This window comes from Stenotrophomonas sp. LM091, assembly GCF_001806305.1.
Taxonomy (GTDB): Bacteria; Pseudomonadota; Gammaproteobacteria; order Xanthomonadales; family Xanthomonadaceae; genus Stenotrophomonas; species Stenotrophomonas bentonitica_A.
Window position 1 is genome coordinate 4,247,057 of record NZ_CP017483.1, and the last position, 57,671, is coordinate 4,304,727.

Annotated in this window: 38 protein-coding genes and 1 pseudogene (2 of these 39 running past the window's edge); 25 read left to right on the forward strand and 14 right to left on the reverse strand. The window is 67.5% G+C overall.

What is annotated here, in order from left to right:
* From aat to trxB, 3 genes are all read right to left on the reverse strand, one after another.
* A protein-coding gene (gene aat / locus BIZ42_RS18885) for a leucyl/phenylalanyl-tRNA--protein transferase (RefSeq protein WP_070427353.1) crosses the window boundary here: on the reverse strand, positions 1 to 401 show its 5' portion. 349 nt of this gene lie to the left of the window's left edge; only the first 401 of its 750 coding nucleotides appear in the window; its start codon is at positions 399 to 401; its stop codon lies off the left edge, out of view.
* On the reverse strand, positions 398 to 1,525 hold the full coding sequence (locus BIZ42_RS18890; RefSeq protein WP_070427354.1) for a GNAT family N-acetyltransferase: 1,128 nt from the start codon (positions 1,523 to 1,525) through the stop codon (positions 398 to 400). The genes aat and BIZ42_RS18890 overlap by 4 nt, the downstream gene beginning before the upstream one ends.
* Before the next feature lie 113 nt (positions 1,526 to 1,638).
* Positions 1,639 to 2,601, reverse strand: a complete 963-nt coding sequence (trxB, locus tag BIZ42_RS18895; RefSeq protein WP_070427355.1) for a thioredoxin-disulfide reductase — start codon at positions 2,599 to 2,601, stop codon at positions 1,639 to 1,641.
* 255 nt (positions 2,602 to 2,856) lie between these two features.
* On the opposite strand from trxB, the gene BIZ42_RS18900 reads away from it, so the two are divergent.
* The 6 genes and pseudogenes from BIZ42_RS18900 (at position 2,857) to BIZ42_RS18925 (ending at position 10,196) form a co-directional block, all read left to right on the forward strand.
* On the forward strand, positions 2,857 to 5,214 hold the full coding sequence (locus BIZ42_RS18900) for a DNA translocase FtsK (protein ID WP_070427356.1): 2,358 nt from the start codon (positions 2,857 to 2,859) through the stop codon (positions 5,212 to 5,214).
* Between the two features lie 80 nt (positions 5,215 to 5,294).
* Positions 5,295 to 7,256, forward strand: coding sequence for a DUF3857 domain-containing transglutaminase family protein (locus tag BIZ42_RS18905; RefSeq protein ID WP_070427357.1), 1,962 nt, complete (start codon positions 5,295 to 5,297; stop codon positions 7,254 to 7,256).
* Between the two features lie 107 nt (positions 7,257 to 7,363).
* Positions 7,364 to 8,002, forward strand: a complete 639-nt coding sequence (lolA, locus tag BIZ42_RS18910) for an outer membrane lipoprotein chaperone LolA (protein ID WP_070427358.1) — start codon at positions 7,364 to 7,366, stop codon at positions 8,000 to 8,002.
* Positions 8,003 to 8,129: 127 nt separating this feature from the next.
* Positions 8,130 to 9,430 (forward strand): annotated as a pseudogene (locus BIZ42_RS18915) (replication-associated recombination protein A).
* On the forward strand, positions 9,430 to 9,828 hold the full coding sequence (crcB, locus tag BIZ42_RS18920) for a fluoride efflux transporter CrcB (RefSeq protein ID WP_070427359.1): 399 nt from the start codon (positions 9,430 to 9,432) through the stop codon (positions 9,826 to 9,828). Before BIZ42_RS18915 ends, crcB begins: the two are co-directional and overlap by 1 nt.
* A 95-nt stretch (positions 9,829 to 9,923) precedes the next feature.
* Positions 9,924 to 10,196, forward strand: coding sequence for a hypothetical protein (locus BIZ42_RS18925; RefSeq protein WP_019184750.1), 273 nt, complete (start codon positions 9,924 to 9,926; stop codon positions 10,194 to 10,196).
* Between the two features lie 75 nt (positions 10,197 to 10,271).
* Here BIZ42_RS18925 and BIZ42_RS18930 read toward each other — a convergent pair whose 3' ends face one another.
* Together BIZ42_RS18930 and BIZ42_RS18935 are read right to left on the reverse strand one after the other, a co-directional pair.
* The gene (locus BIZ42_RS18930; RefSeq protein WP_070427601.1) at positions 10,272 to 11,174 is read right to left on the reverse strand and encodes a LysR substrate-binding domain-containing protein; all 903 of its coding nucleotides are present in this window, start codon (positions 11,172 to 11,174) and stop codon (positions 10,272 to 10,274) included.
* A gap of 51 nt (positions 11,175 to 11,225) precedes the next feature.
* Positions 11,226 to 12,221 (reverse strand): YafY family protein, encoded by a 996-nt coding sequence (locus BIZ42_RS18935; RefSeq protein WP_070427360.1) that lies wholly within the window; start codon positions 12,219 to 12,221, stop codon positions 11,226 to 11,228.
* Positions 12,222 to 12,335: 114 nt separating this feature from the next.
* Between BIZ42_RS18935 and BIZ42_RS18940 the strand changes: the two genes are divergently transcribed.
* On the forward strand, positions 12,336 to 12,941 hold the full coding sequence (locus BIZ42_RS18940; protein ID WP_070427361.1) for a glutathione S-transferase family protein: 606 nt from the start codon (positions 12,336 to 12,338) through the stop codon (positions 12,939 to 12,941).
* A gap of 111 nt (positions 12,942 to 13,052) precedes the next feature.
* Positions 13,053 to 14,498, forward strand: coding sequence for an amidohydrolase family protein (locus BIZ42_RS18945; RefSeq protein ID WP_070427362.1), 1,446 nt, complete (start codon positions 13,053 to 13,055; stop codon positions 14,496 to 14,498).
* An 87-nt stretch (positions 14,499 to 14,585) separates the two neighbouring features.
* On the opposite strand, the gene BIZ42_RS18950 is transcribed toward BIZ42_RS18945, so the two are convergent.
* Together BIZ42_RS18950 and BIZ42_RS18955 are read right to left on the reverse strand one after the other, a co-directional pair.
* Positions 14,586 to 16,748, reverse strand: coding sequence for a glycoside hydrolase (locus BIZ42_RS18950; RefSeq protein WP_070427363.1), 2,163 nt, complete (start codon positions 16,746 to 16,748; stop codon positions 14,586 to 14,588).
* Positions 16,749 to 16,948: 200 nt separating this feature from the next.
* A complete protein-coding gene (locus BIZ42_RS18955) occupies positions 16,949 to 17,551 on the reverse strand; it encodes an NAD(P)H-dependent oxidoreductase (RefSeq protein WP_070427364.1) in 603 nt (200 codons plus the stop codon).
* Between the two features lie 119 nt (positions 17,552 to 17,670).
* Here BIZ42_RS18955 and BIZ42_RS18960 point away from each other — a divergent pair, with 119 nt between their 5' ends.
* The 7 genes from BIZ42_RS18960 (at position 17,671) to BIZ42_RS18990 (ending at position 24,613) form a co-directional block, all read left to right on the forward strand.
* The gene (locus tag BIZ42_RS18960; protein WP_237393533.1) at positions 17,671 to 18,231 is read left to right on the forward strand and encodes a TetR/AcrR family transcriptional regulator; all 561 of its coding nucleotides are present in this window, start codon (positions 17,671 to 17,673) and stop codon (positions 18,229 to 18,231) included.
* Between the two features lie 85 nt (positions 18,232 to 18,316).
* Entirely contained in the window at positions 18,317 to 19,069 is a 753-nt protein-coding gene (locus BIZ42_RS18965; protein ID WP_070427366.1) for a hypothetical protein, read from the forward strand.
* A gap of 109 nt (positions 19,070 to 19,178) precedes the next feature.
* Positions 19,179 to 20,186 carry an alpha/beta hydrolase-fold protein gene (locus BIZ42_RS18970; protein ID WP_156785785.1) on the forward strand — a complete coding sequence of 336 codons (1,008 nt, stop codon included), beginning with the start codon at positions 19,179 to 19,181 and terminating at the stop codon, positions 20,184 to 20,186.
* A gap of 121 nt (positions 20,187 to 20,307) precedes the next feature.
* Positions 20,308 to 21,690, forward strand: a complete 1,383-nt coding sequence (locus BIZ42_RS18975; RefSeq protein WP_046272436.1) for an ATP-binding protein — start codon at positions 20,308 to 20,310, stop codon at positions 21,688 to 21,690.
* 69 nt (positions 21,691 to 21,759) lie between these two features.
* On the forward strand, positions 21,760 to 22,794 hold the full coding sequence (locus BIZ42_RS18980) for an ABC transporter substrate-binding protein (protein WP_070427367.1): 1,035 nt from the start codon (positions 21,760 to 21,762) through the stop codon (positions 22,792 to 22,794).
* A gap of 11 nt (positions 22,795 to 22,805) precedes the next feature.
* Positions 22,806 to 23,849 carry an iron ABC transporter permease gene (locus tag BIZ42_RS18985; protein ID WP_070427368.1) on the forward strand — a complete coding sequence of 348 codons (1,044 nt, stop codon included), beginning with the start codon at positions 22,806 to 22,808 and terminating at the stop codon, positions 23,847 to 23,849.
* The gene (locus tag BIZ42_RS18990) at positions 23,846 to 24,613 is read left to right on the forward strand and encodes a heme ABC transporter ATP-binding protein (protein WP_046272435.1); all 768 of its coding nucleotides are present in this window, start codon (positions 23,846 to 23,848) and stop codon (positions 24,611 to 24,613) included. The genes BIZ42_RS18985 and BIZ42_RS18990 overlap by 4 nt, the downstream gene beginning before the upstream one ends.
* An 80-nt stretch (positions 24,614 to 24,693) precedes the next feature.
* On the opposite strand, the gene BIZ42_RS18995 is transcribed toward BIZ42_RS18990, so the two are convergent.
* On the reverse strand, positions 24,694 to 26,892 hold the full coding sequence (locus tag BIZ42_RS18995; RefSeq protein WP_083279949.1) for a TonB-dependent siderophore receptor: 2,199 nt from the start codon (positions 26,890 to 26,892) through the stop codon (positions 24,694 to 24,696).
* 568 nt (positions 26,893 to 27,460) lie between these two features.
* Here BIZ42_RS18995 and fusA point away from each other — a divergent pair.
* Positions 27,461 to 29,509 (forward strand): elongation factor G, encoded by a 2,049-nt coding sequence (gene fusA, locus BIZ42_RS19000; protein WP_070427369.1) that lies wholly within the window; start codon positions 27,461 to 27,463, stop codon positions 29,507 to 29,509.
* Positions 29,510 to 29,674: 165 nt separating this feature from the next.
* On the forward strand, positions 29,675 to 30,601 hold the full coding sequence (locus BIZ42_RS19005) for a M14 family metallocarboxypeptidase (RefSeq protein WP_070427370.1): 927 nt from the start codon (positions 29,675 to 29,677) through the stop codon (positions 30,599 to 30,601).
* A 70-nt stretch (positions 30,602 to 30,671) separates the two neighbouring features.
* Here the strand turns inward: BIZ42_RS19005 and BIZ42_RS19010 are convergent, their stop codons facing one another.
* A complete protein-coding gene (locus tag BIZ42_RS19010) occupies positions 30,672 to 32,225 on the reverse strand; it encodes a thioredoxin family protein (RefSeq protein WP_070427371.1) in 1,554 nt (517 codons plus the stop codon).
* Positions 32,226 to 32,568: 343 nt separating this feature from the next.
* Here BIZ42_RS19010 and BIZ42_RS19015 point away from each other — a divergent pair, with 343 nt between their 5' ends.
* Positions 32,569 to 35,562: a TonB-dependent receptor gene (locus BIZ42_RS19015; RefSeq protein ID WP_070427372.1), complete on the forward strand. Its 2,994-nt coding sequence runs from the start codon at positions 32,569 to 32,571 to the stop codon at positions 35,560 to 35,562.
* A gap of 131 nt (positions 35,563 to 35,693) precedes the next feature.
* Entirely contained in the window at positions 35,694 to 36,389 is a 696-nt protein-coding gene (locus BIZ42_RS19020) for a hypothetical protein (RefSeq protein ID WP_156785786.1), read from the forward strand.
* Between the two features lie 6 nt (positions 36,390 to 36,395).
* Here the strand turns inward: BIZ42_RS19020 and BIZ42_RS19025 are convergent, their stop codons facing one another.
* Entirely contained in the window at positions 36,396 to 37,793 is a 1,398-nt protein-coding gene (locus BIZ42_RS19025) for a sensor histidine kinase (protein WP_070427374.1), read from the reverse strand.
* Complete coding sequence (locus BIZ42_RS19030; RefSeq protein WP_070427375.1) at positions 37,786 to 38,460, reverse strand: response regulator; 675 nt, start codon at positions 38,458 to 38,460, stop codon at positions 37,786 to 37,788. Before BIZ42_RS19030 ends, BIZ42_RS19025 begins: the two co-directional genes overlap by 8 nt.
* A 62-nt stretch (positions 38,461 to 38,522) precedes the next feature.
* Here BIZ42_RS19030 and BIZ42_RS19035 point away from each other — a divergent pair, with 62 nt between their 5' ends.
* The 3 genes from BIZ42_RS19035 to BIZ42_RS19045 are packed head-to-tail and all read left to right on the forward strand — an operon-like array spanning position 38,523 to position 44,052.
* Positions 38,523 to 39,773, forward strand: a complete 1,251-nt coding sequence (locus BIZ42_RS19035; protein WP_070427376.1) for a TolC family protein — start codon at positions 38,523 to 38,525, stop codon at positions 39,771 to 39,773.
* Complete coding sequence (locus tag BIZ42_RS19040) at positions 39,770 to 40,948, forward strand: efflux RND transporter periplasmic adaptor subunit (RefSeq protein WP_070427377.1); 1,179 nt, start codon at positions 39,770 to 39,772, stop codon at positions 40,946 to 40,948. Before BIZ42_RS19035 ends, BIZ42_RS19040 begins: the two co-directional genes overlap by 4 nt.
* Positions 40,945 to 44,052: a CusA/CzcA family heavy metal efflux RND transporter gene (locus BIZ42_RS19045; RefSeq protein WP_070427378.1), complete on the forward strand. Its 3,108-nt coding sequence runs from the start codon at positions 40,945 to 40,947 to the stop codon at positions 44,050 to 44,052. The genes BIZ42_RS19040 and BIZ42_RS19045 overlap by 4 nt, the downstream gene beginning before the upstream one ends.
* 112 nt (positions 44,053 to 44,164) lie before the next feature.
* On the opposite strand, the gene BIZ42_RS19050 is transcribed toward BIZ42_RS19045, so the two are convergent.
* A complete protein-coding gene (locus tag BIZ42_RS19050; RefSeq protein WP_070427379.1) occupies positions 44,165 to 44,425 on the reverse strand; it encodes a hypothetical protein in 261 nt (86 codons plus the stop codon).
* Positions 44,422 to 53,133, reverse strand: a complete 8,712-nt coding sequence (locus tag BIZ42_RS19055; protein ID WP_083279909.1) for a glycoside hydrolase family 94 protein — start codon at positions 53,131 to 53,133, stop codon at positions 44,422 to 44,424. The genes BIZ42_RS19050 and BIZ42_RS19055 overlap by 4 nt, the downstream gene beginning before the upstream one ends.
* A gap of 178 nt (positions 53,134 to 53,311) precedes the next feature.
* Between BIZ42_RS19055 and BIZ42_RS19060 the strand changes: the two genes are divergently transcribed.
* The gene (locus tag BIZ42_RS19060) at positions 53,312 to 54,118 is read left to right on the forward strand and encodes an EAL domain-containing protein (RefSeq protein WP_083279910.1); all 807 of its coding nucleotides are present in this window, start codon (positions 53,312 to 53,314) and stop codon (positions 54,116 to 54,118) included.
* Between the two features lie 207 nt (positions 54,119 to 54,325).
* On the opposite strand, the gene BIZ42_RS19065 is transcribed toward BIZ42_RS19060, so the two are convergent.
* Complete coding sequence (locus BIZ42_RS19065; protein ID WP_237393534.1) at positions 54,326 to 55,696, reverse strand: alpha/beta fold hydrolase; 1,371 nt, start codon at positions 55,694 to 55,696, stop codon at positions 54,326 to 54,328.
* A 558-nt stretch (positions 55,697 to 56,254) separates the two neighbouring features.
* Between BIZ42_RS19065 and BIZ42_RS19070 the strand changes: the two genes are divergently transcribed.
* Both BIZ42_RS19070 and BIZ42_RS19075 read left to right on the forward strand, forming a co-directional pair.
* Complete coding sequence (locus BIZ42_RS19070; protein ID WP_070427381.1) at positions 56,255 to 57,166, forward strand: type II CAAX endopeptidase family protein; 912 nt, start codon at positions 56,255 to 56,257, stop codon at positions 57,164 to 57,166.
* Positions 57,167 to 57,609: 443 nt separating this feature from the next.
* Positions 57,610 to 57,671: the 5' end (the start) of a hypothetical protein gene (locus BIZ42_RS19075; protein ID WP_216636700.1), read on the forward strand. 1,657 nt of this gene lie beyond the right edge of the window; the window shows 62 of its 1,719 coding nt (coding positions 1-62); its start codon is at positions 57,610 to 57,612; its stop codon lies beyond the right edge, outside the window.

The window sequence follows — 57,671 nt, forward strand, 5'->3', positions numbered from 1 at the left end:
CCCAGCCGGTGCAGTTCGATGTAGGCATCGCGCATGTCGCGGGTGATCCAGGTGCCGTCCTGCCCCGGCCGCGGGCTGGCCGCGCAGGCATCGATCACCTGCGCAAAGCAGCTGTCGGCGCGCAGCGTCCACGTGCTCTGCCGTAGCGAGCGGCGGAAACGGCTGGACAGGTGCACGCCGTCGGTGCGGAACACCATCCGCGGGTCCGGGGACCACCACAGCAGCGGCTGGCCCTCGGAGAACCACGGGAAGATGCCGCCGGCATAGGCATTGAGCAGGCGGACCGGCGAGAGGTCGCCACCGAGCGCGAGCAGGCCATCGGGATCGCGCAGGGCGGTCTCGGCGGGCGGGAAGGGGGCGTCGGGTGCCTCGTCCAGCCGCCAGGGCAGGCGGCGGGTCATGCCGCGTCCGCCTTGAACGGGCTGTGCGCGGCCAGCACCTGCCGATAACGGGCAGTCTCGGCGCGCTCCTGCGCACACCACGCAGCCAGTGCCTCGGCAAAGGCCGGTTCGGCGATCCAGTGCCGGCTGCGCACGGTGTGTGGCAGGAAGCCGCGCGCCAGCTTGTGCTCGCCCTGGGCGCCGGGCTCGAAGCGGGTGAGTCCCTCGCGCAGGCAATACTCGATGCCCTGGTAATAGCAGGTCTCGAAATGCAGGCCGGGCAGGGTGGCGCCGCCCCAGTAGCGCCCGTACAGGGTGTCCGCGCCGCGCAGGCACAGCGCGCCGGCGACCGGCGCTCCGTCGCGCATGGCCAGGAAGATCACCAGCGCGCGCGGCATCGTGCGGGCGAGATGCTGCAGGAATGGCAGCGTCAGGGCGGGCGAATTGCCGTACTCGGCGAAGGTCTGCAGGTAGAAGCCGTGCATGGCGCGCAGATCGCCATCGGTCGCCTCGTCGCCGTGCACGATGCGATACGTGACGCCGCTGCGGGCGAGCTTGGCGCGTTCCTGGCGGATGTTCTTGCGGTGCTTGTGGTCCATCGCACCGAGGAAGTCGTCGAAGAGCTGCCAGCCGCCCGGGTTGTGCCACTGGAACTGGATGTCCTCGCGCAGCAGCCAGCCCGGGCTGAAGGCAGGGTCTTCGTCGGCAGGATGGAAGTTGATGTGCGCCGAGGACCACCCCAGTCGCGCCACGTCGCCTGCCAGCAGTCCCAGCAGCGCGCCACGATCTTCCTTCGTGCGGGCGAGCACGCGTGGGCCGGTTACCGGGGAATACGGCACCGCGCCCAGCCATTTCGGGAAATAGTCCAGCCCGTACTGTGCATAGGCATGCGCCCAGGCGTGGTCGAAGACGAACTCGCCATGCGAGTTGTCCTTCAGATAGCCGGGGATGGCGGCGACCAGGGTTTCCCCGTCCCACAGAGTGAAGTGGCGTGGCCGCCAGCCCCACTCCGGGCGCAGGCAGCCATGCTCTTCAAGGCCGGCCAGGAAGGCGTGCGACAGGAACGGGTTGCGGCCGTCGTGCAGCGCGTCCCAGGCAGCGGCGGGAACATCGGACAGGCGGTGCAGAAAACGTGGATCGGGCATGGGCAGAGGATAGAGCAGGTAGAGGATCTCAAGCGCAGTGCGCAGGCCCGGCCAGCAAAAAGGCCGGTGAATCATTCACCGGCCTTCGGGTACTGCGCGACGCGGGTGGCCGATCAGCTCGCCTGGCCCTTCGCGTCCAGGTAGCGCTCGGCATCCAGTGCGGCCATGCAGCCGAAGCCGGCCGAGGTGATCGCCTGGCGGTAGTGCTGGTCGGCCACGTCGCCCGCGGCGAACACGCCTTCCACCGAGGTCTGGGTGGCGTTGCCGCCCAGGCCCGAGCGGATGTCCAGGTAGCCGTTGTTCATGGTCAGCTGGCCATCGAACAGACTGGTGTTGGGGTGGTGGCCGATCGCCACGAAGAAGCCGTGCGCCTGGATGTCGCGGGTGCTGCCGTCCAGGGTGGACTTGACGCGCACGCCGGTCACGCCGGCCTCGTTGCCCAGCACTTCGTCGACCTGATGGTGCCAGACGGTCTCGATCTTGCCGGCTTCGACCTTGGCGAACAGCTTGTCCTGCATGATCTTCTCCGCCTTGAGGGTGTCGCGGCGGTGGACCAGGTAGACCTTGCGGGCGATGTTGGACAGGTACAGGGCTTCTTCCACGGCGGTGTTGCCGCCGCCGACCACGACCACGTCCTGGTCACGGTAGAAGAAGCCATCGCAGGTGGCGCAGGCGGACACGCCGCGGCCCTTGAAGGCCTCTTCGCTGGGGATGCCCAGGTACTTGGCGGTCGCGCCGGTGGCGATGATCAGGGCGTCGCAGGTGTACTCGGCGCTGTCACCGATCAGCTTGAACGGGCGCTGGGATACATCGGCGGTGTGGATGTGGTCGAAGATGACCTCGGTTTCGAAGCGCTCGGCATGCGCCTGCATGCGGCTCATCAAGTCCGGGCCCATCAGGCCGTGCGCATCTCCAGGCCAGTTGTCCACCTCGGTGGTGGTCATCAGCTGGCCGCCCTGCTGCAGGCCGGTGATCACGACGGGCTTGAGGTTGGCGCGCGCGGCGTAGACGGCGGCGGTCCAGCCGGCCGGGCCGGAACCAAGGATCAACAGGCGGGAGTGCTTGGAGTTGCTCATGTAAGCTCGCAATAGAAGGTAGGGCGGGGTGCCGGCGCAGTGATTGCGCGGCATCCGAGCGAAGTCATAGAGTGGCGGCAGGGGCGGGGTGATTCAAGGCGCGCAGTGGAACGCGGCGACCCGCGCAGCACGACGCCCATTCCGGCGCCGGGGTTTTGACGCTGGCCGTGCCGGCCAGCGGCCGGCACCTACCGGGGTGGGGTCCAGTCGTTTATTATCAAGCACTAACAGTGCATTCCCAAGGTGTGGTCTAAGGTGGCGAAACAGGTCCCGGAACGATCCAAGGCGTCCGACAGCAAGGCAGCGCCGCGCAAACCGGCCAGCGTGGACAACCCGCGCCGGCAGCGCCTGTGGCGCGACCTGGGCTTGCTCGCGGTCGCCCCGGCGCTGCTGTATCTGGTCGCCAGTCTGTTCACCTATTCGGCCACCGACCCGGGCTGGTCGCATACCGGCAGCGTGGTCGCGCCGGTCCACAACATGGGTGGCCGCGCCGGTGCCTGGATCGCCGACGTGCTGCTGCAGCTGTTCGGCTACATGGCCTTCGTACTGCCGATCGTGCTGGGCGCACTGGCGTGGATCGCGATGTTCGGCCTCAAGCGCGAGGCCAAGGGCGAGCATGACCTGGACCCGGCCCTGCGCCTGGTCGGTCTGGTCGGCTTCCTGATCGCCGGTACCGGCTTCCTGCACCTGCGCCTGTTCGTCGCCGATGTGGCCCACGCCGGCGGCATCCTCGGCAAGCTGGTGGGCAGTTCGCTCAGCGTCGGTTTCGGCGCCCTGGGCGCGAATCTGTTCGTGCTGGTACTGCTGCTGGCGTCGATCACCCTGGCCACGGGCATCTCCTGGTTCGTGGTGATGGAGAAGATCGGCAACTGGGTGCTGGCGCTGCCCCCGCTGTTCAACAAGAAGAAAGAGCAGGCCACCGAGTGGCAGCAGACCCGCGCCATGCGCGAGGAGCGCCAGGAAGTGCGCAAGGTCGACGCCGAGGTCCGCGCCAAGCGCGAGCCGGTCAAGATCGAGCCGCGCCCGGAGCCGGTGCTGGAGAAAAGCGACCGGGCCAAGCGCGAGACCCAGATTCCGATGTTCCGGGGCGTCAATGGCGATGGCTCGGACGTGCCGCCGCTGGCGCTGCTGGATGATCCCAAGCCGCAGCCCAAGGGCTACGACGAGGGCACGCTGGAGACGCTCTCGCGCCAGATCGAGTTCAAGCTCAAGGACTTCCGCATCGATGCGCAGGTGGTCGGTGCCTATCCCGGCCCGGTGATCACCCGCTTCGAGATCGAACCCGCGCCGGGCATCAAGGTCAGCCAGATCAGTTCGCTGGACAAGGACATCGCGCGCGGCCTGTCGGTCAAATCGGTGCGCGTGGTGGATGTGATCCCGGGCAAATCGGTGGTGGGTCTGGAGATCCCCAACGTCACCCGCGAGATGATCTACCTCTCCGAACTGCTGCGCTCCAAGGAATACGACAAGTCGGCCAGCGTGCTGACGCTGGCGCTGGGCAAGGACATCGCCGGCCGCCCGACCGTGGCCGACCTGGCGCGCATGCCCCACCTGCTGGTGGCCGGTACCACCGGCTCGGGCAAGTCGGTGGCGGTCAACGCGATGGTGCTGAGCCTGCTGTACAAGGCCTCGCCGAAAGACCTGCGGATGCTGATGATCGACCCGAAGATGCTCGAGCTGAGCGTCTACCAGGGCATCCCGCATCTGCTGGCGCCGGTGGTCACCGACATGAAGGAGGCCGCCAATGGCCTGCGCTGGTGCGTGGCCGAGATGGAACGCCGCTACAAGCTGATGAGCGCGGTGGGCGTGCGCAACCTGGCCGGCTTCAACAAGAAGGTCAAGGATGCCCAGGATGCCGGGCAGCCGATGATGGACCCGCTGTTCAAGCCCAATCCGGAACTCGGCGAGGCCCCGCGTCCGCTGGAGACGCTGCCGTTCATCGTCATCTTCATCGACGAATTCGCCGACATGATGATGATCGTCGGCAAGAAGGTCGAAGAGCTGATCGCGCGGTTGGCGCAGAAGGCGCGTGCGGCCGGCATCCACCTGATCCTGGCCACGCAGCGCCCCTCGGTGGATGTGATCACCGGCCTGATCAAGGCCAACATCCCGACCCGCATCGGCTTCCAGGTCAGCTCCAAGATCGATTCGCGCACCATCCTCGACCAGTCCGGCGCGGAAACGCTGCTGGGCCACGGCGACATGCTGTATCTGCCGCCGGGCACGGCATTGCCGGACCGCGTGCATGGTGCGTTCGTCTCCGATGAGGAAGTGCACCGGGTGGTCGAACACCTCAAGGCCAGCGGCCCGACCGACTACATCACCGGCGTGCTGGACGAGGTGCAGATGATGGGCGATGGCGTGGTGGTCGGCCCCGGCGGACTGCCCGAGGCAGGCGGTGGTGGCGGCGACGAATCCGACCCGCTGTACGACGAAGCGCTGCGCATCGTCACCGAAACCCGCCGCGCGTCGATCTCGGGTGTGCAGCGTCGCCTGAAGATCGGCTACAACCGGGCCGCGCGCCTGATCGAAGCGATGGAGGCCGCCGGGGTGGTGAGCCCGCCGGAGCACAACGGCGATCGCAGCGTGCTGGCCCCGCCACCGCCCAAGTAAGGCCGGGTACTGCCCGGCCGTCATTGATCGGCACCCGGCCGGCGACGTGCTCGCCGGCCGCTTCGCACAAGGAACCTGCAATGAAGCCGATGCGCTGGATGATGGTAGGTGCGCTGCTGATCGCGCCAGTGGTGTCGCAGGCCCAAGCCCAAGCCCAAGCTGCGCCCCCGGCTGCCGCACCGGTCGCGCCGGGTGGGCAGGGGGCGGGCACTGACGCGCAGGCCAGCAACAACTTCAGCTTCGTGCGTTATCGCGCCGACTACGTAGTGCGCCCCGATGCCGGCAACACCCAGACCGAAGAGTACGAGATCCTGCTCAAGACCAAATCGGCGGTCGAGCAGTTCAGCCAGGTGCGGCTGAGCTACAGCGAGAAAATGGAAACGCTGGAGGTGCTGCAGGCCTATACCCTGACCGCCGATGGCCAGCGCCGCGACGTGCCCGCCGACCGCATCTACACGCAGGAAAGCTACTCCAGCGCTGCCGCAGCGATGTATGCCGACCGCAAGGTGCGGGTGGTGGTGTTTCCGAACCTGGCGCCGGGCACGCGCGTGGTCTACCAGACCCGCCGGACCCAGAACACGCCGTACTTCCCCGGTTACTTCGGCCTGTGGGAAACCTTCAGCGTGTTCACGCCGTATGACGATGCGCGCGTGACCCTCACCGCCCCGGCCAGCCTGCCGATGCAGGTGGAGCAGCGGGGCGTGCGTGGCAGTGAGAGGCCCCGGATCCGCAATGGCCAGGCGCAGTGGGAGTGGACCTACCGCCGCAGTGAGCCGCTCAAGGCGCAGAACTGGTCCGCCGCCGCCTGGGAGTACAGCCCGGGCATCATGGCCAGCACGTATCGTGACTGGTCGCAGGTGGCACAGGCCTATCAGCTCAAGGGTGGCGAGGCGGCGGCGGTCACCCCGCAGATCCAGGCGCTGGCGGACCAGCTGACCCGTGGCATCACCGACCGGCGCGAGCAGGCCGCCGTGCTGTACCGCTGGGTCGCCCAGAACATCCGCTACGTGGCGGTCTACCTGGGCAACGGTGGGCTGGAGCCGAACCCGGCGCAGAGCATCCTCGACAATCACTACGGCGACTGCAAAGACCATGTGGTGATCCTGGAGGCGCTGTTGGCTGCACGGGGCATCCAGAGCACCCCGGTGCTGATCGGCGCCGGTGGCGGGCCGACCCTGCCGGCCATTCCGCTGCTGGGCCGCTTCAACCACGCGATCACCTATCTCCCCGAGTTCGACCTGTATCTGGACTCGACCACGTCCTATGCGCGCTTCGGCCAGCTTCCCGACGCTGATCTCGGCGCACCGGTGCTGCACACCCGCCAGGCCGTGGTGGCGCGCACCCCCGCCAACGATGCCAGCCGCAACGGCACCGGGCTGGAGGTTGATTTCCGCTTCGACGCGGCTGGCAACCTGGTCGGCCAGACCCTGCAGCAGCCCAGCGGCGTGGCCGAGATCGGCATGCGGGCCGCCTTCGCACGGCTCAACGCACAGAACCGGGCGCGGGCGGAAGAATCGATCATGGCCGCCTCCGGTTTCGATGGCAGTGGCGCGCTCACCCTGCTGGGGGATCCGCAGGACCTGACCCGTCCGTTCAACTTCCGCTACGACTTCCAGGCCAGCGACTACGTCGATTTCGCGGTTCTCGGCGGCATGGTGCTGCCCGATGCGCCGGGCGGTGAGTCGTTCCGTGACCTGTACGCCAGCACCTCGGCGCCGGACAACGCTACGCCGTTCTACTGCAACGACAGTCTGCGCGAGGAGCGCTATCGGCTCACCTTCCCGGCCAGCGTGCCGATCGTGGCGATTCCGCGCAGCCAGCAGTTCGACAATGCGGGTGGGCAGTACACGGTGGAGTGGACGCGCGAAGGGCAGGTGGTCACCGCGCGCCACCGGCTGCATCAACGCGCCGTGCGCGGGGCGGACGCGCTCTGTCAGCCGCAGGACTACGCGGCGTTCCGCGAGCTGTACCAGCAGGTCCGGCGCGGCTTCCGCGGGCAGGTGGTGTACGGCGATCTGAAGACGGTGCAGGCCGGGCCATGAGTACGCTCGGCACACCCGCTTCCAGCGCATAATGCGCCCCTGATCGCCCATTCAGGATTGAATGGGCACACTGCCTTCCATCCTTCCCATTCGCCTGGATACCTCGCATGCACACCACCTTCCGCCGCTCCCTGCTTGCTGCCACTCTGGTTGTCGCCAGTGTCGGGTCGGCGTCGGCCTGGGCCGGCGCCCGTGATGAGCTCAATCGCTTCACCCAGGGCCTGAAGGGGCTGGATGGCCAGTTCAGTCAGCAGGTGTACGACAGCAAGGGCAAGGTCAAGGAAACCACCAGTGGCCGTGTCGCGTTGTCCGCACCGCGCCTGTTCCGCTGGGAATACATCAAGCCGCACGAGCAGCTGATCGTGGCCGATGGCAAGAAGGTCTGGGTCTACGAGCCCGACCTGGAGCAGGCCAGCGTGCGCCCGCAGGGCCAGGAAGAGCAGAACAGCCCGCTGACCGCGCTGATCAATCCGGCCCTGCTGGACAAGCAATACGACGTCAGCGAAGAGGCGGCCGTGCGCGATGGCCTGCAGTGGCTGGCACTGAGCCCCAAGCGCGAAACCGATACCGCCTTCCAGTACGCCGCGCTGGGCTTCAATGCCCAGGGCCTGGCACGCATGGAAGTGGTGGACGCGGTCGGCCAGCGCACGGTGATCAGCTTCACCGGCTGGAAGCGCAACCCGGGCTTTGCCTCGGGCACCTTCAGCTTCACCCCGGCCAAGGGCGTGGACGTCATCGGCGAATGACGGTGTAGATGCCGGCCGGGCCGCTGGCCGGCATCTACCCTGCAATCCGCCGCGATACACTAGGCACGTGGCCAGAAACCGAACGACTTTCAATGGGCCCGATCTGCTGACCGTGGATCGGGACAACATGCGTCCGCTCGCCGAGCGGATGCGTCCGCAGACGCTGGATGAGATGGTGGGGCAGAAGCGCCTGCTCGCCCCGGGCAGCGCACTGCGCCGTGCGGTCGAGTCCGGCCATGTGCACTCGATGATCCTGTGGGGCCCCCGGGCTGCGGCAAGACCACGCTTTCGCTGCTGCTGGCGCACTACGCCGACGCCGAGTTCCGCGCGATCTCCGCCGTGCTGTCCGGTCTGCCCGAGGTACGCCAGGTATTGGCCGAGGCTGCACAGCGCTTCGCCGAAGGCCGGCGCACGGTGCTGTTCGTGGACGAGGTGCACCGCTTCAACAAAGCCCAGCAGGATGCGTTCCTGCCGCACATCGAGCGCGGCACCATCGTGTTCGTTGGCGCCACCACCGAAAATCCGTCCTTCGAACTGAACTCGGCGCTGCTCTCGCGCTGCCGCGTGCACGTGCTGGAGTCGGTCTCGCCAAGCGACATCGTCGAGGCGCTGGAGCGGGCGCTGCAGGACACCGGGCGCGGCCTGGGCGCGGAGCATCTGCAGGTCGCGCCCGAGGCGCTGCTGGAGATCGCGACCGCCGCCGATGGCGATGTGCGGCGCGGGCTGACCCTGCTGGAGATCGCGGCCGAACTGGCCAGCGGCGATGGCGGGCGGATCAGCCCGGAGATGCTGGTGCAGGTGCTGGCCGACCGCACCCGTCGCTTCGACAAGGGCGGCGAGCAGTTCTACGACCAGATTTCGGCACTGCACAAGTCCGTGCGCAGCTCCAACCCGGATGCCGCGCTGTACTGGCTGACCCGGATGCTCGACGGCGGCTGTGATCCGTCCTACCTGGCCCGGCGGCTGACCCGCATGGCCATCGAGGATATCGGCCTGGCCGATCCGCGGGCGCAGTCGATGGCGCTGGAGGCGTGGGATATCTATGAGCGCCTGGGCAGTCCGGAAGGCGAGCTCGCCTTCGCGCAGCTGGTCCTGTACCTGGCCAGCACCGCCAAATCGAACGCCGGGTATGCCGCGTTCAACAAGGCCAAGCAGGAAGTGCGCGAGACCGGCACCCAGGAGGTGCCGTTGCACCTGCGCAACGCGCCGACCAAGCTGATGAAAGAGCTGGGTTACGGCAAGACCTACCAGTACGACCATGATGCCGACGGCGGGATCGCGCTGGACCAGACCGGCTTCCCCGATGCGATGGGCGAACGCGTCTATTACGAGCCGGTGCCGCGCGGGCTGGAGATCAAGCTGAAGGAAAAGCTGGACCGCCTGCGTGCCGCGCGCGAACAGGCCCGTGCGGAGAAGGGCAGCGACTGATGGACGGCATCGGCGTCTGGTGGCAGCAGTTGGGCCTGGTGATGGCCGGCGGCGCACTGGGCGCCGCGCTGCGCTTCATGGTGGGCGATGCGATGCTGCGCCAGTTCGGCAATGGCTTTCCGTGGGGCACGCTGACGGTGAACCTGGCCGGTGCGTTCGTCGCCGGTTACGTGATGATCTGGCTGCAGAGTCGTGGCACGGCGGCGCTGTACTGGCGCGCGTTCCTGATCGTCGGGATCGTGGGCGGATTGACCACGTTCTCCTCGATGATGCTCGAATCGCTGGTGTTCACCCGCACCGATCGCAGCGTGATGGTGCCGCTGTACCTGGGCGTGAGCCTCGTCGGTGGGATGCTGCTGGTGTGGGCGGGCGCGCGTGTCGCAGAGTCGTGGCGCTGACGCTTGCGTCGCAAATGCAGAAATCCACGGAAAACGCTGGATTAAAGTGATGTCTCACGATATCGTGCGCGCCCCCGTTTGCATCCTCGTCCGTCATGCGCGATGAACAAGACCCCGGAACACTGGAACTGACGCTGCCGCGCAAGCGCGGCCGTCCGCCCACCTTCGGCTACGCGATGACCGATGCACAGCGCGCCGCCCGCTACCGGGCCCGCCGCGCCGGCCAGGCTGGCCACGCCGATGTGCGCAACTGCAGCGACATGGTGCTGCTGGACAAGATCCGCGCCTCGATCACCAGCAAGGACCCGGAACTGACCGGGTTCCTGGTGCACGTGCTCTGGCAGCGCTACCCGCTGCAGCTCAAGTAAGGACAGCCTGCCACTGGCGATACAGCCTGACGTCGTGGTCGATCCACTGGTGCGTGATCCGGATCGACTGCGTGCTCAGGCCGGCGTGACGTTCTTTCGGGCGCGCTCGTGGTTGAGGAGTTCGCCAAGGCGCATCGCCAGCATCTTGACCAGCGGGTCGGCAGTGGCGCGATGGAGCAGGGCGATCTCGAACGTATCGATCGGTGGCAGGCCTTGTTCGGCGCCCAGCACGGTGTGCTCGCGGCTCAAGGCACGCGCCGGCAGCAGGCTGATGCCCATGCCATCGGCCACCGCGCCCTGGATCCCGCTCAGACTGGAACTGGTGAAGCTGATCCGCCAGCGGCGCCCGAGCGCTTCGATCGCGTCGATGATGTCATCGCGGTAGAGTCCGCGCGGCGGAAAGGTGACCAGGGGCACCGGATCCAGGCCGATGCAGCCATTGCGGGCACTGTCGATCCAGACCATGGTCTCGGGCCAGCAGGCCACCGCGGCGCGGCTGTTGCGGCGCTGCTTGACCAGGATCAGGTCGAGTTCGCCATGATCGTAGCCGTGGGCCAGATCGCGGCTGAGGCCGCTGGTGACCTCCAGCTTCACCTGGGGATGTTCGCGGTTGAAGGCGCCGAGCAGCTGGGTGGTCGCGGCGCTGACAAAGTCCTCCGGTACGCCCAGCCGCACGGTGACGGCCACCGTGGTACCGGCCAGGGCCTCCAGCAGCTGATCGTTGAGCGCCAGCAGTTGGCGCGCGTGACCCAGGACGATCTCGCCGGCATCGGTGGGATGCACATCACGGTTGCCGCGCACCAGCAGCGGATGGCCGGCCATTTCCTCCAGCCGGCGGATCTTCTGGCTGATGGTGGATTGGGTGGAATGCAGGCGGGCGGCCGCCGTGGTAAAGCTGGCGCAATCGGCCACCATCACCATGGCGCGCAACAGGTCCAGGTCGAACAGGGCCCGATTCGGTTTTTCACTGGCAGTCATGGCGCCATTGTGAAGCGCAATGACCGCGGCCGCCATGGCCATCCCCGGTGGCTACACGTCCGCGGGCGTCGGCACGGCGTCGGCGACGCCTGGGGTCAGGCTGCGCGCCACCCGCTCGCCAGCGGCGCGTAGCCGGTCGATCAGTGCGGGTGGCCCCAGCACCTCGAACTCCAGGTCCATGGCCAGCAGCCAATAGATCACCGAGCCCATCGGGTTGGCGCCACAGCGCAGCAGGCAGCGCTGGTCATCCACACCCTCGAGTACCCCGGCCGACGCAGGGATGCGCTGGCGCAGGGTAGCCAGAGGTGCGTGCAGGATGATCCGCGCCTCATCGGGGTACTGCCCGAGCGAGAGCGAGCGCGCCACCCACTGGCGCAGGTCGCCGTCGCCGGGCCCGGCGCGGGGCGCGAAATGCGCGCCCACCACGGGCGTACTGGTGATCCGGTCGATGCGGAAGGTGCGCCAGTCGTCGCGTGCTGGGTCCCAGGCAACCAGATACCAGCGCCGATCAGTGTGCACCACGCCTTGTGGCTCCACCTGGCGAGAACTCGGCTGACCTGTGCGGTCGATGTACTCGAAGGCCAGTTGCAGTTGGTCGCGGCAGGCAGCGGCCAGGGCGGTCAGCCGACCGGCATCGACCAACGGTCCGATCTGATCGGTGGGCAGGATCGCTGAGCGCAGTGCCTCCAGCCGGGGCCGCAGGCGCGGTGGCATCGCCTGTTCAATCTTGACCAGCGCAGTGATCGCGGTCTGCTCGATCCCGCTGATGGTGCCGGTCACCGCGGTGCGCAGCGCGATCGCGGCCGCCAGTGCTTCATCGTCGTCCAGCAGCAGTGGTGGCAGGGCCCGGCCCGGACGGAACGCGTACCCTCCGGCGACACCGGTGCTGGCGTGGATGGGGTAGCCCAGCTGGCGCAGCCGGTCGATGTCGCGGCGGAGCGTGCGTGGGTGGATGCCCATGCGCTCGGCCAGCATGCCGCCGCCCCAATGCGGGCGCGATTGCAGCAGGGACAGCAGGCTCAGCAGGCGGGCGGAGGCGGTCAGCATCAGGAAAGCGTAGCAGCCATTGCGGGCGGGTTCTGTCCGCAAGGGTGGCTAGCCTTGGGGCCACGGTGCAGGACCGCTTCGGTCGCACCCCTGACCACCCTCAAGGAGTTCCAGATGTCCCTCGTCTTCTATTGGCACCCGATGTCCAGCGCGACCCCGATCGCCTGCGCCCTGGCCGAACTGGCCGTCCCTCATGAGCGGGTCAGGATCGACATCCGCGCCGGCGAGCAGCGCACGGCCGACTACCTGGCCATCAATCCCAACGGCAAGGTGCCGTGCCTGGTGGTGGATGGCACGCCGATGTTCGAAGCCCTGGCGATCCACCTGTGGCTGGGCGAGCACTACGGCGTGGCCAAGGGGCTCTGGCCGCAGGACGGCACGCCGGCGCGGCTGGAGGCGATGTCGTGGTGCACCTGGGCATATGTCACCTATGGCGCGGTGATCGGGCGTGTGTGGCTGGCCACCACGGACAATGCGCTGCGCCATGCCGACCATGCCGCAGCTGGCATCCGCGCGGCCAATGAATTGCTGGACGTGCTGGAGGCGCGCCTGTCGCAGCAGCCCTGGATGCTGGGTGAGGCCTACTCGCTGGTAGATCTCGTGGTGGGCAAGGTGGTCGGCTACGGGACCTTCGTGGGCGCTGCCGTGGACGCGCACCCGGCCGTGGCGGCGTGGCTGGCGCAGCTGCAGGGACGGCCGGCGATGCAGGGCGAGATGTGAAGCAGCATGCTCATCTGCAATGCGCATGACGCGCATTCCAAAATTTAACTGGTGAATGGACCGGGCCCGACCGTAAGGTGGCCCGGTTCTCCATTTTGCGGTGCACTGCCCATGTCCCTGCGTCTTGCCCTTCCGGTGCTGCTTGCACTGGCCCCTTCTGCATTCGCGGCCGAGCAGGCCGACCTGATGATCCGGCATGCGACCGTGGTCGATGTGGAGCATGCCTCCACCGTGCCGGACCAGACCGTCGTGGTACGCGGCCAGGACATCGTGGCGATGGGCAGTGATCGTGCGATGCGCAAGGCGTGGAAGGCCCGCGAGGAGGTCAACGGCAAGGGGCGCTATCTGATCCCGGGCCTGTGGGACATGCACGTGCATTTCGGGGGCGGCCCGGAGCTCATTGAGGAGAACAAGGCGCTGCTGCCGCTGTACATCGCCCATGGCATCACCAGCATCCGCGACGCCTCCGGCGATCTGCCCGACCAGGTGCTGCAGTGGCGCGGCGAGATCGCCAGCGGCCGGTTGGCCGGCCCGCAGCTGTTCACCTCGGGCGCCAAGATCGAAGGCATCAAGCCGGTCTGGAAGGGCACCATCGAAGTCGGCTCGCAGGCCGACCTGGGTGCGGCGTTCGTGCGCTTGAAGCGCGACCGCGTCGACTTCGTCAAGATTACCGACAGCACCCTGACCCCGGAATTGTTCCTGGCGGCCGTGCGCGGTGCACGCGCCAACGGTCTGCGTGCATCCGGGCATATTCCGATGGCACTGACCGTGCAGCAGGCGGTTGATGCGGGCATCAGCTCGATCGAACACCTGGACTACGCCTACAAGGCAGGCGTCAAGGATGAGGCCGCGATCGCCGCGGACTTCGGCGCCAAGCGCATCGATCGCGCGCAGGCCAACGCGCGCTTGGATGCGGGCTTCGACCGTGACACCGCCATGGCCGCCTATCGCGGTTTCGCGGCCAAGGGCGTGTTCGTGACGCCGACCCTCAATGGCGGGCGCATCCTGGACTTCCTGGACCAGGACGACCATCGCAACGATCCCTACCTGGCCTACATCGGCCCGAAGTTGCAGGCCACCTACGCCTGGCGCGTCGAGCGCGCGGCGAAGGCGACCCCGGCACAGATCGACGCCCGCCATCGCGAGTACCACCAGGTCGCCGCGGTGCTGCCGATGCTGCAGCAGGCCGGCGTGACGATCATGGCCGGTACCGATGCGGGCTTCCTCAACTCGTTCAACTATCCCGGTATCGGCCTGCATGACGAGCTGTCGCTGTTCGTCAAGGAAGGGCTGACCCCGGCGCAGGCCCTGTCCGCGGCCACGCGCGCGGGGCCGGCCTGGTTCGGCACCCTGGATCGTTACGGTGCGGTCGCGCCCGGCAAGGCGGCCGACCTGGTGTTGCTGGAACGCAATCCGCTGGAGGATATCGAGGCCACGCGCGGCATCCAGTACGTCGTGCTGCGCGGCCAGGGCTATGACCGCACGGCGCTGGATGCGCTGCTGACGCAGACCAGGGCGAAGGTCGCTGCGTGGAAGGCGGAAGCGGCGAAGGAGTGACGCCTTGGCGCGCTCACCCGAGTGGTGGGCGCGCCCGCGTCCGGGGGATACGGGTCCGCGGGCGCACAGCTCGGGTGTCGTGCCGGCCTACGGCCCCGCCGGCGAATTGAACTCCAGCGTACGGCCGTCGGCCAGGTGGCCGGTGGCGCTGCGCGCCGGAAGCGGACGGCCATCCACCTGTCGTGGTTGATCGGAGAAATTCGCCACGATCACGCTGCCATCGGCAAATGTGGTCTGCTGCACCTGCCCGGCGGCATCGCGCCAGCGGAAGTCGGTCAGCGCCTGGTCGAACAAGTGCTCATGCACGGGACGGAAGAACGCGTCCAGTTGGCGCAGGTAGGCGATCCGTGACGGGGCGGTCGCCACGCTGAGGTTGAGCAGGGGCGGTACGTTGTACAGCTGCTGCAGCAGCTCGGTGGTGCTGCGGCTCTCGCGGAACTTGAGGCTGTCCAGGGTCCAGTGATGGGTGCTGACCACGCTGTCGTGGAAGGCTGCCTGCAGCAAGGGCAGGCGACGGGCCGGGTTGAAGTAGAGCTGCTGGTAGCGGGGCTTGAGCCGGCTCTGCTTGAAGAAGAAGGCCGGCTGGTGCTCCGGCGCCCATGCCCCGAGGTAGTACGGCGAGTCGCGCTCGCGGCGCATCTGCGGGTCGCGCCAGCCAAACCCGGCGGTCTGCGCGCCGTGTGCGAAGACGATATGCCGGTTGACCACGGCCGAGCCTACTTCCGAGCCGACCACCAGTGCCTGGGTGTCGGCCAGCCAGGCGAGGGCCGCGTTGCGGTTGGCCGCATCCTGCGCCTGCGGGGTGGGCTTGGCCGGGTCGCTGTCATCGAACAGCATGCCGGTCGCTGCGACATCCATGAACCAGCTGTTGTAGGGCGTGGTGGCGCGCAGGTCCCGCACCCGACGTTCCATCAATGGCCGGATACAGGCTGCGTTGGTATACACCCCGCTGCCCTGGAACCCTTTGATCCGCTGGCCATCGGGTTTCATGATTCCGCAGCGCTCGAACGCGTCCTGCCCAAGCTGGGCTGACAGCCAGGACGGATTGTCGTTGCCGTCGGGCAGGGCGGTGTCATAGGAATCGTACGGCGCCACCAGGTAGCCCGCTTGTACGCCTGCTTCCACGCCACCCGGGCTCGCCCAGCCCGCCGTCCAGTCCGGCAGCCCCAGCCACAGCCGAGGCAGGCCCGCGGCCTGCAGGGCGCGGATCATCCGCGGCGACGCGCTGTCGCCCCGCAACGCCTCGGGCTGCAGCGCCGTGCCCAGGGTGGCATCCAGCTGGTGCCGGCGCTGCTGCATGGCCTGGGCGGTGTCACCGGGAAACTGTTCCGCCAGCGCGGCATTGATCGCGGCCACCAACACCTGTTGCACATAGGGGCCGCTGTGTGCGGCCGCCAACGCCTCCAACGCCTCGTCATCCTTCTGGATCCACGCGCGTGGCAGCAGCGCCTTCAGCGTCGCCCAGTCGCGCACGTCCTGTTCCACCAGCAGGCGGTCACCCCACAGATACAGGTGGCTGGCACCGATCAGCTTCTCACCGTCCGGCAACGCGGCGAGTTTGTCCTTCAGCGGCACGAAGCCGCCCTGCGCCTGCAGCCACGCCCGGTAGCGTTTGGCCGGCGCCAGCCAATCCGGCGCATCCAGGCTGACGATGACGGTATACGGCTCAGACACGTTGAGCGCATTGAAATGGTGCTCGGCGGCGACCGCGACGCCTGGCCCATCGGCGCTGAAGTGAACGGTGTTGTTGAACGGTGTCGCGAACAGGATTGACAGCACGCGATCCGGCCACGCCAGGCCGATCACGGGGAGGGTAAGGTCTTCGGTGGTGTTGATCTCGCCGTAGGCATCAAGCAGTTCATCCCGCCAAACGGTGTCATCGGCGGGAAGGTAGTAGCCCTCGTGCAACGGCAGCAGCAGGGCGTGCGGACCGGCGGGCAGTCGCGGCCAGTGCACGCTGCCCTCGGTGGTCCGGTTGAAGTGCATCTGCAGCGTATCGCCGACCAGCTCGGCCCGTACCTGCGTTGCATCGCCCCATCGCCATCGACCGGTAGCGGCGGTCTGCTTCAGCGCCGACACCGTGCCGGCGCCGCCCGCCGAAGAGATGCGGGTAGTGGTGCCGTCGGCCTGGGTGGCGGTCACCGCCAGCGTTGCAGGATCGATCTCGACGCGCCACGCCGGGTTGGTCAAGGTCAGGGCGTGGCTTTGCGTTGTGGGCAGCAACAGCAACAGAACAAGGAAGTACTTCATGCAGGGTCCGGGCGAAGGTGGCGTGCGGGGCGAGGCGGTTGCCGGAGAGTAAAGCGCCGGCGGTCGCCGGCGCCTGCTGCACGTCACAGTTGATGCGCGGGGTGCTGTCGCGATTCATGAAGCGTGCGGCGCATCATGCTCGTGTCGGTACTTCAGCCTCGTCGCATCGCGTGCTCTCTTCTCCGCTCACTGCTCACCGCTCACCGCGCTGCCGTCGCTGCCGTTGCGATCCGCTCGCCCAGCGCGAACGCACTGTGCAGGTGGGCCTGAGCATCACCGGTGTCGGTCTCCAGCAGCAGGGTGGACGAGAGCACCGGCGCGCCGCAGTAATCGAAGATGCCGGTGTCGATCTGGGTCTTCATAGCCTCGGTGTAGCCGCGCTTGTGCCAGGTGCGCGCATCGGCGCCCCCCAGGCCGACCAGATGGACGGACAGGTGCCCCAGTTTCTTGAGCACGCCCTGGCCGCTGCTGTCGTCATAGGCCCAGCCGCCCGTGAAGACGCGGTCGATCCAGCCCTTCATCAGCGCCGGCATGCTCCACCAGTAAACGGGAAACACCAGCACGAGTGCGTCGGCGCGGTCCAGGCGGGCCTGTTCGGCCAGTACATCGGCCGGGAACGCGCTCAGGCGGTGGTGGCCGTTTAGGTCGTGCCGGGTGTAGCGGGGGTCGAAGCCCTCGGCATGGAGGTCGGCCAGTTCCACGGTCGCGCCGCGGGCGGTGGATAGGCCGTCCGCGATGCGGCGGGCGACGGCCTGGGTCAGGGCGTCGGGATGGGGGTGGGAGGTGACGATCAGGGTGTGCATGGGCGTCCAAGGGGAGGAGGTTGTATACTTTCGGTAAGTTACGAACTGTAAGTTACGATTGGTATATAGCGATGTCAAGCCCGCTCGACTCTGCCGTTCCGGTGGCGCCTCGCCGCCGCATGACCCGCGACGATCGCCTGCGCCAGTTGCTGGAGGAAGCGTGGCGGCTGGTGCGCGAGGAAGGCACCGACGCGCTGACCCTGGGACGGCTGGCCGAGCAGGCCGGGGTGACCAAGCCGGTGGTGTATGACCATTTCGGTACGCGGGCCGGTCTGCTCGCGGCGCTGTACCAGGATTTCGATGCGCGCCAGGGCGTGGTGATGGAAGCGCGCTTTGCAGACAGCGGTCCGACGCTCGCCGAGAAGGCGCAGGTCATTGCCGATGCCTACGTCGCCTGCGTGATGAAGCAGGGGCGTGAGATTCCCGGCGTGATCGCGGCGTTGGCCGGTTCGCCCGAACTGGCACGGATCAAGCGCGAGTACGACGTCGTGTTTCTCGAGCAGTGCCGCGCGCTGCTGTCACCGTTCGCACCCTCGGGCGTGCTGGCCCAGGCGGGATTGTGGGGCATGCTGGGCGCGGCCGAAGGGCTCTCCTATGCCGCCACCACGGGCGATATCACCGCGCAGCAGGCCGTGCAGGAGCTGGCGGCGACGATCACCGCGATGGTGACGCGTAGCTGAGCGTTTTGCGCGGTGCAGGGCCATGGGCGTGCCAGTGAGCGATGGACGGACGCGTATGATGTCCCGCCCTCTTGGACTGGATCCCATGCGCGTTTTCCTGCCTGTGCTTGTACTTGCTGCCGCGATCGGCGCAGCGCTTCCCGCTGCTGCCACGACGATCTCGATGAACGAGCGTCTCAAGGCGGCGTCGCGTATCGAGGTGAACCAGGTGCCGCCGAGCGGTGCGTCATTGCTGGCCCATGTGCAGCAGTTCCGCAACGGCGACAGCCTGATCAGCCTGGGCGAAGGCGAGGGCACGCCGGTGGTGCTGACGCTGTGCAACGGCAAGGCGCATTTCAATCTGGAGGCGAACTGGCCAGGCGCGCCCGAGGCGAAGACGCAGGAAGAGAAGCAGATGCGTGCGTACGGGATGTACATGGCGGTGATGGGCGGCATGGCGATGGTGCAGGCGGCCGCGGGCGATGCGCTGGCACTGCCTGCCCCAGGACAGACCGCTACCGTGCAGCACGAAACGCCGTGGGCCTATGGCAAGGAGCACTACGCGGTGGCGGTGACCAGTGCGACCAGTGGCGAACTGCGGGTCAGGGCCACCAAGACCGGGACGACCGCCAAGGCGCCCTCCGGGGCGGATGACGTAATCAGTACCGATGACGACCAGGCCGCGCGGCTGGCCGAGCTGGAGCCGGTGGGTACCTGGCGGGAGCTGGTGATCGGCTCGGCGCCGATGGCAGCGTCGCTGCCGGACACTTTCCCGCTGAAGGGCTGGATGTCCGTCCCCAGCAAGGGCGGCGCGACCGTGGGTGCGGCACGCAAGGCGTCGGGCGATTGCGCGCGCTGAGCCCGTGCATGGCGAGCGCGATGGCAGGGCGCTCAGCGCAACGTCAGTGATACCCATTCTCATTTGAGTTACACTGGCGGGATAGCACTGTCTCTCGCTTCGGGTTGTCATGATCGTTTCTTCCTCCCTGATCTCTTCCGTATCGCCGTGGCTGCGCACGCTGGGCGTGGCCACCGCCATCGGCATGGCCGCGTTGTCGCCCGCGGCGGCGCAGCAGCGCAATCCCGAACAGAAGGTTGGCGAGACGGTGCTGGACCAGCCGGCGCAGAGCTATCGCTTTGAACATTTCGTGCTGGACAGCCCCGACAAGGCCCGCCGCTGGCGCGTGAACATCGGTGTCCCGGCCAAGGCGACCGCTGCGCCCGCCCCGGTGCTGTACATGCTGGATGGCAATGCCGCGGCGATGGTGCTGGACCAGGCCATGTTGGCCGACCTGGCCGCGCACGCCGCGCCGGTGCTGGTGTTCATCGGTTACGACAACGACCTGCGCATCGATTCGCCCGCCCGTACCCGCGATTACACCGCATGGATCGACACCGCCGACGATGAGAACGGCACGTCGCAGTCCAGCGGTGGCGGTGCATATGCGTTTCTGGATCTGATCGAACGCCGGATCAAGCCGGAAGTGCAGCGCCGCGCGAGCATCGATCTGCAGCGGCAGTCGCTGTGGGGCCACTCGCTCGGCGGTCTGTTCGTGGTCAGTACGCTGTATACCCGGCCGGCCGCCTTCCAGCATTACGTGTCGGCCAGCCCGTCACTGTGGTGGAGCCAGGGCGCACCGCTGGGCGACATGGAACGCCAGTTCATCGCCAACAACCAGAGCCAGCCGGCGCAGGTGACGGTGATGCTCGGCGGTGACGAGCGCACCGGCAACCGCGGTGTGCGCGACATGACCAATCCGCGCGTGGTCGCGCACCTGCGCCGCATCGGCGGCGCGACCCCGGATGCCGCGCAGCAGCTGGCGAGCCGGTTGGCGAAAGTGCCCGGCCTGACGGTGCAGTACCGCGAGTTCCCCGGCCTTGGCCATGGGCCGATGCTGCCGGCCTCGCTCAAGGCCACGCTGAGCCAGCTGTACGGCATCGCCGATCGCAGCGGCACGCCCGCGCCGGCGCCCTGATTTTTCGATACCCAGGCAGTTCCGTGGCCTTGTGCCACCGCCGCAACGGACCGCGGCCACGCCAAGGCAAGCACTGTGACAACGCGCCAACCGGCGCGCCCCCAACAGAAGGAGTCTGCTGATGTACACCCTGAAATCCCTCCCGCGTGTCGCCACCCTGGCCCTCGCGCTGTCCCTGGCCAGCCCGTCGCTGTTCGCCCAGCCTGTCTTCGATGCACCGGCCAACGGCTTCCGCGGCGAAGTGGTCAGCCGCGGCCAGAACGTGGTGCCGGGCAGCGATGCCGAGGTGATCGGCCGTCAGTTCGTGCCGGGCCAGCAGGTCACCCTGCTGCGTGGCGAGACGGTGCTCAATGCCACCCCGTACGTGGTCGATGCCGAGGGCAACTTCAAGGGCAAGGTTGCGATTCCCTCCGATGCCGTGCCCGGCCAGCAGCCGGTGATCGTGCGTGCCAGCCAGCCGTCCGCGGCGACGGTGTTGTCGCTGCGCGTTTCGCCGAACCTGCCGCTGAGCGGCCAGCAGAACTTCAACCAGACCTCGGCCAAGCTGGTCCAGGGGCTGTATCAGTCCGCGTACAGCGCGGCCAGCAACGCGGTGTTCGTCACTGCCGCCGTCGGTCGCCCGCCGGTGACCCAGTCGCAGCTGCTCAAGCTGGACCCGAAGAGCCTGAAGGTCACCGCCAGGATCACCCCGGCTGAAGTTCCGGGTGGCAAGGGCGGTGCGGTGTTCGCGGTGTATGGCGTGGGCGTGGATGATGCCAACGGCAACGTGTGGGTCACCAACACCCGCCAGGATACTGTGGCCGTGTATCGCCAGAAGGATCTGTCGCTGGTGCGCCAGTTCGATGTCGGCGCCGTACCGCATGCCCGCGACATCGTGGTCGATGGACGTCATGGCAAGGTGTTCGCTTCGGCCGCCGGCGAGGATCATCTCTCGGTGTTCGATGCCCGTACCCTGCAGCCGCTGGAGCCGATCACCCTGGCCTCGGGCGTGGACGACAAGAAGTTCGTCCCGATGAGCCTGGTGCTGGATGAAGCGTCCGGCAAGCTGTTCACCGTCAGCATCGGCACGCCCGAAGCGGCAGTGATCGACACCACCACCGGCAAGGTGGAGAAGGTGATCGATCTGGGCAACTCGATCAGCGCCTCCGGCGTTGCCTATGATGCCGCGGCGGGTCGCCTGTACGTGGCCTCGCAGGGCACCGACAACCTGTTGATCGTCGATGTCGCCAGCGGCAAGGTGCTGCACGACGTGCCGGTCGGCGCGGGTGCGCTGAACGTGGCGTTCGAGCCGGTCTCCAAGCTGGCCTACGTGACCAATCGCGGCGCCGGCACGGTGACGGTGGTCGATGGCAACGGCAAGGTGGTCGGCAACCTGGATGGCGGCACCTTCCCGAACCATGTGCGTGAGGATGGCAAGGGCAACGTGTTTGCCGTCAACAAGTCGCGTGATGCCCAGGACCCCAAGGGCGACCGCATCACCCGCATCAGCACCCGCGCGAACTGAGTTCAGCGCACTGCGTTGCTTTGACGGCGGGGCGGACAGCCCCGCCGTTCTGATTGAAGAGGAACCGCCATGAAGTCCAATGATGTCCGCCGCAGCCTGCTGGCCCTGTCCCTGGTCGCGGTGATCGCCGGTTGCTCGAAAGAGCCCGCCGCCCCTGCCACCGACACCGCTGCGACACCCGTCGCGCAGTCCGCCGAAGCACTGCCGGAGGGTTGGCAGCGCGTGGTGGGCGTGGACGTGCCGGACATCGAGGGCGCCACCCAGCAGTTGCCGGCGCAGGTCACCTCCGACGATGGCGTGGCCACGACGGTGACCGATACCTCGAAGATCATCGCCGGTGGGGATGACATCATCGCCGTGCTCGAAGCCCTTGGCCTGGATGATCAGGTGTACGCCGCGCCGCTGCGCTCGGCCACCGAGTCCGGCCGCAAGGCCCCCAAACAATTCCTGTTCAACCGCACCACCGGCGTGGAAGGCGTGTTGAGCCTGCAGGGCACCCTGTTCCTGGGCAACAGCCTGCGTCGCCATTCCGATCTGGCCGCCAAGCTGCGTGGCGCGGGCGAGGCGGCGGTGATCGTGGACGATCTGCAGCCGGCGGCCGACAAGGTGCGCAAGGTCGCCGCGGCGGTGGGCATGGCCGAGCAGGGTGAAGCGCTGGCCTCGAAGGTGCAGTCTCAGCTGGATGCGGCCAAGGCGAGTGGTGCCGCGCTGGCGTGGCATCCGCGCGTGATCCATGTTTCCGCGACCGGTGCCGGCGGGGCGCCGACGGTGGCCGGCTCGGACAGCGCCTCGGGCAAGCTGATCACGCTGGCCGGTGGCATCAACATCGGCGATGAAGCCGGCGTGGCCAACTATTCCGCATTGAGCAATGAAGGCGTGGTGGCGGCAGCGCCCGACGTGATCCTGGTGACCGAGAACGATCTGGCCCTGTTCGGTGGCCAGGCGGGTCTGTGGCGCGCGTATCCGACGCTGCGCCAGACGCCGGCCGGTGCGGCCAACCGCGTGTGGGTGATGCCGGATGTGGAACTGAAATCGGCCAGCGTCGCTTCCGGCAGTGGCGCGGTCGCGCTGGCGGCCGCCTTCGCCACGGTGCCGCGCCCGTGAGGGCGTAAGGCATGGTGGTGTCGAGTCCTGCGCGTCGCCGTGGCGCGACGGTGCTGATATGGGCCGCGGTCGGTCTGCTGATTGCGGTGATCGCATCCTTCGCGGTGGGTCCGTTGCGGCTCCCACCGATGGAGGTGCTGCAGGCGATCGGGGTGAAGCTGGGGCTGGTCGATCCGGCCAGCGTCAGCACCCGCGATCTGGCCGTGGTGTGGCAGCTGCGGATTCCGCGTGCCTTGCTGGGCGCGATGGTGGGCGCCGCACTGGCGATGGCCGGTGCGAGCCTGCAGGGCCTGTTCGGTAATCCGCTGGCCGACCCCGGCATTGTCGGCGTGACCCAGGGCGCCGCCCTGGGTGCGGTCTCGGCCATCGTGCTGGGTGCCGGTGCGTTCGGCGCGTGGACGTTGCCGCTGGCGGCGTTTGCCGGTGCCGGTGGCGCGATCACGCTGACCTACCTGCTGGCACGGCCGGGGCAGGGCAGCGGCACGGCGACCTTGCTGCTGGTCGGCATCGCGATCGCCGCGTTCTGCTCGGCCGTGATCGGCTTCCTGACCTATATCGCCAGCGAGAGCGAACTGCAGTCGCTGGTGTTCTGGCAGATGGGCTCGCTGGCCCAGGCCGACTGGATGGATGTGATCGCAGTGGCGCCGGTCTTCGTGCTCGGCACGATCGCCTTGTTGCGCCTAGCGACGCCACTGGACATGCTCGCCCTCGGTGAGCGCCAGGCCCAGCACCTGGGCCTGGATGTAAAACGCACCCGGCTCAAGCTGATTGCCTTCAGTGCATTGTTGGTGGGCGCTGCGGTCGCCTTCGCCGGCTCGATTGGTTTCGTGGGCCTGGTCGTGCCGCACGTGGTACGTCTGCTGGTCGGTCCGGGCCATCGCTGGCTGCTGCCGGTCTCGGCCGTGGCCGGTGCCCTGCTGATCGTGGTCGCCGATACCGCCGCGCGCACGCTGGATCCGCCGTCGGAGATTCCGCTGGGGCTGTTCTCGGCCGCGCTCGGCGCGCCGTTCTTCCTGTGGCTGGTGATGCGCCAGCGTCACCGGAGCGGTTCATGAGCGCGCTGTTGCAGCTGCGGTCGGTGCAGCTCAGCCGCGGTGCCCGGCGCATCCTGGATGACATCACGCTGGACTTCCTGCCCGGCTCGGTGACGGCACTGGTCGGTCCCAACGGTGCGGGCAAATCGACGCTGCTGGCGGTGGCCGCAGGTGATCTGGCGGCCGAGCAGGGTGAGGTGCTGCTGCAGGGGCAGCCGTTGGCCGCGTGGAAGGCCAAAGCGCTGGCCCGCGAGCGCGCGGTGATGCCGCAGGAGCATGCGGTCCGTTTTGCGTTCCGTGTGCACGAAGTGGTCGCGATGGGCCGCCTGCCGCATCCGCCGGATCCGGTGAAAGACGCAGCCTGCATCGCCGACGCGCTGGCGCGTGCGGACCTGCATGCATTGATCGAGCGGGAGGTAGAGCATCTGTCCGGTGGCGAGGCGGCGCGCACGACCTTCGCCCGCGTGCTGACCCAGGACACGCCGGTGCTGCTGCTGGACGAACCCACCGCCGCACTGGATCTGCGCCATCAGGAACGCACGCTGCGCGCGGTCCGTGAACTGGCCGATGCCGGCGCCTGCGTGATCGTGGTGCTGCATGATCTGAATCTGGCCGCCGCCTATGCCGACCGGATCGTGCTGCTGGAACAGGGCCGCGTGGCGGCCGATGGCACACCGACCGAGGTGCTGACCCGTGAGCATATCGAGCGGGTCTACCAGCAACCGGTGCTGGTGCTGCGTCACCCGCAGCGTGATGTCCCGCTGGTCGTGGTGACCGATCCCTAGCGCCGGGTATTTCTCCCGGCGCGTTGAAGGTATGACGGGTGCCGGCCAGCGGCCGGCACTACCGTTGTCGGGAGGGTCGGTTACCAGCCGAAGCGCGCGGTTGCCATCACGGTGCGGCCGCTGCCGTAGTAGCACGACGACACGCCGGTGCAGGTCGACACGAAACGCTTGTCGGACAGATTGCTGGCATTGAGTGCCAGCTGCACCTGGGTGCCACCGATCTGGCCCACGTCATAGCGGATCGCCGCATCGAACAGGGTGTAGGACGGAATCCGGTACAGGTTGGCGCTGTCGCCGTAGCTCACGCCGTTGTAGCGCGCGCCCGCCGCCAGGCTCAGGCCCTGCAGTGCACCGGCCTGGAAGGTGTAGTCCGCCCAGAACGAGGCACTGTAATCGGGCACCATCGCCAGTTCCTTGCCCTTGTAAGGCGCCGAGCGGGTCATCTCCGAGTCCATCCGCGAGGCGGCGCCGATCAGGCTGAAGCCCTCGATCGGGGTGATCCGGCCTTCCAGTTCGATGCCGCGCACCCGTCCTTCGTCGCCCTGGATTGAGCAGGTCGCCGTGCCCGTGGCGCCGCAGTTGCGATGCGACGCCACCGGATCGTCCACGATCATGTTCTGCTGGCGCAGGTCGTACAGCGACAGCGTCACCAGGCCGTCCACCGAGGCGGGCTGGTACTTCAACCCCGCCTCCCACTGCGAACCGGTCACCGGCTCGAACGCGGTCTGGGTGAAGCTGTCCAACGGCGACTTGGTCGAGGGCTGGAACGATTCGGCGTAGCTCACATACGGGGTCAGCCCGTTCTCGAATACGTACAGCACGCCCGCGCGACCGGTGAAGGCCTCGTTCTTGATCACATTGCGCCCGCCCGGCGTGGAGATGCCGGTGGCGATATTGCGGTTGGCGCTGCTGCTGTCGTCCTTGGTCCAGTCGTAGCGGCCGCCCAGGGTCATGCGCCAGTTGCCGAGCGCCAGCTGGTCCTGCAGATACACGCCGCTCTGCCGGTTGATGCCGGCGGTCGGGGTTTCCGTGGTCACTGTCGGCCGGTAGGTCGAATAGACCGGATTGAAGATGTCGATCGGGCGCGGGCTGCTCATGGCACTACGCACGCCCTCCCAGTCCGCACGTTGCCAGTCCCAACCGAGCAGTACGGTGTGATCCACCGCGCCGGTACTGAAACGGGCCTGCAGGCGGGTGTCGAAGGTGTCGCCATCGGAGTCGCCGGTGCCCATCACGCCGCGACGGTTCTGGGTGCGGCCATCGGCGTTGAGTGCGCCGAAGGTGACCACGCTGCGGAACAGCGAATCGACATGGGTGCGCCGCGCGCTCTGGGTCAGCGTGAGGTGGTCGTTGAACTGGTGCTCGAACATCCAGCCGGCGGTCCACAGGGTGCGGTCGAAGGTATTCCAGTCCGGCTCGCCAATGAAGGTGCTGTTCTTCATGTAGCCCGACGCCGTCGGGTTGAGCGTGCCGGCAGCCGGCAGGAACTGGTAGGTCGAGCCGCCATCGTCCTTCTGGTACATGCCCAGCAGGGTCAGGCGGGTACGTTCGGCAAGCTGCCAGGTGTAGCTGGGGGCGAGGAACCAGTGCTGCTGTTCGGTGCGCTTGATCTGGGTCTGGCCGTCGCGATACAGGCCGACCAGGCGGAACAGGTGATCCTCGCCCGCGGTGCCGGCACCGACGTCGAAGGCGGCGCTGTACTGGCCATTCGCATCCACGCCCAGGCGCAGCTGCTGCGCCTGGTCCGGCATCGGCGTCTTGCTGACCTGGTTGACCATGCCGCCGGGGGCCACCTGGCCATACATCACGGCGGACGGACCCTTGAGTACTTCCACGCGTTCCAGATTCCAGCTGTCGAACATGCTGCGGTTCCACTGGCTGCCCTGCGGCGCGCGCATCCCGTCCAGGGTGACGTTGTTGGACCAGCTGCCGGCATCGAAGCCGCGGATGCGGAAGTCGTCCACGCGGTTGTCGATGCCCGAGCTTTCCAGGCTGACGCCAGCGACGTAGCGCATCGCATCGTTGAGCGACTGCACGCCGCGGGCGTCGAGCTCGGCGCGCTCGATCACTGATACCGATTGCGGCGTTTCCGCCAGGGCGGTACTGGTCTTGGTCGCGCCGCTGGTGCTGTTGGCGGCGCGATAGGCGTTGACGCGTACGGCATCCAGATCGGTGGCGGTCTGGGCGTGCGCGGCGGGGACGAGGGCGGCGGCCACGCAGGCCAGGGCCAGCAGGTTGGGGCGCAACCGGCGCGGATTCAGGGGCAGAGAGCAGGACATGGGCAACAACTCGACAACGCGGAGGAAGGGGCGCGGGCGCCGGCTCGATGCCTCATCGGCAGTGCCGGCCTCGCGGGCGTCGCCGAAGCGACGCATAAGCCGCCATTTTAAGGATTTGCGCCGCATACGCAATTGCGACACATTCGCATGTTCGAATGGGCGGCAACCATTGCCGTCCTATCCATGGCAGGCATGTGGACCAAGTGGACTTCATTGTTGCGCCGATGCATCCAATGAGGGCTTGTGGCGGCCCATCAGAGGTCTACAATGCCGGCTACACCCCAGGTGACCCCATGACTTCGATGCCGCTTCTGACGTTTTTTACCCTGACCCGCGTTTACGCGGTACGGGCGCGTCTGCCAATCGGAGTGCGAGGCTGCTGACCGGAATACCGGCCACCCTGGACCCCAAGCAGAGCGCCCACCGGGCGCTCTTTTCGTTTCCACGTACCAGAACTGTTTGAAGGAGAACGTGCCATGCACCAGATCGCCGAGCCCCAAACCTGGCCGCACGCCCGTTAGCCAACGGCGGCGTGCGGCTCCTTGATGTTGGCAGCGAGACCCATTCCATGAACACCCATACCCCGCACCAGACCCTTTCCCTCCGGCGCAACCTCGGCATCATTGCCCACATCGACGCCGGCAAGACCACGCTCACCGAACGCCTGCTGTGGAAAACCGGCGAGATCCATCGCGTCGGCGAAGTCCACGACGGCGCGGCGACCACCGATTTTTCGGCGATCGAGCGCGACCGCGGCATCACCATCGGCGCAGCCGCCGTGCAGGCGCATTGGGCGCCACGCGATGAGCCGATCCATCACCTGACCCTGATCGACACCCCGGGCCATATCGATTTCGCGATCGAAGTGGAACGTTCCCTGCGCGTGCTCGACGGCGCGGTGGCGGTGTTCTCCGCCGTGGACGGCGTGCAGCCCCAGTCCGAATCGGTCTGGCGCCAGGCGCGTCGCCACGGGGTGCCGCTGATCGCCTTCGTCAACAAGATGGACCGCACCGGTGCCTCCTTCGAGCGCGTGCTCACGCAGCTGCGCGAGAAGCTGCGCGCCACCCCGTGGGCGCTGGGCGTACCGATCGGCACCGAAAGCCAGTTCAGCGGCTGGGTGGACCTGGTTGACCGCAGCACCGTGCAGTGGGACGACAAGGGCGGCGCCTTGCGTCACGCCTGGACGGCCGATGAGGCTGCCCAGTGGCTGCCGCAGCGCGAGGCCCTGATCGAAGCCGTGGCCGATGCCGATGACGTGCTGGCACAGGCCTGGCTGGAAGGCGAGGCGATCGACAACGCACAACTGCGCGCGGCGATCCGTCGCGGCGCGCTGGCGGGTGCGGGCGTGCCGGTACTGGCAGGCTCGGCGTTCAAGAGCAAGGGCGTGGAGACGCTGCTGGATGCGGTGGTCGACTATCTGCCTTCGCCAGTGGATCGGCCAGCGGTGGTCGCCACGGAGAACGGCACCGACGTGCGGCTGCCGCCCGACCCGGATGGCCCGCTCGCGGCGCTGCTGTTCAAGATCACGCACCAGAACCACGGTGCGCTGAGCTTCGTGCGGGTGTACTCGGGCACGCTGAAGGTGGGCGACGCACTGGCCAGCTCGCAGCACGTACACGGGCGACGCGTCAGCCGCCTGGTGCGGGTGCAGGCCGACCAGACCCACGACATCAAGCAGGCCGTGGCCGGTGACATCGTGGCGGTGCTGGGCTGGAAGGATGCGGTCAGCGGTGAAACGCTGAGTGCGCCCTCGCGCCCGCTGCTGCTCGATACGATCCAGGCGCAGCAGGCCGTGCTGGCGTGGCGGTTGACCGCGGAAAAGGCGTCCGACCTGATCCGCATCAGCCAAGGCCTGGCCAGCCTGGCGCAGGAGGATCCGTCGTTCCGCGTCGAGACCGATGCGGACAGCGGTGAAACCCTGATCTGGGGCATGGGCGAACTGCATCTGGAGGTCATGGTCGAGCGCCTGCGCACGGAGTGGGGCGTCAACATCCGCACCGGCGAGCCGCGCGTGGCCTACCAGGAAACGCCGAAGCGCGCCGTGCAGCGGGTGGAAGGCAAGGTCGCCAAGCAGACCGGTGGCCAGGGCCAGTTCGCCCAGGTGTTGATCGACCTCACCCCGCGCGAGGATGGCGAGGTGACCTTCGTCGATCGCACCGTGGGCGGCGCGATTCCGCGTGGCTTCGTCAATGCGGTGGAGAAGGGCGTGCGTGCCGCACTGGGCGAAGGTCCGCTGGGGCATCCGGTGGTCGGTGTCGAGGTGACGCTGGTGGACGGACAGACCCACGTCAAGGACTCCTCGGACATGGCCTTCCATCGCGCCGGCAGTGAAGCGGTGAAAGCGGCGCTGGCCCAGGCGGGCACGCAGCTGCTGGAACCGGTGATGGAGATCGCCATCCGTGCACCGTCGGGCAACGTCGGCGATGTGGTTGGCGACCTCAACCGCCGCAGTGGGCGGGTGGCCTCGATCGAGGACCAGGATGGGCAGGCCGAGGTGCTGGGTTATGCCCCGCTGGCGCGGCTTGGTGGCTATACCACGTCGCTGCGCTCGCTGACCCAGGGGCGCGCGTCCAGCGACATGCGCTTGAACGGGTATGAAGCGGCGCAGACGGCCTGACGGCCAAAGCGGAACGGAAAGGGAGCCGGGCAACCGGCTCCCTTTACCTGTCAGCGTTGGGAGTCCGCACAGCCGGATGCACACGGCCACAGATAGAATATCCAGTGCAGTGTCGCTGACGGCGTGAGCTGTCCGGCGACCGGATGACATCCTTGGAGTACCACCATGAGCAATACGCATTTCTATCCCATCGGCACGCCGGGCCAGCCCTGGGGTGACGCCGAACGCGCCCGGTGGCGCGCAGCCCAGCAGCGCCAGCGCAGCTACCACGACGATGTCGTGGCCGCGCTCGAGCGCCTGGGCGAGCGTTTCGATGTGGTGCAGTACGGGCAGCTGGACTACGCGCCGGATCATTACCCGCTGTTTGCGGTGGTCAGCCATGAGTGGGATCCGGCACTGCCGACCGCGCTGGTGACCGGTGGCGTGCACGGCTACGAAACCAGCGGCGTGCATGGCGCGCTGCAGTTCCTGGATCAGAACGCCGAGGCGTATGCAGGCCGTATCAATCTGATCGTGGCGCCCTGCGTCAGCCCGTGGGGCTATGAGCGCATCCAGCGCTGGAATCCCGATGCGATCGATCCCAACCGCAGCTTCCGTGGTGATGGCCAGATCGAAGAAGCGGCGTCGCTGATGCGCTGGATGGCCGCGCGTGGCGATGACCTGCTGGTGCACCTGGACCTGCACGAAACGACCGACAGCGACCTGCATGAGTTCGATCCGGCGCGCTGCGCCCGCGATGGCATCGCCCTGGTGCCGGACATCATTCCCGATGGCTTCTACGTGATCGGCAACAGCGAAGATCCCCAGCCGGCGTTCCAGCAGGCGTTGATCGCCGCAGTGGAGAAGATCACGCACATCGCCCCGGCCGATGCCAATGGCGAGCTGATCGGCATGCCGCTGCAGTCGCCGGGCGTGGTCTGGGGCGAATCGCGTTCGATCGGCGCCTGCGCTGGCTTCACCGACGCGCTGTACGCCACCACCACCGAGGTCTACCCGGACAGCCCGCGGACGTCGCCGCAGGAATGCAACGATGCGCAGGTCGCGGCGGTATGCGCCGGCCTGGACTTTGCGCTGGCGCATCCGCGCCGCTGATGCTCTCGTTGGAGGTCGCCGCCCAACGACGGGCGGCGCCTTGCTCCTCACGAAGGGTTGACCTGCCGGGTCAGCTTTTCAGCCACCGCTCGCAGCCTGCGCTGCTGTCGGTCGAGCTGGCGGCCTTCGCGCAGGTTTCGGTCATCCGTGCCTGCAGCCGGGCCAGGCTTTCCGCGCCGTGATGGTCGCGGCCCCACGCCTGCAACGCACTGCCCAACCGTTCAAACCGCTGGCGGGTGCGCTGGTGGTAGCCGGCTGGCTGGGCAGCCAGATCGGCGATGACCTCGGTGGCGGCCGTCTCGATCGCCGGCGCATCGTCCGGGCTCAAGCGCAGCAGCCCCTCAACGTAGAGAACGCCCCACTGTACGCGCGTGGCCGGTCCCTGCGCACCCTGGTAGGCCTTGTGCAGCCAGGAGATGGCAGAGGCCTTGTCGCCACGCTCTTCAGCCAGTTCGGCCAGTTCGGGCATGTAGTAATAGGGTGTCTGGCTGCGGTCCAGCTCGGCCAGCAGGAGCTTCTCGGCCGCGGCATCGTCCTTGATCTGGCGGAGTACATAGACGGCGGTACTGATCGTGGCCTGGCGTTCGTGTGGTGTGGTCGCGGCGGCATCGGCGGCCGCGACACGCTGCTGCGCCTTGGCCTTCAGTGCCGCTGGAATGTCCTGGTCGGGATGCTGCTGGCGCTGCAGGGCAAGCTCGGTGATGACGGTGCCGAGCCGCGCATCGGCTTTGTTGCCGAGGGCATGATCGGCGGCATCCAGCGCGCCCAGCAGCTGTGTTCCCAGTTGCTGGGCCTGGTCCGGGGTGGCACTGGCGCCGGCCACCAGGGCAGGGCCCTGATAGCCCAGCAGGTCCCGATTGGCCCGCACTTCCGCAGGGGAGGCGAGAACGGCATCCAGCAGGGCGCGGGTGCTGTCGCGCTGCGCGGCGGTCGGCGCGTTGGCCGGCTTGCCTGCACCGAGCGCCAGCAACGCGAACCGCCGCTGCAGCGCCGGTTCGGGCGCAGCAGTGGCCAGTTGCTGCAGCAGTGACGCTGCATCGCGCTCGCCCGCCAGGCGATTGGCATCCACTTCCCAGCCGTAATCGCCGAGCACGCGCCAGTCCTCCGCGCTGACATCCTGTGGTGCCGTCAAGGCATGCTGCAGCACCTCGCTCACGGCGGTGCGACGGCTGGCAGCCAGGGTGAGGGCGCGGGTCAGGGCTTCACTGTCGTTGCCACCGGCCAGGCGGGTGAGCTCGTTGCGCTGCGGGTCAAGCACGATCAGGGTCGGATAGCCGCGCACGCCGAAGCGCTCGCCCCAGGCCTGTGCGCCTTCCTCGTCCCCATCCAGATAGACGGGCACGTACTGACGGGTCAGCGCGATGAAGGCCGGATCCTTGAACAGCGTGGCCTTGAGCTGGTTGCAGGGCGGGCACCACACCGCGCCCCAGTACAGCAGCACGGGCTTGCCGCTGTCGCGCGCCTCGGCGAACGCGTCGTCGACGTCGCCATGGCGCCAGGCGATCTCCGCAGGTGCCGGTGCGGTAGCCGCGGGCGCCGCAGCGTCAGCGGGAGAGGGGGCCGGCGTGCAGGCCGGCAGCAGGGCAACCACGCCCAGCAGACCAAGGGACAGAGCAAGGCGCATCAGGACATCCAGACAGTTGGAGAGGGCAGCAGACAGGCTCGATTGTAGGAAGCCGCGCGGCCGCGGGTGAGCTGACACTGATGCAGATTGCTCATGACGGCAGACCCAGCAGTGATGAGTCACGCGCCGCACACCTGCGCCCGCTACGCGTAACCACGCAGAACCTGCCTGAGCGGTGACCCGTGTCATGGTTTCGTCGTTGTCGATATCGCCATCGGCAAACACCACATAACGCCTGCGCATTTCTGCATTGGGGCGCGAGCGGGGTTAATGAATGTGCGATGTCCGTTCCGCCCCGAGGCGGTCACAGACATGGCTTCCCCCACTACCCGTACGACCTTCGATGACGACAGCTCGTTCTTCCCTGCGCCCGCGATTGCTGGCGTTGGCGGTGTTGCTAGCCACCGCCTCCCCGACCCTGCATGCACAGTCCACCACCGGTGCGATCGCCGGCCAGGCGCCGCCATCGGCGCAGCGTATTTTCGTTCGCAGCGATACCGGCCTCACCCGCGAAGTGACCGTCGACGCGCGCGGTCGCTATACCATCAGCCAGCTTCCGCTCGGCCGGTATTTGGTCGAGGCGCGCGACGCCGACGGCAAGGTGCTGCAGACCCGCCAGGACGTCGCACTGACGGTTGGTACCAGTACCGAAGTATCGTTCGGCGATGTCACCCGCCTGGATGGCATCCAGGTCAGCGCGGACCGTGCCGCCGCCGCGATCGATGTGAGCAGCGTGGATTCGCGTACGGTCATCACCGCAGAGCAACTGCAGCGGCTGCCGCTGGGCCGTTCGGCCGAGGCCATCGCCCAGCTCGCACCCGGCGTGATCGGCAACAGCGGCAACGGCACCTACGCTGGCCCAACCGGCGCCCAGCTGGTCAGCTTTGGCGGTTCATCCGCAGCGGAGAACGCCTACTACATCAACGGCTTCAACAGCACCGATCCGCTGCGCGGTCTGGGCGGGCTGACCTTGCCGTACGGAAGCATCGACCAGCAGGAGATCTACACCGGTGGCTACAGCGCCAAGTACGGCCGCTCCGATGGTGGCGTGATCAATGCGGTCGGCAAGCGGGGAACGAATCAGTGGCACTTTGGCGGCCAGGCCACCTGGGAGCCGGCATCCACGCGTGCTGACAAGGACGATGTGCGTTATCCCGGCGATGGCGCGCTGTATGCGCCGGAGAGCAAGGACCGCGAATGGGTCAGCACGCAGAGCATCTATGCCGGCGGCCCGTTGATCGAAGACCGGCTGTTCTTCTTCGGCTCCTACGAGCTGGAGCGCCGTGAAGGCACGGATGTCAAGAACGTGGAGGCGACGAATTCCTATTCCCGCTACGAGTACGAGCGCCCCCGCTGGTACGCCAAGGTGGATTGGAACATCACCGACAATCACCTGCTGGAGCTGACCGGCGCCTCCAGCCGCAATGTATACCGTGGCGACATCTTCGCCTATGACTACGACACGCTCACCCGTGGCGCCCAGCGTGGCACGGACGACACCACCAAGACCGGTGGCGACCTGTGGACGGCCAAGTACACCGGCTATCTGACCGACCGGCTCACCGTCAGCGCGCAATACGGCGAAATGCGCACGGATGACTACATCGGCAACCCGGCCTACGACGGCAGCCTGACCTACCTCAACAGCCCCAACCTGCAGAATCCGGCGCTGACCGGTGGCACGCCGATCACCAACGCGCAGACCACGTCGCTGCTGGTCAATCCGGATCGCGGCAACCGCAGCAACAACCTGCGCCTGGATGCGAACTACGTGTGGGGCGACCACAGCATCACACTCGGCATCGACAACCAGAACGCCCGCGCGTTGAACCGCGGCTCGGTCGCCTCGGCCGATGGCTACTACTGGATCTACGGGCAGTCCAACCCGAACGTGCCGATCAATACCGGCCTGGGCGTGCCGGCGACAGGTGGCATCCGCAATGGCGAGGACGGCTATTACGTACGCCAGTATGTCTACAGCGCGCTGGCTTCGGTACGGGCGTCGCAGCGGGCGCAGTACATTGAAGACAACTGGCAGGTCACCGACCGGCTGCTGCTCAATCTTGGCCTGCGCCTGGACCAGTTCACGAATTTCAACCGCGATGGCGACGCGTACATCAAGCAGACCAGTGGGCAGTGGGCGCCACGCCTGGGCTTCAGCTGGGATGTCGACGGTGACGGCCGCTTCAAGGTGTTCGGCAACGTGGGGCGCTATTACCTGGCGCTGCCGCTGAACCCGGCGTTCAACGCCGCTGGCGCGACGCTGGCCACCTCGACGTACTACACCTACGGCGGCATCGACAGCAACGGCTATCCGACAGACCTCACCCGGTTCTCCGATCCTGTTTCGGCCAACAACAACTATGGCCTGCTGCCGGATGCGAAGACCGTGGCCACCTCCGGCATCGAGCCGTCCTACCAGGATGAGTTCATCCTCGGCTTCAGCAAGGCGCTCGGCCAGGACTGGGTGTACGGGGCCAAAGCGACCTACCGCGTGCTGCGCAGCGGCGTGGACGACTACTGCGATATCGATGCGGTGCTCGGCAAGGCCAGCAGCCTGGGCTACAACGTAACCAAGGACAGCAACCCGGTCAGCTGCTGGCTGATCAATCCCGGCCGCGCCAACACCTTCAACCTGGTCGATACCGGCGGCAATTACGTGACGGTTCCGCTGAGCAACGCGGAAATGGGCTTCCCGCAGTTCAAGCGCAACTACTACGCGGTGAACCTCTCGCTGGAACATCCGTTCGATGGCCGCTGGTATGCCCGCGGCGACTACACCTGGTCACGCAGCTACGGGACCACTGAAGGCCAGTTGCTCTCGGGGATCGGCCAGACGGCGGTGTCCACCACGCAGGCGTGGGACTACGCCCAGCTGATGGAGCACACCAACGGGCCACAGAGCAACGACCATACCCACCAGTTCAAGCTGCACGGCTATTACCAGCTCACCCCGGAATGGTTGGTGTCGGCCAACCTGAAGGTACTCTCGGGTTCGCCGTTCAGTGCGCTGGGCTCGTACGGGCCGGACTTCGAAGACCCATCCGGCTACGGCATCGCGTATCACTTCTACAACGGCCAGCCGGCGCCTCCCGGGAGCCAGGGGCGCCTACCGTGGCTGAAGCAGCTTGACCTGGGGGTGTCCTACCGCCCGGCAGTGGCCGATGGTCGGCTGGGCTTCAACCTGGACGTGTTCAATGTGTTCAACAGCCAGGTGGCGCTGTGGAAATCGCCGTACGCCGAGCTGGATCCGGGACAGCCGGATCCGCTGTATGGCGCGGCAACCGTGCGTCAGGCGCCCCGTTCGCTGCGGGTCAGCGTGAGTTACGACTACTGAGGGAAAGGGCCAGGCGGGTGGGGGAGGGAGCCCCTGCCCGCCGGCAGCCGCACCAACGCGAGCGCCCCAGGGCGTGGCACGTCGTTCACGGATCACGAGGCAGTCTGGGGCCATTGCCAGAGGAGCCTCTCATGCAGACGCAGATCCGAAACAGGGCAGGGTGGATGGCGGCGGGTTTGACGGCGCTGCTGTGTGCCTGCTCGCCGCAGGGCGAGGGCGGTGCCGCACCCGTGGCGCTGCCGAGCGGCGCCGATCCGGGCGCGGCGAAGGCCGCTGATCCAGTGCCCGCCGCGGCAGCGGACGAGCGGCCGTTACCTGTCTATGAAGAAGCGAAGCCGGGCATTGCGGTGGGTCCGGTGGCAGGGGTGCGGGTTGCGCTCGATTTCCAGCGTGACTACCTGGCCTCGCCCAGTTGGAAGCTGTTTGCACCGCCGGACAGCAAGGGGACGCCGCTGGTGGCGCTGGTGCTGGAGGGATCGGATCGGGTCACGGCAGGCGAGCTGCGGATCGGCCGCAGTGGTGAGGCAAAGCAGGTCACGTCCTGCCTGGAACCGCCGGCCGAAGCAACGGGCCCTGCGGCATCGGCCTCGGTCGATATCGGCGGCGTGCCGTTCACCCACTTCACGGCTGGTGATGCCGCCATGAGCCATTACGTCAGCGCCGAGAGCTACCGCGCAGTCCACAACGGTGCCTGCTATGCGATCGATCTGGTCGTCGCCGGCACGCGCCCGGAGGTGTATGACCCGCCGCGCACGCCACCCTTCAGCCAGCAGGAAGCGGCATCCCGCTTGGCCGCGGCGCTCAAGGCCGTGTACTGGACGCAGTAACGTCGTTCACCCAGGACGCGACGGAAAGGCGAGCGTGACCTGGGCGCCTCCCAGCGTCGAGTGGCCGATGCCCAGCGTGGCCCGATGCCGTTCGGCGATCTCGGCCACGATGGCCAGGCCCAGGCCACACCCATCGCCGCTGGCATCGCCCCGCCAGAACCGTTCGGTGACCTGGCTGCGCAAAGACGGATCGATGCCGGGACCATCGTCGTTGACGCTCAGGCGCGTCTGGCCCCGTGTGGTTTCCACGCTGACCGTGATCATCCCTTCCAGTGCGCCGTAGCGCAGCGCGTTGTCGACCAGGTTGCTGATCGTCTCGCGCAGCAGCTGAGGCTCGCCCATCACCATGACGCCGGCATCGGGGCCCTCGTAGCCAAGGTCGACACCGGCGACCACGGCGCGGTCCATCAGCCGTTCCAGTTCATCGCGGGCGAGCACGGCAAGGTCCACCGGGCGCATCGCCAGCATCGCGCCGGCGCTGTCTTCGGAGCGGCTCAGGATCAGCAACTGATGGGTGAGATGGCGCAGTCGGGTCAGCCCACGCAACAGGCCGGCCAGCGCATCGCGCTGTGCTGCGCGATCCTGCTCACGCAGCGCGCTTTCCAGCTCGATCTGGAGGCCGGCCAGCGGCGTGCGCAGCTGATGCGCTGCGTTGCTGATGAAGCGCTGCTGTGCGTCCTGCATCGCCGAGAGCCGGTTCACCAGCTGGTTGAAGGCATCCACCGCCGGCCACAGCTCGCGCGGCGCGGCCTCCCGTGGATCCAGTGGCGCCAGCGCATCCAGCGGCGCGCTGGCCAGCCGTCGCGCGGCACCGTTGGTGTGCCGCGCCGCTGCGCCCGTGCCCGACCACGCCAGCCATGCCGCCAGCAGCAGGATCGTGCCCTGCAGCGGGATGCTCGCCAACAGCAGGCGATGCTCCAGGCGCAGCCGCTTGGTGCGGGTCTCGGCCACGCGGATCAGGATCGGGGCGCCAGCGCCGGGGGGTGTCATCGCGACCTGCACAACGCGCACGTCCTGCCCATCGATCACGGCATCGTAGTAAGTGCGGGCCGGGCTGTCGTCGGCGCCTTCGGCCTGCAGCGCCGTGCCGCCAGGCAGGACGGCTGCACCATACAGGCGCGTGCCGTCGGCACGGGTTACCTCGCCGTAGATCCGGTCCACGGTGTCCCAGGTGAACATGCGCGAGACGGCGGGGGAGATCTCCATGTGGACGGTGTCGCCGCGGACCTCGGTCAGCTGCGCCAGCGACATGGCCGAGTCCAGCAACCAGCGGTCGTAAACCTGCTCGGCGTAGTGCCTGGCCAATACGAACGAGCCCACGGCACTGGCCAGCAGCAGCACCAGCAGCGGCAGCCACAGGCGCCGCAGCAGCACGCCACGCAGGCTATAGGGCGCCTCAGTCATCGCAGGCTTCCAGCCGATAGCCCAGGCCACGCAGCATGCGGATGCCAACCTTGGCGCCGGCTGCCTGCAGCTTGCGGCGCAACCGGCTGACGTGGACCTCGATTACCGACAGGCTGGCGTCGTGATCCCAGCTGTAGACCGCATCGAACAGGCGCTGCTTGGCCACGATCCGGCCCGGCTGCTGCAGCAGGATTTCCATGAGCGCGAGTTCACGTGCGGTGAGTTCCAACGGCTCATCGCCAACGCGCAGTTCGCGGGTCCCGGTGTCCAAGCGCAGCGCGCCGAGCTGACGCAGGGCGGGGGCGGTGGACTGGCGGCGCGCAAGCGCGCGCAGACGGGCTTCAAGTTCCCCGAGCGCGAATGGCTTGGCCAGGTAATCATCGCCGCCGCTGTCCAGGCCGCGGATGCGGTCCTCCACGCCGTCGCGTGCGGTGAGAATCAGCACCGGCACGCTGAAGCCGTCCTGCCGCAGCCGCGCCAGGAGCTCCAGGCCATCGATGTCCGGCAGTGACAGGTCCAGCACGACCAGGTCGTAGCTGACGCTGGCCAGCGCCGACGGCGCGGCCAGGCCGCGCGCGAGAGGGTCGCAGGCGTGACCGGCGCGGGTCAGGGCGCGCACCAGGCCATCGGCCAGTGCGGCGTCGTCTTCAATCAGCAGAATGCGCATTGCAAGGTTGACGCAAGGTTCGGGAAAGTTTGACGAAAGCGCTGCACCTTACCGTGTCGGCAATGAATACCACCACCCGATGTGCCGCGCTGATCGCGGCATTGCTGATCGCGCCTGCCACGGTCTCCGCGCTTACCCTGGCCGAGGCGGAGCGCGTCATGGCGCAGCACAATCCCGACCTGCTGGCCGCTGCGATCGAACTGCGCGGCACGCAGGGCGATGCGCAGAGCGCCGCGCGCCGGCCCAGCCCCGAGCTGAGCGTGGGCACCTCCAAGATCAGCCGCCAGGAGGGGATCGGCCCGGGCCGTTGGAAGGACAAGCGCGTGGATTCCACGCTCGGCCTGGGCTGGACGTGGGAGCGCGGCGGCAAGCGGGGCTGGCGCATGCGCCAGGCCGATGCCCTGGTCGAGGCGGCCCAGCTGGGCCTGCTCGATAGCCGCCGCCAGCAGCAGGTGGCGCTGCGGGAAGCGTACTTCGGGTTGAAGGCCGCACAGGAACTGAGCCGCATCGCCGAGGAAGATCGCCGTGCCTCGGCCGAGAGCCTGTCCGCTGCCGACCGGCAGGTCGCCACCGGCGCCATGGCGCCGATCGAGCGCGCGCGGCTTGCGGTGGATGATCTGAAAGTGGCCGATGCCGCCCGCGAGGCCGCACTGGGCCTGCGCGAGGCACGGCATGTCCTTGCGCTGCTGCTGGGCAGCGATGCGGACGATGCACTGCATGCCGACGACGAGTGGCCACGCCCGGCCTCGGCGGCAACCGCTGCGATGGCCACGCTGGACGAGCGCGTTGACCTGCGTGCGGCCGAGGCGCGGGTGATCGCCGCCGATGCCGCGCGAGCCCTGGCGCGCAGCGAGCGGCGGCGCGACGTGCAGTTCGGGATCGAAGCCGAGCGCGAGCCGGCCGACATCGGCGGCGTGACATGGGGACTGTCGATGAGTGTGCCGCTGGGCGGCGCCACGCGCTGGCGCGGCGAACAGCAACGGGCGGAGGCGGACTACGACGCCGCCGTGCTGGAACGGCAACAGCTGCGCCGCGAAGCCGCCGCTGAACTTGACCAGCTGCGGCACGCACTGGCGGCGGCCGCACAACGCCGCACCGCGTACGAACAGCTTCAGGGACCCGCGGCGCGCAAGAGCATGGAGGGTCTGGAACTGGCCTATCGCCGCGGTGCCGCCACGTTGACCGACCTGCTGGATGCGCGGCGCAGCTGGCGCGAATTCGAATCCGACCTGGTCGATGCGCGCCTGGCGCATGCCTCCGCCCTGGCGCGCTGGAACGCGGCCATCTCCGTTTCCGAAGGACATACCCCATGACGTTTTCGCGCACAGCCGGCTCGGCCCGTCTGCTTTCCTTGATCGTCGCCACTGTGCTGGCGGGTGGCTGCGCGCGCGATGCGGGCCCCGAAGCAGCGGCGGCGCCCACGGTGGACGGCGCAACGATCCACTTTGCCGCCGACAGCCCCCAACTGAGGGTGCTGCGCAGCGAGACCGTGACCGATGGGTCGGCGTCGGTGCTGCAGCTGCCGGCGCGCGTCACCTGGGATGACACCCGCTCAAGCATGCTGCGCTCGCCGCTGCCGGGGCAGATCGCACGCATCGAGGCGGCGCCGGGCGAGAAGATCAAGGCAGGCCAGGTCCTGGCGTGGGTGACCTCCCCCGAATTCGGGCAGGTGCAGGCGGAAGGTGCGCGAGGTGCGGCCGAGCTGCGGCAGGCGCGCAATGAACTGTCACGGGTACGTGAGCTGCATGAGGCCGGGGTTGCCTCCGGCCGCGAACTGGGCGAGGCCGAATCCGCGCTGGCCGCCAGCGAAGCCGAGCACGCGCGGCTGCAGGCACTGACCCGTGGCTTCGGCAGCCGCCGCGGCATCGACCAGCGCATGCCGCTGCGTTCGCCGATCGATGGGGTCCTGGTCGAGCGCCGGATGAGCCCCGGCATGAGCGTCTCCGCCGATGCCGAGGTGCCGCTGGCCGTGGTGAGCGATCCTGACCGGCTGTGGCTGATCATCGATGTTCCCGAAGCGCTGGCCGGCCGTCTCACGCCGGGTCTGAAGGTGCGTGTGGCGCCTGGCACCGGTGAGCCCACACAGGGGGTGCTGGGCCACGTCGATGATTACATCGACACCGAGCGCCACGTGGTGCAGGCGCGTGCCGAACTGGACAACCGCGAGCGTCGCTTCAAGGCCGGGCAGTACGTGCGTGCCGAGATCACCGTGCCGATGGACGGTGGAGTGTCGGTGCCGGAAGGTGCGGTGCTGCTGCTCGGGCGCGAGCAGGTGGTGTTCGTGGACGAGGGCAACGGGCAGTTCGCACGACGCACCGTGCAGGCTGAGGAGCTGGGCCAGGGCCGCCTGTGGGTAGGGCAGGGGCTGCCTGCGGGGGCCCGCGTGGTAGTGGACGGCGGTCTGCTGCTGCAACAGGTGCTGGACCAGAACGTTGGCACTGATGACCGATCTGCCGGCACTGCCGCGGCAGGCAGGGGCGCCCCATGATCGATCGCCTGATTGCGTACTGCCTGCGCCAGCCGCTGATGGTCATGCTGGCGCTGCTGATCTTCAGCGGCGCCTCGTTCGCGGCATTCCGCGAGCTGCCCGTGGAAGCCTTCCCGGATGTCTCCGATACCCAGGTCACCGTGGTGACCCTGCATCCGGGGCGCGCGGCCGAAGAGGTCGAGCGTGAGGTCACCATGCCGCTGGAAGTGGCGCTGTCGGGTATTCCGCACTCGGTGCGCGTGTTTTCGCATACCCAGTTCGGGTTGTCGATGATCATCCTGACCTTCGACGACGGCGCGGATGACTACTTCGCGCGTGCCCAGGTGATGGAGCGACTCCAGGGCGTGGATCTGCCCGAGGGCGTGCAGCCGGAGATGGAGGCGATGAGCTCGGCGGTGGGCGAGATCTACCGCTACGTGCTGCACGCGCCGCACATGAGTTCCACCGAACTGCGCACCGTGCAGGAATGGGTGATGGAGCGGCGTCTACGCACGGTGCCGGGCGTGGCCGACGTGGTCAGCTTCGGGGGGTTCGCCAGGACGTTCCAGGTCGAACCGGACCTGGGCAGGCTGCGTGATCGCGGGATCAGCCTGGAGGCGTTCGCCGAGGCGCTCGAACGTGGCAGCGCCAATGCCGGTGGCGGCTACGTGGAGCGCGGCCAGCAGCAGTACCTGATCCGCGGCGTCGGGCTGATGCGCTCGCCCGCCGATATCGGCACGGTGGTCGTGGCAGAGCGACAGGGTACGCCAGTGCTGGTACGCGACCTGGCCCGCATCGTCGACACCGGGCTGCCCCGGCAGGGCCTGGTCGGCCAGGACGACAACGATGATGCCGTGTTCGGCATGGTGCTGATGCGCAAGGGGGAGAATCCGTCGCTGGTGCTGGATGCGCTGCACGCGCGCGTGGCCGAGATAGAGGCCAACCACCTGCCCGAGGGCGTCACGCTGGAGCCGTTCTACGATCGCTCGTGGTTGGTGTCCACCACGCTGAAAACGGTGTTCCGCAACCTGGTGGAGGGCGCGGTACTGGTGTTCCTGGTGCTGTGGCTGTTCCTCTACAACGCCCGCGCGGCGCTGATCGTGGCGGCGATGATGCCGTTGGCGCTGCTGTCCACCTTCCTCGGCCTGCACTTGTGGGGCGTGCCGGCCAACCTGCTCTCGTTGGGCGCGATGGACTTCGGCATCATCATCGATGGTGCGGTGATCGTGACCGAGCACATCGTCTCACGCCTGTCGACAATGCCGGCCGGCATTGTCGACAGGCGTGAGCGCATGGCCACCGTGCTGTCCGCGGCGTCGGAGGTCGGGCGGCCGACCTTCTTCTCGATGCTGATCATCATTGCCGCGCACATCCCGATCTTCACCCTGCAGCGGCAGGAAGGCCGGATGTTCGCACCGATGGCCTATTCGGTGACGTCTGCCCTGATCGGCGCGTTGATCCTGGCGCTCACCGTGGTGCCACTGCTGTGTTTCTGGTGGCTGCGCCGCGAGCGCCTGAAAGGCGAGAACCCGGTGATGAACCGGCTGGTCGGCTGGTACCGCCCCTGGCTGGAAGGCGCGATGGCGCGCCCCCGGGCGGTCGTGCTGGCCGCGGTGGCGATGTTGGTGGTGACACTGGCCCTGGGCACGCGGCTGGGCTCGGAGTTCCTGCCCGAGCTGGATGAGGGCTCGATCTGGCTGACTGCCACGCTGGACCCCAGCACCAGCCTGGCCGAGGCGCAGGCGCAGTCCCGACGCATCCGCGACCTGGTGCGGACCCTCCCGGAGGTCTCCACCGTGGTGGCCAAGCTCGGCCGCCCGGAGGATGGCTCCGATGCCAAGGGTGCCAACCAGATCGAAGCACTGGTGGCGCTGAAGCCCGACTCCGAGTGGACCCGGAAGATCGACAAACGCGAGCTGGTGGCGCAGATGCAGCGCCTCCTGGAAGAGCGCATTCCCGGCCCCGAATTCTCGATCTCGCAGCCGGTGCGCGACAACATCCTGGAGAGCATTTCGCAGATCAAAGGCCAGGTGGTGATCAAGGTCAGCGGCGAGAACCTGGAGGTGCTGACCGACCAGGCCCAGGCGATCCTGGCGCAGGTCAAACACGTAGACGGCGTGGAGAGCGCCTTCATCGACCGCGACGGCAGCCTGCCGCAGCTGCGCATCGATATCGATCGCGACCGTGCGGCGCGCTACGGCCTGAACGTGCAGGACATCGATGCCGTGATCGAGACCGCCATCGGCGGCCGCGAGGTCGGCCAGCTGTGGGAAGGCGAGCGCCAGTTCCCGATCAGCCTGCGCCTGTCCGATGCCGACCGCGACCTGCAGCGCCTGCGCACCGTGCCGGTGGGCACGGCCTCCGGCCAGACCGTGACGCTGGGGGATGTGGCGGACTTCACCATGGCCAGCGGCGCGATCAACATCTCGCGTGAGAACGCCCAGCGCGTCAAAGCCGTGAGCATCTTCATCGCCGGGCGCGACATGGGCAGCGTGGTGGCCGACATGCGCCGGCAGGTCGACGCGACCATCGATCTGCCGGAGGGCTACCGGATCGACTGGTCCGGCGAGTTCGAGAACCAGCAGCGCGCCATGGCCCGTCTGGGTTGGGTCGTGCCGCTCTCGGTACTGATCATCTTCGTGCTGCTGTTCGATGCCTTCAAGGACGTCACCAGTGCCGCCCTGATCCTGGCGAACGTACCGCTGGCGATGATCGGCGGCATACTGGCGCTGTGGCTGACCGGTATTCCGCTGTCGGTCTCGGCGGCGATCGGCTTCATCGCCTTGTTCGGGCAAGCGGTGCTCAACGGCGTGATCATGCTGACCCGGTTCGGCCAGCTGCGCGAGCAGGGCATGGCGCTCTACGACGCCGTGGTGCAGGGCGCACTGCAGCGCCTGCGCACGGTGCTGATGACGGCGCTGTTGGCGATGTTTGGCTTGCTGCCGATGGCCACCTCGCACGCGATCGGCGCCGAGACCCAGAAGCCACTCGCGGTGGTGGTGATTGGTGGGCTGCTGTCGGCGATGCTGCTGACCCTGCTGGTGCTGCCGACGCTGTACTACTGGGTGCATCGCCGGCGTGAGCAGCGGCGGGGTGGGGCAGCGATGGAGGTCGAGGCGGTGTAGGCGGCGCTGAGTGGCTGGGCAGTGTGGCGAGGCGCCATTGCCCGGCCGGTGGCGCTGGAAGGAGGGCAATGCGACGACGCCATCCGGCGGGGCGCCGTGATCGTTCGCGCCATCACGCTCCCGGCGTCCCCGGCGGGAGCGTGTCGTCCCGCTGGTGCCAGGAAGGGAGATCCAGTGCGTGGCGTTCGAGCATGGCCTGTATACATGCACGCGCGTGGTCCCTCTCCGTGTTCGCGCATTGGTCGAGGATCTCGCCAGTCAGCTGCTCAAACTGCGGCCAGAACTGCGCCGGGTGGCGCACGCGCGCCATCCAGTGGTCCAGTTGGTCGGCCAGCGCATCAAGCTGCACCTGGATTTCGGCGCGCACGTTCATCCCGGGGGCGCGCCCAGGTCGAGCACAACGCGGTAGTAATGGCCGTCATCGCGGAGCAGGACGGTGAGGTCCGGCTGCAGGACGCCATCCACATGCAGGGTGGGTTCACCCTGCGCCGTGCGGGTCACCTCGAACTCATACAGGCTGCGGCCGAAGCGGTAGCTCAGTTCGAATGACGGCCAATGATCGGGCAGGCACGGCGCCAGCGACAGACGATCGCCTTCGCGACGGATGCCAAGCAGGGATTCCACCAGCAGGCGGTACATCCAACCGGCCGACCCGGTGTACCACGTCCAGCCGCCGCGGCCGACGTGCGGCGACACGGCGTATACATCGGCGGCCAATACGTAAGGTTCGACGCGGTAGGTCTGGACCGCCGCCGGGTCCAGCGTGTGGTTGAGGGGATTGATCATGCCGGCCAGCTCCCAGGCACGCACCGCATCTCCCTGCTGCGCGAATGCCATCGCCGCCCACACGGCCGCGTGGGTGTACTGACCGCCATTCTCGCGCACCCCCGGTACGTAACCCCGAATGTAACCGGGGTCTTCCGTGGTCTGGTCGAAGGGCGGATCGAGGAGCTGGATCAGCTTGGCGTCCTTGCGCACCAGATGCGTGTACAGCGAATCCAGCGCCTGCGAGGCACGCTCCGGCGCGGCGACGCCTGACAGCACCGACCAGCTCTGCGAGATGGAATCGATGCGGCACTCGTCGTTCTGTGACGAACCCAAGGTGGCGCCGTTGTCGAACCAGGCGCGGCGATACCACGCCCCATCCCAGGCGTGGTGTTCCAGGTTCTGGCGCAGGCGGTCGGCCTGCTCCTGGCACCACTGCGCACGGGCGTCATCGCCGCGCGCGTTCGCCAGCACGATGAAGCGGCGCAGCGTGTCATGCAGGAAGAATCCCAGCCACACACTTTCGCCGCGCTGCTGGTCGCCGACGCGGTTCATGCCGTCGTTCCAGTCGCCGGTTCCCATCAGCGGAAGGCCGCGCTCGCCCAGCAAGCGGCAGCCGCGCTCGAGCGCGACAATGCAGTGCGCATACAGTGTGCCGCGCTGCACCGATGGGGTCGGCATGTCGTAATACCCTTCCTCTTCCGGTGTCACCGCGCGCCCTTCGATGAAACCGACCACTTCGTCCAGCGCGCTGGCGTCGCCGGTGACCTCCAGGTAGCGGCATGCGCCCTGAGGCAGCCAGAGGTAATCGTCGGAGCAGCGGGTACGCACGCCGCGACCTTGCGGGGGGTGCCACCAGTGCATCACATCGCCTTCGGCGAACTGGTGTGCCGCACAAAGCAGCAGGTGCTCGCGGGTCAGGTCCGGGCGCGTGTGGATCAGGGCCAGCGCGTCCTGCAGCTGGTCGCGGAAGCCGAACGCGCCGCCCGACTGGTAGTACCCACTGCGCGCCAGGTAGCGGCAGCCCAGGGTCTGATACACGAGCCAGCCATTGGCCAGTGCGTCCAGCGCCGGGTCCGGCGTACGTACCTGCACCGTGGCCAGCACATTGCGCCAGTGGATGCGCACCGCGTCCAGTGCATCGATGGCCTCATGATTGCCCTGGCGGCTTCGTGCCAGCGCGAGCGTTTCCTCGCGGTCGCGCCCCGCGCCGAGGCGGAACGTCGTTTCACTGCGGTCGCCCGGTGCCAGTTCCAGTGGCACCTGGATCGCCGCGCAGGGATCCAGGCCCGCGCCGATCCGTCCATCCAGACGTTCGCGCCGCAGCGCCGCCGGTGCGTGCAGGCCGCCGTTGCGCCCGATGAACTCCAGGCGATCACAGGTCCAGCCGCAGCCTTCGGCATCGGTGTCGAAGAAGGCCATGCGGCCGCCGAAGTCGGTGTTGTAGGTGTTGCGCGCCAGCAGCGCGCCGCTCTGCGGGTCGCGTTCGGTGAGCACATGCATGCGTGATTTTGGACGCAGGTCACCCATGACCCACTCAACGTAGCCGATGGCCGACAGCCGCCGTGTCCTGCCCGACAGGTTGTGCAACCGCAGGACCGAGAACTTCAGTGGGGCGGTGACGTCGACGAATACCCACAACTCGCTGACGATGCCGTCCTCGATATGCTCATAGACCGTGTAGCCGAATCCATGGCGCGTACGGTACGCGCCGATGCCCCGGCACGGGAGCGGCATCGGCGACCAGACGCGGCCGGTGTCCTCGTCGCGCACGTAGAAGGCTTCACCGCCGGTGTCGGACACCGGATCGTTGAGCCAGGGCGTCAGGCGGAATTCGTGTGCGTTCTCGAACCACGTGTAGCCCGGTGCGCTCTCGCTGACGACGGTGCCCAGGCGGGCGTTGGCGATCACGTTGGCCCAGGGCGCGGGCGTCGGGGCGCCTTCGCGCACCACCACGACGTATTCGCGGCCGTCCTCGCTGAAGCTGCCGGTTCCGTTGTCGAATCGGCCGGTGCCGCGGTACGGAAGGAAGGGCCACGGGTCGTCCAGCTCTTCGTCGTGCCCGGCGCCGGGGGGCATGCCGGGTTCGGGTCCGAGGTCGGCAACCACGGGCAGCCCGGGCGTTGCCTCCATCGACAGTGTCAGCTCCTGCTGCTCCACCTGTGGCACCAGGGCCGGGATCCGGCGGACGGGCAGGGGCTGACGCCCCACCTGTGCGGCCAGCGTACCGTCCTCGTCGCTGATCACCACCCGTGCCACTGCCTGCAACAGAACGCGGTCTTCGTGACTCATGTTCTGCACGGGCCGTACGAAGATGCCGCCAGGGCGATCGAGCAGGCCGGTCTCCGAGCTGGCGGCGACCATGCCCAGAATCTGGTCCTGCAGTTCCTGGCGATAGCCGGCCTTGCTGTCGTTCCAGATCACCAGGTCGGTGTTGAGCCCCTTCTGGCGCCAATAGGCATGGGCCTGCACCAGTTGCCTGACCAGTTCAACGTTCTCCGCGTCGGTGACCTTGAGCAGGACGATCGGCAGATCGCCCGAGATGGCATGCCCCCACAGCCCGGATTGGCCTCGCTGGTTCTGTTGCAGGACGCTGGCACCTGCGCGCAGGAGCGCATTGGAATACAGCACGTGGCTGGCCAGGCGCTCGTACAGCGACGCCTCGGCCTGGCTCGCATTGATCTGCCGGCGCACCACCTGGCTGTGCGTCCAGGCCAGATCGAAGACGCGGTCGGCCAGCCGGCGATCACGGTATTTGTCCACGAGTGCCTCGCAACCGGCGCGGTCGGCGCCGATGCCATAGACCATGTCCAGCTGGACGGTCTGTTCGGGCTCAAGCACGACGCGGACGCGGATGGCCACGATCGGGTCGAGCACGGAGCCGTCCGTACCGGAGAGGTCGGTATCGATGGTCAAGGCCTGCGGCGTCCGCGGCGTGTTGCCACGACCCAGGAAGCGCGCACGGTCGGTTTCGTAGGAGATCGACACTACCTCTGCGTCATGCACCGCAACCAGATGGAACATCCACGGCGGCACTTCGTCGTGCGAACGTGGGCGGCGCGTGCATAGCAGGGCCTGCTTGGCAGCCAGGATCTCGCTCTGGACGAAGAGATTGCTGAAGGCCGGGTGTGCGTCGTCGGAGGCTGCGGGTGCCAGCACCACTTCGGCGTAGGTGGTGATCTCCACCGTGCGCTGGCGACGGCTGCGGTTGGTCAGGCGCAGGCGCCTGAGCTCGATGTCGTCCTCGGCGGAGATGGCCACCTGCAGGTGGCTCTCGCAACCGCGGCGCGCACCGCGGAATTCGGCCTTGGCGTCAGAGAAGATCGCCTCGTAATTGTCCACCGGCACGCAGGTGGGCTGATAGGCGGCAGACCAGAACTCGCCGCTGTCCACGTCGCGCAGGTAGCAGAACGACCCCCAGGCATCGGTGGTGCCGTCTTCGCGCCAACGGATGAGCGAGAGGTCGCCATGGCGACTGTAGCCGCCGCCGGCATGGGTGAGCATGCCGTGGTAGCGCCCGTTGGAGAGCAGCTGCACCTCCGGGCGCGGGCCACCCGGGTCGCGCAGGACGCGCAGGGCCGTCTCGTGCTCGGCCATGGCCGAGTGCTCGCCCAGGGCTTCCACCTCATGGGGATGGAACACGCCGATGCGCGGTATGCGCTCCTGCAGCAGCAACAAGGTGGCCTGGAACTCGACATCGGCCACGAAGCGGCGCTGCATCGGCTGGTCGCGCAACAGGTAATCCAGCGAGAGCAGGCCCATGCCCTGGTGGTGGGCCATGAACGAACGCAGCAGAACGTGATCCTGCCCCGGTGGCACGCGGGCGGGGGTGTAGTCGACTGCTTCGTACATGCCAAAGCGCCCGGAGAAGCCCAGTTCTTCCATGGCCTGGAGGTTCTGGCACGCCGCCTCCGGCGCCACCATCAGCGCCATCATGCTGGCATAGGGCGCGATGACCCGATCCTGGCCCAGGCCGCGCTTGAGACCTAGCCCCGGCACGCCGAACGCGCGGTACTGGTAGTTCAGGCGTGCATCGACGGCGTTGTAGCCGGACTCTGACACGCCCCACGGCAGGTTCAACGTACGGCCGTAGACGATCTGCGCCTCCACCGCATGCCGCGCGGTCTGGTCGAGCAGCGTGTCCGGATAGCTGGGCATCACCAGTTGCGGCATGAGGTACTCGAACATCGAGCCACTCCATGACAGCAGCGTCGGGGTGCCGTTGACCTCGGTGAGCATCCGGCCGAGCGCGAACCAGCTCTCCTGCGCCAGCTGGCCCTGGGCGATGGCGACGAAGGCGCACAGACGCGCTTCGGAGGCCAGCAGGTCGTAGAAGCTGTTGTCGAGGCGGTGGTCGTCGACGTTGTACCCGATCGAGAGCAGGTTGCGGGTACGGTAGAACAGGAACCCGTACTCCATCAGCGAGAACTGCCCGGCGCGGTGCGCGAGGTCCTGAAGCTGCTCAATGCGTGCACGCGCCTCCGCGCCGGCCGTGCCGGGCAGCTCGGCGAGCTGGCGCAGGCTGGGTACCGCCGGCTCGTCGGCAGCGTTGGCGTCGGAGGGGATGCCGGCGAGCGATGCCCGGGCTGCATGGCATTCGGCGGCGAACAGGGCCGGCCAGTGCAGCTCACCCTGTTCGGGCGATGGTGGTGCCGGCCACTGTGCCAGTACGGCATCGGCCAGGCCGGCCAGCTCCTGCAACCGGGCGAGCAGCTGGGCCGTGCCACGTGGGCGGTCGGTACGCGTTGATGCCAGGCGCTGGCGAAGGTGGTTGAGTGCCTGGCCCACGTGCGCGTCGTCGGGACGATGGCGCTGGCGTTCCTCTTCCAGCACGCCCAGCGTATCGGCCAGGCCATCGAACGTGTGCGGCGCCAGCACCGGCGCGTCCACCAGCGCGAGCAGGCCCTGGCGCAGCGTCAGCAGGTGGCCGGCAAGGTTGCCGCTGTCCACGGTGGAGACGTAGCGCGGCGGCAGCGGCGCCAGGGTTTCGGTGTCATACCAGTTCAGGAAGTGGCCGCGGTGGCGCGGCAGCTTGTCCAGCGTATCGAACGTGAGGGCGGTACGTTCGGCGACCGCATCCTGCTGCAGCCAGCCGAAATCCCACGCCGACAGGTTGGCCAACAGGGACAGGCCGATGTTGGTCGGCGAGGTGCGCCGCGCCACCACCAGCGAGGGATGCTCCTGGATGTTGTCCGGCGGCAGCCAATGATCCTGCTCGCGTACCCAGGCCTGGAAGAAGGACCAGGTACGCCGGGCCAGCCGGCCCAGGAAGGCCCGCTGCGTCACGGAAAGCTCGGCCACGCTCGCGGCCGGCGGCCGGCCCAGCCATGCCATCAATGCCGGCGCGAAGGTCCACGCCAGCAGCAAGGGCAGGGCGACAGGCAGTGCCTGCGGATGCACGCTGGCCACGAGCCCCACCAGCACGAGCGCCAGCAGCGACCCCGGTGCCATCACCCGCCATTCCGCGCCGCGGTCGCCGCCGAGGCGGCGCTCGACTTCGCTGGAGGGGTTCCATTGCAGCAGGTGGCGGCGGGTGACGGCCATGCGCCAGAGCGTGCGCAGTATCGCGCCACCGGCCAGCAGCGCCTCGTAGGGCAGGCAGGCGATCTGGGTGGACGCGCGCAGCAACGACTGCAGCGTGCCACGGCCGACCATGATGTAGTGCGCCTCGAGCGGTGTGTCATCCGGAACGCTCAGGGCATCGCGCAGCATGCCGATCAGCGGCGGCGCGAACCACAGCGCGAGCACCCACGCCGTCCATGCCGCCGGGTTTTCGGCATACAGCCAGCCTGCGACCAGCAAGGCCAGGGCGGCGACCGGCACCAGGCTCCGGCGCAGATTGTCCAGCAACTTGCCGCGCGACAGCAGGCTCAGCCGGTTGCGTTCCCATGCCGAGCCCGGGCGCGGTGTCCACGGCAGCAACCATGGCAGCAGCTGCCAGTCGCCACGGATCCAGCGCGCACGGCGCTTGGCGTCGGCGACGTAACGTTCGGGGTAATCCTCGTACAGGCGCACATCGCTGACCAGGCCAGCGCGTGCATAGCACCCTTCCAGCAGGTCATGGCTGAGGATGCGGTTCTCGGGCAGGCGTCCCTCGAGCGCATGCTCGAAGGCTTCAACGTCATAGATGCCCTTGCCCACGAACGAGCCTTCGTCGAACAGGTCCTGATAGACGTCCGACACCATGCGCGTGTACGGATCGATGCCCGGCTCGCTGCCGAACATCCTGGCAAAACGCGAGGTGCGGCGCGTGCCCAGGCTGGTGCCGACGCTGGGCTGCAGGATGCCGTAGCCCTCCACGACGCGTTGCAGCGCCGGATCGAAGCGCGGGCGGTTGAGCGGGTGCGCCAGCGTGGCGACGAACGCCCGTGCCGCATCGCGCGGAAGTTGCGTATCCGAATCCAGGGTGATGACGTAGCGGACGCCGATCAGGGCCGCAACGTCACCGACGGTGCGCATGAACGCGGCCGCATCGCCATGGCGGAGCAGGGCATTGAGCGCGGCCAGCTTGCCGCGCTTGCGCTCGTGGCCCATCCACACCCCTTCGCCCGGATTCCATTGCCGGGGGCGATGCAGCAGGTAGAAGCGATCGCCGCGTTCGGACGCGTAGCGGGCGTTCAATTCCTCGATCCGCTCCACCGCGTGCGCAACCAGAGTATGGTCCGTCGGCGTCTCGGCTTCCACGGCATCAAGAAAGTCCGTCAGCAGCACAAAGCGCAGCTGGGGATCGCGGTTGGCCTGGAAGCGGACTTCCAGCGCTTCGACCAGCACGTCGATTCCATCGATGCTGGAGAGCATGGACGGAACCGCGACGACCGTGGCGCAGGCAGCCGGGATGCCTTCGCTGAAATCGAGCTTGGGCAGTGGCCTGGGCGTGACCAGCACTGTCGCGGTCCAGTTCACCAGGACGATGCCCAGCTCACTGAACACCAGCAGCCCGAGCAGCGCGGCCAGCCAGACGGGCGCCGAGCCAACGCCGGTGGCCAGCAGGCCACCCGTGGCCAGCACCGCCAGCAGGATGATCGGCAGCAGGTACAGCGCAAGCGGCACGCGATGCGCCAGTTGCCGTGCCTTGCGGTGCCGCGGCGCTGCCTGGGCCACGGCGTCAACGGTGGCGGGCAGGCCTTCGCCGACCAGCCAGTAGCCTACGTGCGTGCGCGGCCCTTCAACCGGCACAGCCGCCCGTGCCAGGTCCAGCGCAATCGTGGCAACGCGCTCTTCCGCGACACGGCTGCCGCGGGCGATCTTCTCCACGACGTGGCGGTAGGCGTCGCGGGTGCCGAAATCCATCTGCGCATAGACCCCCATGGGGTCTTCCCGCAGCCGCTGCTCGACCACACTCATCTCTTCGACGAACGTGCGCCAGTCCATGGTGGAGAGGAAGCGCAGGCTGCCGATGCTGTTGCCGATGGAGACCTGGTCGGCCGCCTGCTGCTGCCCCTCGGCGGCGACCAGTTCATCGATGCGCTGGCCAGCCGCGGCGGCCCACTGTTCCAGCCAGGCGACCGGCATCGCCCATGCGCCGCCGCGTCCCTGCAGCGAGCGGGTCAGCTCGGCGATGAACGCACCGGTCAACGGCGGCTCGGACCGGGCCATGTCGGCCACCACCAGGACCACCTCGGTCGGGGTGTCGGACGCCGCGCGATTGAGGTTCTCAGCCCATTGCGCCGCCAGGCTGCGGTCCGTGCCATCGCGCATCACCCGGGCGGCCATGCGCCGCAGATTCTCGAGCAGCGCCAGGCGCAGCATGATGGGGACGGCCCAGAGTTCGCCCAGGCTCAGGGGAGCAAGCGACTGGTAGGAAGCGATGAAACGGCCCAGGGTATCGGCATCGATGCGACCGTCGCCGTGTGCGATGGCCTGCATCGAGAGTTCATACACACGGGGCAGGCCAGCCGAGGGGCCGGCGACAAGTGAAGGCAACTGACGGCTGTAGCCGCGCGGCAGATGGCGTCGCGCGGTCTGGATCTGCTCTTCGATCAGGTAGTAGTTGTCGAGCAGCCATTCCCCGGCGGGGGTGACCGGCCGCTGTTCACGCACCACGCTGCTGAGCAGCGTGTTGGCGTCTTCCAGGACTCGCTCGTTTGCCTGCAGGCGATCGAGCAGGCGCTCTGCGCCAGGCCGCATCCGCACCCGGTGCTGGCGCGCAAGGGCGCGGCCGTACACCTCCATCTGCTCAACGCTGTACAGCGCGGCGCGCAGGGGGCCCTCGGTGGCCTCGATGGCCGGCGCCGAGGCCTGGCGCTCACGCCAGCGCCAACGGACAAGACGACGCAGACGCAGCCAACGGCCAAAAAGACGACGAAGGTGGGGCATAGGTTACCGATGGGGGCAGGTCGCGGCCCTCATAGTTGCATTGGGGGTGCCGTGGTAGCTGTGAAGGCCACACTTCCCACAGGAGTCGGCAGCGCGGTGGGGTGACCGCCCAGGCGTCAACGCCGTCCTGACACGCATCGGCTATGCTCGCCCGCCATCGCGTGCAGGAACCCAGCGCATGCCCTCCGCCCAAAAGCGTACCCAATGTGCGCTGTGTCGTGACGCCGAGCCGCTGTCGTTCGCGTTCAGCTATGCGTTCCAGCCCATCGTCAATATGCGCACAAGACGGGTCTTCGCCCATGAGGCCTTGGTGCGTGGCCCGGCAGGCGAGCCGGCCAACTCGGTGCTGTCCCGGGTGACCGCCGATAACTGTTACGTGTTCGACCAGGCATGCCGTGCCAAGGCTATCGAGATCGCCGCCCGGTTGAAGATGCCCTCGCATCTGTCGATCAACTTCCTGCCCAACGCCATTTACCGGCCCGAACTGTGCATCCGCTCCACCCTGGAGGCTGCGCGACGACACGACTTTCCGGTCGAGCGGATCATCTTCGAAACCGTTGAAGGCGAGCAGATCAACGACGGCAAGTGGCTGGCCGAGATCCTCACCGAGTACAAACGGATCGGCTTCAAGACGGCCATCGATGATTTTGGCGCCGGCTTTGCCGGCCTGAACCTGCTGGCCGACTTCCAGCCCGACATGGTCAAGCTGGACATGGGCTTGATCCGCGGCATCGACCAGAGCGCCTCACGGCGCGCCATCGTTGCCGGTGTGGTGTCAATGTGTGCAGCCCTGGCAATTGACGTGATCGCCGAGGGGATAGAAACCGCTGACGAGGCGCGCTGCCTTTCCGATCTCGGCATCGAGCTGATGCAGGGATACTGGTTTGCTCGTCCGCGTTTTGAAGGGGTAGTGACCGAGGATGAGCTTCCCGGGGCGATTGCGGCCCCGATTGCCGGCTCTCATGGGCGGCTTGCTGGATCGTGATGTGGGCGATTCGGTCAGCGGCCGTTTGGTGGGCCCGTGCCACAGGGCGGGCAGGGGACTGGCGACCGTACCGCGTCGCGGGATGACTACTTGTTGAGCTGCGGAATCTCTGCGAACGCCTGGGCTCTGCTGGGAGTGGCGCCGGGCGACTGCCGGGAGCGCTTCCGCGGCAGCGCTCCTGTCCAGGCACAATGGTCTGCCTGGCCATCACTCTGGCGCGGGTTCTGCACAGTGTTCGCTCATCCTGGCACCGTCAATGAAGCTGTCGACAGCCGCTACAAAACAACGTGGAGCCACCAATGCAAGCAGATGGGCGCCGCGGTCCACCGTGTGGAACGTGACAGGCCCCGACCCAGCCAGCGTGGCAGCGTGTTCTACGGCGCCGGCGTACGCGGTATTCGGGTCAAGGGTCCCCTGCATCACCAGGGTTCGCGGAAGGGTGCGCGGACTCTTTCCGAACCATGCATCACGTGGGTAGCGCGGAACACTGCCATTCACCAGCAGGCCGGGAATGGGGCTGACGAACAGCGCGTGCTTGGCCTCTTCATTGACAGTGGCCAGGCTCAGCTCCGGACGAGCGTTGTTCTCCGAGGCGGCTATGAGCATCACCAGCGGCAAGGCCGGTTGGTTGTTTCCACCCTGTCCCAGTTGCGCCAGCGCAATGTTCCAGTCTTTTGCCGTGGCAACCAGCGAGCGGTCATCACCAGCGGAAAGATCCTGCACGATCCTCGGGATTCGATCGCGCAGCGAAGGGAAGCTCAGCAGCGCGGCGAAAAATCGACGCACATCGCCGCCCGGCACCTCTTTCTGCCAAGCAGCATCCTTCGCCGCCAGCAGCGTTCGATAGCGCTCGAGGCTACCTTCATCCATGCTCTCCCGGCCTACCTGGTCAACAAGCGCTGTGCGCCGGCTGAGATCGAACCTTTCAGTGGTTTCCGGCGGCACCAGTCCGTCAAGAATGAGGCCATCCACCTGAAGGTCGTTGACCTGGAGCGCGCGCAGCGCCAGTTGGGTGCCGTAAGAAACGCCATACAGCAGCACCTGGCCGCCGCGATCCGCGTCTGACATCAGGACGCCAAGGTCCTGCGCGGCCTCGGTAATGGAGAAGGCCGACGTCCGCTGCAGGTTGGCGGACATAGTGCCGATGCAGGGTCCCCATTCCGTTCCTGCCAGCCCCCTGCCTTCCGGGCTTTCAGGTGATTCCTGGACGGGACAGATCCGCGAAGATCGGCCTGTGCCCCGGTGGTCGGGAATCACAAGATCGAATCCGGGAAATGCACGCTGGTAGGTCTGGATCAAGGGATACAGGGATGCCCCTGACTCACCAGGACCGCCGGAGAGCAGCCAGACTTCGCCTCGTCTGGCATGATCGGCGCTGGCCGGTATGCGCCGCAGAAACAACGATATGTGCTCGCCTGATGGGTCAGCATGGCGCAGTGGCACATCGACAGAGGCGCACTGCGATCCGCGTAAAGCGGGTGATGCGTCGTCCTCGCAGGCCTGCGCCTTCGTTGCAGACGCGTAGGCACCCAACGGTGCGACCAGAAGCAACACCGCCCACAGCGCACTGCGACACATCGGCCATCCTCTAGCGTGATTGAGCAGCTATGGTGATCCGGCTGCGGAGTCGAGACGAATGCCGGAAGTAATCCCAGGCTGCCGTCTTTGTCTGCTTGTGGCTGGAAGCGGATATGGCGTAACCAGGCCAGTCCAGGTTCGCCGAAAGGCGCGGGAAGAGAGTGACCCGCGCGGAACTGTTCCAAATCAGGAGACCCTGATCACCCGCTTCCCGAAAGCGCCCAAGGAAACCAATCTGGGCGATCTTGCCCCCAGCCTTCGTGGCGAGCACGGACCGGTTGATGCCGTCACCGCCAGCCACGTCCAGCGTGATGTCGACGCCTTGGTCCCTGTGAGCTTGAGGAGTTCGTCTTCCCAGTTGGGATGGGTGCGGTAGTTCACACCGGCCGCCGCTCTCAGCTTTTTCAAAAGCGGACACCACGGGCGACGACTCAGCGCCATTTCGTCGGCGATCCGGGAGATTCGTCGGCGGCTTCTGTGGCTTGGTCGCAAACCGGTTGCCACGCCCGCGCGCGGACGGCACCTTGCAGCGACGATCACGTCGACCTGGTGCCCTGCATGACCCCCGTTGCGCTGTATTCGCCCGATCCGGCCCGCGGCTGGCTGCCCTGGGCCTGGCTGACGCCGATCCTGATGATCCTGTTCAACGCGGTACCGGTGATCGCGCTGGACGGGTGGATGCAGTCACAGCATTGGTCGACGCCGGGCGGCGATCCGATCGGTCTCGCTGGCTTGTATGCGCTGCTGTGGATCGGCTTCGCGCCGACGCTGGCGGCCGTGCTCGCCTGGGTACGCTTCGTTGAAGGGCGCTCGCTGGCGAGTATCGGACTGACCGGTCCGGCACCGCTGAAAACCTTCCTGCGCGGACTGGCCGTTGGATTCGGCACGATCGCGCTGGTCGTAGTCGCGATCTGGATGGCTGGCGGCATGCAGGCGGCGGGCTTGGGGCAGGCCTGGCGGTCGCCCGTCAGCCTGCTGCACATCGGTCTGCTGCTATTGAGTTTCACGTTCCAGGCGAGCGTGGAGGAAGTCATCTTCCGCGGTTGGATGCTGTCTGTGGTGGCGCGCAAGACCAATGTCACGGTGGCAGTGCTGCTGTTGTCGCTCGTTTTCTGCTTCCTGCATTTCAGTCCGCACCAGCCACCCCGGGACATGCTCGGCACGTTCCTGTTCTCGCTGTTTGCCTGCGCCTGGGCGCTGCGGACCGGCAATATCTGGGGCGTGATGGGCTGGCACGCGGGGTGGAACTGGTTGCTCGCCACCGGCTTCGAACTGCCCGTCACCGGCATCGATACGCACTTGCCGGCGCTGCTGGTGGCGCTGCGCCCGCAAGGCCTCGACACCCTGACCGGTGGCGCGCAAGGGCCGGAAGGCAGTTACCTGTGCAGCGTCTTCTTCGTCGCCGCGATCGCGTGGATCCAGTGGCGAAAGACGCGCGGAGCTCAGAACTTCTCGCCGACCAGCAGGTAACGCCACTGCCCGGGCGGTATCGCCGGAAGCAGCGGGTGCCCGCTTTGCATTTTGCTACTGGTGCGGATTCCGCTCCAGATATTCAGCGAACTAGAGGCAGCTTAGGTTCGGGATGCGAGTGCCACTACCGGCTGTACCCGAGACTGCCATTGCTGAAGTGTCAAAGGGTGATCTGGCTCCCTCGACAAAGCTCGACTAGGCCCACCTTCGGTTTACGTTTCGCAACGACTGCTCTTGGCAGAGATCGGACATGGGGGGCAGGGGATTAGGGCTCGTCACCAGGGGTAGTGGGGAGGTCAGCTTCTGGCCGAAAGCGGTCCGCTTAGCCCCCCCCTGGGCTTTGCTAAGTAGAAGTACCGGTCGGCCCACAGTGCCTTTGCGGTGGTGGGGGCGGTTTGGCGCGCGGAGACTGGCATCCACCGAGGCCGTTCAGGGAATCGCAGATGGCGACCAGGATCTGGGGTGTAGCTCCGACTGTGTATTTTGCTGTGGTGATTTCACTGGT

Excerpts from the sequence above, each read along its gene's own strand:
- BIZ42_RS18945 (WP_070427362.1), top strand. The coding sequence starts at position 13,053 with ATGTCCCTGCGTCTTGCCCTTCCGGTGCTGCTTGCACTGGCCCCTTCT.
- BIZ42_RS19030 (WP_070427375.1), bottom strand. The coding sequence starts at position 38,460 with ATGCGCATTCTGCTGATTGAAGACGACGCCGCACTGGCCGATGGCCTG.
- BIZ42_RS19010 (WP_070427371.1), bottom strand. The coding sequence starts at position 32,225 with ATGCGCCTTGCTCTGTCCCTTGGTCTGCTGGGCGTGGTTGCCCTGCTG.
- BIZ42_RS19035 (WP_070427376.1), top strand. The coding sequence starts at position 38,523 with ATGAATACCACCACCCGATGTGCCGCGCTGATCGCGGCATTGCTGATC.
- BIZ42_RS19060 (WP_083279910.1), top strand. The coding sequence starts at position 53,312 with ATGCCCTCCGCCCAAAAGCGTACCCAATGTGCGCTGTGTCGTGACGCC.
- BIZ42_RS18975 (WP_046272436.1), top strand. The coding sequence starts at position 20,308 with ATGTACACCCTGAAATCCCTCCCGCGTGTCGCCACCCTGGCCCTCGCG.
- BIZ42_RS18980 (WP_070427367.1), top strand. The coding sequence starts at position 21,760 with ATGAAGTCCAATGATGTCCGCCGCAGCCTGCTGGCCCTGTCCCTGGTC.
- BIZ42_RS19070 (WP_070427381.1), top strand. The coding sequence starts at position 56,255 with ATGACCCCCGTTGCGCTGTATTCGCCCGATCCGGCCCGCGGCTGGCTG.
- BIZ42_RS18970 (WP_156785785.1), top strand. The coding sequence starts at position 19,179 with ATGATCGTTTCTTCCTCCCTGATCTCTTCCGTATCGCCGTGGCTGCGC.
- BIZ42_RS18960 (WP_237393533.1), top strand. The coding sequence starts at position 17,671 with ATGACCCGCGACGATCGCCTGCGCCAGTTGCTGGAGGAAGCGTGGCGG.
- BIZ42_RS19020 (WP_156785786.1), top strand. The coding sequence starts at position 35,694 with ATGCAGACGCAGATCCGAAACAGGGCAGGGTGGATGGCGGCGGGTTTG.
- BIZ42_RS18935 (WP_070427360.1), bottom strand. The coding sequence starts at position 12,221 with ATGCTGACCGCCTCCGCCCGCCTGCTGAGCCTGCTGTCCCTGCTGCAA.
- BIZ42_RS18995 (WP_083279949.1), bottom strand. The coding sequence starts at position 26,892 with ATGTCCTGCTCTCTGCCCCTGAATCCGCGCCGGTTGCGCCCCAACCTG.
- BIZ42_RS18965 (WP_070427366.1), top strand. The coding sequence starts at position 18,317 with ATGCGCGTTTTCCTGCCTGTGCTTGTACTTGCTGCCGCGATCGGCGCA.
- BIZ42_RS18985 (WP_070427368.1), top strand. The coding sequence starts at position 22,806 with ATGGTGGTGTCGAGTCCTGCGCGTCGCCGTGGCGCGACGGTGCTGATA.
- BIZ42_RS18955 (WP_070427364.1), bottom strand. The coding sequence starts at position 17,551 with ATGCACACCCTGATCGTCACCTCCCACCCCCATCCCGACGCCCTGACC.
- BIZ42_RS18925 (WP_019184750.1), top strand. The coding sequence starts at position 9,924 with ATGCGCGATGAACAAGACCCCGGAACACTGGAACTGACGCTGCCGCGC.
- BIZ42_RS18950 (WP_070427363.1), bottom strand. The coding sequence starts at position 16,748 with ATGAAGTACTTCCTTGTTCTGTTGCTGTTGCTGCCCACAACGCAAAGC.
- BIZ42_RS19045 (WP_070427378.1), top strand. The coding sequence starts at position 40,945 with ATGATCGATCGCCTGATTGCGTACTGCCTGCGCCAGCCGCTGATGGTC.
- fusA (WP_070427369.1), top strand. The coding sequence starts at position 27,461 with ATGAACACCCATACCCCGCACCAGACCCTTTCCCTCCGGCGCAACCTC.
- BIZ42_RS18890 (WP_070427354.1), bottom strand. The coding sequence starts at position 1,525 with ATGCCCGATCCACGTTTTCTGCACCGCCTGTCCGATGTTCCCGCCGCT.
- BIZ42_RS19055 (WP_083279909.1), bottom strand. The coding sequence starts at position 53,133 with ATGCCCCACCTTCGTCGTCTTTTTGGCCGTTGGCTGCGTCTGCGTCGT.
- trxB (WP_070427355.1), bottom strand. The coding sequence starts at position 2,601 with ATGAGCAACTCCAAGCACTCCCGCCTGTTGATCCTTGGTTCCGGCCCG.
- BIZ42_RS18990 (WP_046272435.1), top strand. The coding sequence starts at position 23,846 with ATGAGCGCGCTGTTGCAGCTGCGGTCGGTGCAGCTCAGCCGCGGTGCC.
- BIZ42_RS18940 (WP_070427361.1), top strand. The coding sequence starts at position 12,336 with ATGTCCCTCGTCTTCTATTGGCACCCGATGTCCAGCGCGACCCCGATC.
- BIZ42_RS19040 (WP_070427377.1), top strand. The coding sequence starts at position 39,770 with ATGACGTTTTCGCGCACAGCCGGCTCGGCCCGTCTGCTTTCCTTGATC.
- BIZ42_RS19005 (WP_070427370.1), top strand. The coding sequence starts at position 29,675 with ATGAGCAATACGCATTTCTATCCCATCGGCACGCCGGGCCAGCCCTGG.
- BIZ42_RS19015 (WP_070427372.1), top strand. The coding sequence starts at position 32,569 with ATGACGACAGCTCGTTCTTCCCTGCGCCCGCGATTGCTGGCGTTGGCG.
- BIZ42_RS19050 (WP_070427379.1), bottom strand. The coding sequence starts at position 44,425 with ATGAACGTGCGCGCCGAAATCCAGGTGCAGCTTGATGCGCTGGCCGAC.
- BIZ42_RS18930 (WP_070427601.1), bottom strand. The coding sequence starts at position 11,174 with ATGACTGCCAGTGAAAAACCGAATCGGGCCCTGTTCGACCTGGACCTG.
- BIZ42_RS19065 (WP_237393534.1), bottom strand. The coding sequence starts at position 55,696 with ATGTGTCGCAGTGCGCTGTGGGCGGTGTTGCTTCTGGTCGCACCGTTG.
- BIZ42_RS19025 (WP_070427374.1), bottom strand. The coding sequence starts at position 37,793 with ATGACTGAGGCGCCCTATAGCCTGCGTGGCGTGCTGCTGCGGCGCCTG.
- crcB (WP_070427359.1), top strand. The coding sequence starts at position 9,430 with ATGGACGGCATCGGCGTCTGGTGGCAGCAGTTGGGCCTGGTGATGGCC.
- BIZ42_RS18905 (WP_070427357.1), top strand. The coding sequence starts at position 5,295 with ATGAAGCCGATGCGCTGGATGATGGTAGGTGCGCTGCTGATCGCGCCA.
- lolA (WP_070427358.1), top strand. The coding sequence starts at position 7,364 with ATGCACACCACCTTCCGCCGCTCCCTGCTTGCTGCCACTCTGGTTGTC.